We start from the raw sequence: 57,227 nt of genomic DNA on the forward strand, positions 1-57,227 counted from the left end.
GTTCGCCTACCTCCCGCGGCCCCCCCGGGGGGGGGGCGGGGGGTGGCGCCGCCCCCCCCCCCCCCCCCGCTCCGTGTGTGCGCACGCCGTTCCGGGCGTGCGTACGCCGTTCTCGGTGTGCGCACGCCGTCGCCGTGAGCCTTCTCTCGCTTGGTGCAAATGGTCCTAAAAGTTATCTTAAAGGATGTTCGACATGTGGCTGTGGCCCATCCGGCGTGTAGGGTCCGGGGGCCGAGAGCCGTTGAAGGGACCGATCCGGTGAACAAGAAGCTCGCGGCCGCACTGTCCGGCGGTGCGGTACTCGTGGTGACGCTGACGGGATGCAGCAGCGGCAGCGGAAGCGACAACAACGACAAGCTCGACGCCTGGGCCAAGCAGGTGTGCGACGCCGTGCAGCCGCAGGCCAAGAAGATCGAGGCCGCCAACACCGCGATCCAGAAGGAGACGTCGGACAACAGCGCTCCGGCGGACGTCCAGAAGACCGACGCGAAGGCGTTCCAGGACATGTCCGACGCGTACAAGGCGATCGGTGCGGCCGTGAACACGGCCGGCGCGCCCAACGTCGACAACGGCGCGAAGAAGCAGAAGGACGCCGTCAAGGAGCTCGACGGCATCGCGACGCAGTACGCCGGCCTGAAGAAGCAGGTCGACGAGCTCGACACCAAGGACCAGGCGAAGTTCGCCGACGGTCTCAAGGACATCGCGACCCAGCTGGACAAGCTGAGCCAGACCGGGAACGACGCCCTCAAGAACCTGGAGGAGGGCGAGGTCGGCCAGGCGATGGCCAAGCAGGCGAGCTGCAAGTCGGCCTCCTCGTCGGCGTCGGCCCCGGCGACGTCGGGCTGAGCCCGCGCGCGGGGCGTTCGGGTACGTGCGATGTCGGTCCGAGCGGACACAATGGGGAACGTGAGTAACGCCACCCAGTCCCCCCTGCCGTCCGCCGACCGCCCCGACGTCGCAGCCCGGCTCCGCGAGGCCCTGCTCGGCGCCTCCTTCACCGCCGACGGGCTGCTCGACCTGCTCGGCGCGCCCGCGTACGCGGCGCTGGCCCGCAGCGAGACCGTGCCCGCGCTCCGGGCGACCCGCGGGGACACGCCGCTGGAGACGCTGGTGCGGCTGTTCCTGCTCCAGCAGCCCGTGCCGCACGCGCGCGTGGCGGACGTGCTGCCCGTCGACGCGTGCCTGGAGAGCGGCTGGCTGGTGCGCACTGGTGCGGGCGCCCAGGACGACGTGGCCGCCACCGTGGACGTACGGCCGTACGGCGGGCCGGACGGCGAGGACTGGTTCATCGTGTCCGACCTCGGGTGCGCCGTCGGCGGCGCGGGCGGGATCGGCAACCGCGACGAGGGCGTCGTCCTCGGGGTGGGCGGGGCGTCCACCACGCTCGCGGGCATCACCGTGCGCACGCCCGTCGCCGCCGCGCTCGACCTCGGCACCGGCTCCGGGATCCAGGCGCTGCACGCCGCCCAGCACGCCACGCGCGTGACGGCGACCGACCTCAACCCCCGTGCCCTGCACATCACCGCGCTCACCCTCGCCCTGTCCGGCGCGCCCGCGGCCGATCTGCGCGAGGGCTCGCTGTTCGAGCCGGTCAAGGAGGGGGAGACGTACGACCTGATCGTCTCCAACCCGCCGTTCGTGATCTCGCCCGGTGCCCGGCTGACCTACCGCGACGGTGGGATGGGCGGGGACGATCTGTGCCGCTCGCTCGTTCAAGGAGCGGGCGACCGCCTGAACGAGGGCGGGTTCGCGCAGTTCCTCGCCAACTGGCAGCACGTGGAAGGGGAGGACTGGCAGGACAGGATCAGGTCGTGGGTGCCTCGCGGGTGCGACGCCTGGATCGTGCAGCGCGAGGTGCAGGACGTCACGCAGTACGCCGAGCTGTGGCTGAGGGACGCGGGCGACCACCGCGGCGACCAGGCCGAGTACCAGGCGCGGTACGACGCTTGGCTCGACGAGTTCGAGGCGCGCAAGGTCAAGGCGGTGGGCTTCGGTTGGATCACGCTGCGCAAGACCTCGGCCGCGGTGCCCTCCGTCGTCGTGGAGGAGTGGCCGCACCCGATCGAACAGCCGCTCGGTGAGACGGTCCGGGCGCACTTCGCCCGCCTCGACTACCTCCGCGAGCACGACGACGCGGCCCTGCTCGAAGGGCACTTCAGGCTTGTCGCCGAGGTGGTCCAGGAGCAGGTCGGGCTGCCCGGCGCCGAGGACCCCGAGCATGTGGTGCTGCGTCAGAACCGAGGCATGCGCCGCGCCACCCGGGTGGACACGGTCGGCGCCGGCTTCGCGGGCGTGTGCGACGGCACGCTGAGCGCGGGCCGCATCCTGGACGCCATCGCCCAGCTGATGGGCGAGGACCCGGTGGTGCTGCGCGACCGCACCCCCGCGCAGATCCGCCTGCTGGTCGAGCAGGGCTTCCTGGAACCGGCCGGCTGAGCCGGCCGGGCGCCGACCCGGGACGGCGGGGTCGGGACGGCTGGGCCGCGCGGCACGCGCTCGCCGGGCCGGGTGCTCCTGCGGCGACCCGCGCATGGCCGGGGCGCGGCACGCGGCTTCCCGCCCGTGCGGCCCACGGCCCCGACCGTGCCGTACCCCACACCGGTCGGGTGACCCGCGTCGCATCGGCCCCGCGGCGCGGTCCTGGTTCCCGGCGTGTCGGGCCCGGTGGCGCGGGAGAATCGATCAGGACGCGCCGTCGGCGGGAAAACGGCCGGAAAATTACCGGCGGTCCGCCCGGCTCGGGAGTTTTCGTGCGGATGTGCGAAGGGTTGTCGGCCTCGCGTTCACCTCGGGTTCGCCCGCCCGCCGCCCGCGCGTGTCAGTCTCCGGCCGCTGGGCACTCGCGGGACAGTGGAAAAGGGGCACGGGAGCGATGGAGAGCGGACCGGCGATCTTCGCGGGAGCGGTGTTCTCCCTGTTCGGAGCCGCACTGCTGGTGTGGACCGGGGTCCGCGTCCGACGGCGCGAACCCGTCGCCCAAGGTGTGAACCAGATCGCGTCGGCCACCCTCGCGGGCCTCGCCGCGGTGGTCGCGCTGGGCCTCGGAGGGTGGGTCCTCACCCGCCTCTGAGGGCGGTGGGCGTGCTGTCGTATGCGTAACAGGAGCGTCACCCTCCGGACAGGGCCGGAAGGGTCGCCGGGTATTCCGGGCGGCAGGAATGGCGGTAGTCGGGTTACCGTTCGAGTGGCCGTTGCGGGCTTTTCCCGTTTGACACGGGGGCGGGATGTACCGTCACACTCCGCAGCGTCACCTATGCGACCCCGGGACACAGGCCCGGGAGGCCCCAGCGTCGACCGGAGAGAAGAGCGAAGTTGTCCCCGACCAGCGAGACCGCACAGGGCGGCCGCCGACTCGTCATCGTCGAGTCGCCTGCCAAGGCGAAGACGATCAAGGGCTACCTGGGCCCCGGCTACGTAGTCGAAGCGAGCGTCGGGCACATCCGCGACCTTCCCAACGGTGCCGCCGAGGTGCCCGAGAAGTACACCGGCGAGGTCCGCCGCCTCGGTGTGGACGTCGAACACGACTTCGAGCCGATCTATGTCGTCAACGCCGACAAGAAGGCCCAGGTCAAGAAGCTCAAGGACCTGCTGAAGGACTCCGACGAGCTCTTCCTCGCCACCGATGAGGACCGCGAGGGCGAGGCCATCGCGTGGCACCTCCTGGAGGTCCTCAAGCCCAAGGTCCCGGTCAAGCGCATGGTGTTCCACGAGATCACCAAGGACGCGATCCGCGAGGCCGTGGCCAACCCGCGCGACCTGAACCAGCGCATGGTCGACGCCCAGGAGACCCGCCGCATCCTCGACCGCCTCTACGGCTACGAGGTCTCGCCGGTCCTGTGGAAGAAGGTCATGCCCCGCCTGTCGGCCGGCCGTGTCCAGTCGGTCGCGACCCGGCTCGTGGTGGAGCGGGAGCGCGAGCGCATCGCCTTCCGTTCCGCCGAGTACTGGGACCTGACGGGCACCTTCGGGACCGGCCGCGCCGGCGACCCGAGCGACCCGTCGACCCTGGTCGCCCGTCTCCAGTCCGTCGACGGTAGGCGCGTCGCCCAGGGCCGTGACTTCGACTCGCTCGGGCAGCTCAAGACCGCGAACACCCTGCACCTCGACGAGGCGAACGCCCGTGCCCTCGCCGCCGCCCTGGAGAACACCCGGTTCTCCGTGCGGTCCGTCGAGTCGAAGCCGTACCGGCGCTCGCCGTACGCCCCGTTCCGTACGACGACGCTGCAGCAGGAGGCCAGCCGCAAGCTCGGCTTCGGCGCGAAGGCCACGATGCAGGTCGCGCAGAAGTTGTACGAGAACGGCTACATCACGTACATGCGTACGGACTCCACGACGCTGAGCGACACCGCCGTCGCGGCCGCCCGCGCCCAGGTCACACAGCTGTACGGCGCCGACTACCTGCCGCCGCAGCCGCGCACGTACGCCGGGAAGGTCAAGAACGCCCAGGAGGCGCACGAGGCGATCCGCCCCTCGGGTGATCGTTTCCGCACCCCGGCGGAGACCGGCCTGACCGGTGACCAGTTCAGGCTCTACGAGCTGATCTGGAAGCGGACGGTCGCCTCCCAGATGAAGGACGCGATCGGCAACAGCGTGACCGTGAAGATCGGTGGCGCCGCCGCCGACGGCCGCGACGTCGAGTTCAGCGCGTCCGGCAAGACGATCACCTTCCACGGCTTCCTGAAGGCCTACGTCGAGGGCGCCGACGACCCGAACGCCGAGCTCGACGACCGCGAGCGCCGGTTGCCGCAGGTCGGCGAGGGCGACGCGCTCAGCGCCGAGGAGATCACGGTCGACGGGCACGCCACCAAGCCCCCGGCCCGCTACACCGAGGCCAGCCTGGTCAAGGAGCTCGAAGAGCGCGAGATCGGCCGCCCGTCGACGTACGCGTCGATCATCGGCACGATCCTCGACCGCGGCTACGTCTTCAAGAAGGGCACGGCTCTGGTGCCGTCCTTCCTGTCCTTCGCCGTGGTCAACCTCCTGGAGAAGCACTTCGGGCGGCTCGTCGACTACGACTTCACCGCCAAGATGGAGGACGACCTCGACCGCATCGCCCGCGGCGAGGCCCAGGCGGTGCCGTGGCTGAAGCGCTTCTACTTCGGTGAGGGCACCGGTGCGGGCGGCGCCGCCGAGGCCGGCAACGGCGACGGGGACCACCTCGGTGGCCTCAAGGAGCTGGTGACCGACCTGGGCGCGATCGACGCGCGCGAGGTGTCGTCGTTCCCCGTGGGCAACGACATCGTGCTGCGGGTCGGCCGCTACGGCCCGTACATCGAGCGCGGCGAGAAGGACACCGAGCAGCACCAGCGCGCGGACATCCCCGACGACCTCGCTCCGGACGAGCTGTCCGTCGAGCTCGCCGAGGAACTGCTCGCCAAACCGAGCGGCGACTTCGAGCTGGGCAACGACCCGCAGACGGGCCACCAGATCGTCGCCAAGGACGGCCGCTACGGCCCGTACGTCACCGAGATCCTCCCCGAGGGCACCCCGAAGACCGGCAAGAACGCGGTCAAGCCGCGCACGGCCTCGCTGTTCAAGTCGATGTCGCTGGACACGGTGACCCTGGAGGACGCGCTCCGGCTGATGTCGCTGCCGCGTGTCGTCGGCACCGACGCGGACGGCGTGGAGATCACCGCGCAAAACGGCCGCTACGGCCCGTACCTGAAGAAGGGCACGGACTCGCGGTCCCTGCAGACCGAGGACCAGCTCTTCACGATCACGCTGGAGGAGGCGCAGGCGATCTACGCCCAGCCCAAGCAGCGTGGCCGGGCCGCCGCCAAGCCGCCGCTGAAGGAACTGGGCGAGGACCCGGTCAGCGGGAAGCCCGTCGTGGTGAAGGACGGCCGCTTCGGTCCGTACGTCACCGACGGCGAGACCAACGCGACCCTGCGCTCCGGCGACAGCGTGGAGACGATCACCCCGGAGCGGGGCTTCGAGCTGCTCGCCGAGAAGCGTGCCAAGGGGCCCGCCAAGAAGACGGCGAAGAAGGCACCCGCCAAGAAGGCCCCGGCGAAGAAGGCGACGGCCGCGAAGAAGACCGCCGCCAAGACGACGACGGCCAAGAAGACCGCGGCCAAGACGGCGGCCAAGAAGACGACCGCCAAGAAGGCGACGGCCTCGAAGGCCGCCACGGAGGACTGACCCCTGTTCCGACCGACCGGTTCTTCACATCGGCTTCGCGAAACGAACGCCCCGGCATCACTTTGGTGTCGGGGCGTGCGCACGTTCGGACGGTCGGGGTTGGCTGTCAGCCACTGCCGATAGGCTGAAAGCATGACGCGAGCCGAGCAGCCAACGGCCCACCCCACACCAGCGGACGACACCCTCGTCGCGGACTCCCGCGAGCGGGCCGTCCGTGCCCTGCTGCGCCACCCGCAGCTCAAACGGCTGTGGAGCGCGCAGCTCGTGAGCGGCGTGGGAGACGCCCTCGCGCTGCTGGTGCTGGTCCTCCTCACCCTCCAGGCAGCGATCGTCGAGGGCTCCTTCGGCGGCGGCTACCGCGGCGTGGCGTTCGCGGTGGCGACCGTCTTCGGCGCCCGCGTAGTGGCCACGCTGCTCTTCGGGGCCATACTGCTCGGCCCGCTCACCTCGCTCACCGCCCAGGACGGTCCGCTCGACCGCCGCTGGACCATGGCCGGCGCGGACGGCCTGCGCGCCGCGCTGCTGATCATCGCGCCCCTGTGGATCGACTGGACGCCGGACAACGCGCCGACCGTCCTCCTGGTGACCGCCTTCGTCGTCGGTATCGCCGAGCGCTTCTGGTCGGTGTGCCGGGAGAGCGCGGCCCCCGCGCTGCTGCCCGCCCCGCCCCCGGAGGGCGCCACGGTGCGGCCCCTGCCGGACCATATGGACGCGCTGCGCCGACTGTCGCTGCGCACGGGCTTCCTGGCCGTGCCCCTCGCGGCCGCCGCCCTGGTCGTCGCCTCGCTGATCAACAATCTGCTCGGCACCGCGAGCGACTGGTTCGCCCAGCACCAGGCGGCCCTCGGGTCGTACGTCGCGGCCGGTCTGTTCGCCGCGTCCCTGTCCGTGCTGACCGCCCTGGAGCTGCCCGACACCCGCACCCCGCGCCCGCGGTCCCCGCTGGAGGGCCTGCGCCGCCCCAAGACGGGCACGGCCGTCGACAAGGGCCGTACGGGGGCCATCGCGCTGCTCGTCCTGGCCTGCGCCTCCGTCGCCGGGGCGATCTCCGCCGCCGTCGCCGTGTCGGTGCTGCACGCCAAGGACCTGGGCGGCGGCCCCGTGCTGTACGGCCTGCTGGTGCTCGCGCTGACCGGCGGAGTCGTCGTCGGCATCCGTACGGCCCCCGCCGTGCTGCCGTCCCTCTCGCGCCGTCGGCTGCTGGCGCTGGCGATCGCCTTCACCGGTATCGCGCTCCTGGCCGCCGGGCTCGTCCCGGACGTCACCAGCGTGCTGCTGATCGTCGCCCTGGCCGGGGTCGGCGCGGGCGTGGCCGCCAACACCGGGCACGCGCTGCTCGACCAGGAGACCGAGGACTACCGCCGCCCGCGCACGACCGAGCACCTGCACGCGGTCGTCCGCGTCTTCGTCGCGCTCGGCGCGCTGATCGCGCCCCTGGTGGCCGCGCTCATCGGCCCGCACCGGCTGGAGAACGGCCGGTTCGTGTTCGCGCACGGCGGCGCCGCGTTCACCCTGATGCTGGTCGGCGCGCTGCTGCTGCCGGTGGCCGCGCTGGTGCTGGCCAAGGTCGACGACCGCTCCGGCGTGCCGCTGCGGCACGACCTGCGGGACGCGCTGCTCGGCGGCGACGACCCGGCACAGGCACCCACCGAGAACGGCTTCTTCATCGCCCTGGAGGGCGGCGACGGCGCCGGCAAGTCCACCCAGGCCGAGGCCCTCGCCGAGTGGATCCGGGCCAAGGGCCACGAGGTCGTGCTCACCCGCGAGCCGGGGGCGACCCCCGTGGGCAAGCGGCTGCGCTCGATCCTGCTGGACGTCTCGTCCGCGGGGCTCTCGCACCGCGCGGAGGCGCTGCTGTACGCGGCGGACCGCGCCGAGCACGTCGACACGGTCGTACGGCCCGCGCTGGAGCGGGGGGCCGTGGTCATCTCCGACCGCTACATCGACTCCTCGGTCGCCTACCAGGGCGCCGGACGCGATCTGTCCCCGACCGAGATCGCCCGTATCAACCGCTGGGCGACCAACGGGCTCGTCCCGCACCTCACCGTCCTGCTGGACGTGCCGCCGGAGACCGCCCGCGAGCGCTTCACCGAGGCCCCGGACCGGCTGGAGTCGGAGCCCGCGGAGTTCCACGCGCGCGTGCGGGCCGGCTTCCTCACCCTCGCCGCCTCCGACCCCGGCCGTTACCTGGTCGTGGACGCCGGCCAGGAGCCGGAGGCCGTCACCACCGTGATCCGGCACCGGCTCGACACCGTGCTGCCGCTGTCCGAGGCCGAGGTGAAGGCCGCCGAGGAGGCCCGCAAGGCCGCCGAGGAGGAGGCCCGCCGCAAGGCCGAGGAAGAGGCCGCGCGCAAGGCCGAGGAGGAGCGCCTGGAGCGCGAGCGCCAGGAGCAGCTCGCCAAGCTGCGCGCCGAGGAGGAGGAGCGCAAGCGGCGCGAGCTGGAGGAGGCGCAGCGGCGCGAGGCCGAGCGGCAGGCGGAGGAGGCCCGGCAGCGGGCCGAGGAAGCGCGCCGGCGCGCCGAGGAGGAGCGGCTGCGGCTCCTGGCCGAGGAGAAGGTCCGCGCCGAGGAAGAGGCCCGGCGCAAGGCCGAGGAGGAACGGCGGCGCAGGCAGGCCGAGGAGGAGGCCCGGCTGCGGGCCGAGGCCGAGGAGCGGCGCCTGGAGAAGCAGCGGAAGGCCGAGGAGGCGCTGCTGCGGGCCGAGGAGGCCCGGCGCCAGGCCGCCGCGGCGGCCACCGCGGCCGATGCGGCCGCGCAGCAGCCCATGACACCGCCGCCGGCTCCCGCGGCCCCGCCCGCCCCGGCGGAGGCCGCGACCGTGCCGACGCCGGTGGTGAAGTTGGAGGCGGACGAGACGGCGGTGCTGCGGCCGGTGCGGACGCAGGAGCCCACAGAGAGCACTGCGAACACTGCGAGCACTGAGAACGGCAAGAACGCCGGGCGGGGCGCCGGCCGTTCCTCCCGGCAGTCCGAGTCCGAGGTGACGGCCGAACTCCCGCAGCCGCCGGTACCGGGGGCCGCGGACGAGACGGCGGTGCTGCCTCCGGTGGTTCCGGGAGCGGCCGACGAGACGACCGTACTGCCCCCGGTGGTTCCGGGTGCCGCCGACGAGACGGCCGTACTGCCTCCCGTGCGTGGTGGGGATCCGGCGGGCCGGGTGCCGCAGGGCTTCTTCCGGGACGAGCGGCCGGCCGCCGAGCCCGAGGTCCCCGAGGACCGTACGCGCGAGCTGCCCCAGCTCGACGCCGACGGCACTCCCGTGCGCAGGGCCAGGTCCGACTGGGCCGAGGAGACGCCGCTGGACGATCTGCCGACGCTGGCGGACGAGCTGCTCGGGTCGTACGACGACGAGGACCAGGGCCGGGGCCGCGGGCGCGGCCGGCGGGGCTGACGGGATCTTCGGCCCCTCGGGGCCGGACGCCCGTGAACCCGGTTGTCAGTGGCCGCCCCCACAATGGAACCGGGACGTGGAGTGTGACGGAAGGGCGGCGTGACCCGTGAGCGTGTGGGACGACCTCGTCGGGCAGGAGAAGGTGAGCGAGCTGCTCGACGCGGCCGCTCGGGACGCCGACGCGCTTGTCACCGCGGCCGCCGCCGGCACTCCGCCGCCCGAGGCGTCGAAGATGACGCACGCGTGGCTGCTCACGGGCCCGCCCGGCGCGGGCCGGAACCGGGCGGCGCGCGCCTTCGCCGCGGCCCTGCAGTGCGTGAGCCCGGACCGCGCCCTTGGCGGATCCCCCGGCTGCGGCTTCTGTGACGGCTGCCACACGGCCCTGGTCGGCACCCACGCGGATGTCACCACGGTCGTCGCGGTCGGTGCCGAGATCCTCGTCAAGGACATGCGGGACACCGTCCGCAAGTCGTTCACGTCCCCGGCGAACGGCCGCTGGCAGATCATCCTCGTCGAGGACGCCGAGCGGCTGAACGAGAAGTCCGCCAACGCCGTCCTCAAGGCCGTCGAGGAGCCCGCCCCGCGGACGGTCTGGCTGCTGTGCGCCCCCTCGCTGGAGGACGTGCTGCCCACCATCCGTTCCCGCTGCCGCCACCTGAACCTGCGCACCCCCTCGGTCGACGCCGTCGCGGACATGCTCGTACGGCGTGACGGCATCGAGCCCGATGTCGCCCTCGCCGCCGCCCGCGCCACCCAGGGACATGTCGACCGGGCCCGCCGCCTGGCCACCGACCCGGCCGCCCGCGAGCGCCGTGGCGCCGTGCTCAAGCTGCCGCTGCGGGTGGACGAGGTCGGCGGCGCGCTCCGAGCCGCCCAGGAGCTGGTCGACGCGGCCGCGGAGGACGCCAAGCAGCTCGCCGAGGAGATGGACGGCAAGGAGACCGAGGAGCTGAAGGCGGCGCTGGGCGCGGCCCAGGGCGGCCGGATGCCGCGCGGCACGGCGGGTGTGATGAAGGACCTGGAGGACATGCAGAAGCGGCGTAGGACGCGTACGCAGCGCGACAGCCTCGACCTCGCGCTGACCGACCTCACCGCGTTCTACCGCGACGTCCTCGCCCTCCAGCTCGGCTCCCGGGTGGCCATCGCCAACGCGGACGCCGAGGACGCCCTGGACCGGCTGGCCCGGGGCAGCTCGCCCGAGTCCACGCTCCGCCGTATCGAGGCGATCTCCGCCTGCCGCGGGGCCCTCGACCGCAATGTGGCCCCACTGCTCGCGGTGGAGGCGATGACCATGGCATTGCGGGCGGGCTGAGACCGCCCGGGGCTCAAGCCGATGAAGCCGATGAACCGGAATGACCTCGGCGGGGTGAACCGATCACCCGGGTTGACCAGGTCATCCGTACGAGCCGCGACACGCACGCACGGCACTCGGGCCGTCGCGCAACGTTACGCTCGCTGGATGCACACCAGGCGAACTCCCCGCCGGACCCGGGCCGCGTCCCGCGCCACGGTCGGCCTCCTCGCGGCCGCCGCCCTGCTCGTGTCCGGCTGCTCCTCCGGAAGCTCGACCACGTCCACCGGCAACGCGGCGGATGCGGCGCTGGCCGCGCTGCCCCGTGCGACGCCGTCCGCGCTGTCGCCGTACTACGGGCAGAAGCTCACCTGGCGCAGCTGCGGTGCCTCCGGCTTCGAGTGCGCGACCCTGAAGGCCCCGCTGGACTACGACAAGCCCTCCGCCGGCGACATCCGGCTCGCCGTCGCCCGCAAGCGGGCCACCGGCAAGGCGAAGCCGCTCGGTTCGCTCATGGTCAACCCGGGCGGGCCGGGCGGTTCGGCCATCGCCTACCTCCAGCAGTACGCCGGCATCGGCTACCCCGCCGGGGTCCGCGCCCGCTACGACATGGTCGCGATGGACCCGCGTGGTGTCGCCCGCAGCGAGCCCATCAAGTGCCTCGACGGCCGGCAGATGGACACGTACACGGAGACCGATGTCACGCCCGACGACCAGAAGGAGGCGAACGCGCTGGTCGGGCAGTACAAGAAGTTCGCGGAGGGCTGCGGGGCCCACTCCGCGCGACTGCTCCGGCACGTCTCCACCGTCGAGGCGGCCCGGGACATGGACATCCTGCGGGCGGTGCTCGGCGACCCGAAGCTGAACTACGTGGGGGCGTCGTACGGGACGTTCCTCGGAGCGACGTACGCCGGCCTGTTCCCCAAGCGGGTGGGGCGGCTGGTGCTGGATGGCGCGCTCGACCCCTCCCTGTCCGCGCGCGACCTGAACCTGCAACAGACGGCGGGCTTCGAGACGGCGTTCCAGGCCTTCGCGAAGGACTGCGTACGGCACAGCGACTGCCCGCTCGGCGGCAAGGGCACCACGCCCGCGAAGGTCGGCGCCAACCTCAAGGCCTTCTTCCGCAAGCTCGACGCCCACCCCATCCCCACCGGCGACGCCGACGGCCGCAAGCTCGGCGAGGCCCTCGCCACCACCGGGGTGATCGCGGCGATGTACGACGAGTCGCAGTGGCCGCAGCTGCGCGAGGCGCTGACCGCGGCGATGAAGCACAACGACGGTGCCGGACTGCTGGCGCTCTCCGACAGCTACTACGAGCGCGACAGCAAGGGCCGCTACACGAACCTGATGTTCGCCAACGCCGCCGTGAACTGCCTGGACCTGCCCGCGGCCTTCACCGGCCAGGACCAGGTGAAGAGGTCCCTGCGCTCGTTCGAGAAGGCGTCGCCCGTGTTCGGCGACGGCCTCGCCTGGGCCTCCCTGAACTGCACGTACTGGCCGGTGAAGCCCACCGGTTCACCGCACCGCATCGAGGCCAGGGGCGCGGCCCCGATCGTGGTCGTCGGCACCACCCGTGACCCGGCGACCCCGTACCCCTGGGCCCGGTCCCTCTCCCGCCAGCTGGCCTCGGGGCGCCTGCTCACCTACGTCGGCGACGGCCACACCGCCTACGGCCGCGGCAGCTCCTGCATCGACTCCGCGATCGACACCTACCTCCTCCGCGGCACCCCTCCTGCCCGGGGAAAGCGCTGCTCATAGCCCTGTCACCCGCCCCGGGGGCCATGCTCCCGGGGCGTGGTCAGAGCAACCACGGAAACTGTGTAGACTTACCGACGTTGCTGATCGCACCATAGTGCGGACAGCGCGCCGCCTTAGCTCAGATGGCCAGAGCAACGCACTCGTAATGCGTAGGTCTCGGGTTCGAATCCCGAAGGCGGCTCCACCAAACCCCAGGTCAGATAGTCGCTGACCTGGGGTTTTCTATTGCCCGGGGCATGGCTCGTCACACGGCCGGAGTGCCGTGGGATGGCTTGCGTGAGCGATGCGTGAGCGGAGCGGCGCCGGACCTACTTCTCGGGCTTCCGGCGCTTGGCCTTCTTCTTCGCCTTGGCCTGGGCTTTCGCCTTGTCGTTGCCCTTGCCGTTCTTCTTGGTTCCGGCCTTCTTCGCAGCCTTGCGGGCCGCTTTCTCTGCCTCGACCTTGCGCTGAAGCGGGACCAGCTTGGCGGTGGCCTCGGCGGCGTTCTTGCCGACCTGGGGCAGGACGCTCTGGTAGATGTCCCGCGTGACGCGGGTGTCGCTGTGCCCGAGGGTGTCCGACACGATCTTGATGTCGATGTCGGCCGCGAGCATGAGGGTGGCAGCTCCGTGGCGCAGGTCGTGAAGCCGGATCGGCGGGAGGCCGGACGCGGCGACGAGTCGCTCGAAGAGGTCGGTCACCTTGCCGGGGTGGAGCCAGGAGCCGTCTTCCTGGGTGAAGACGTGGCCGGTCTCGACCCAGGCCGTGTCCCACTTCACGCGGTCCGCGTCCTGCCGCTCGCGGTGCCGCTTCAGGACGTTGACGGTGTCGTCGTCGAGCGCGACCACGCGGTATCCGCTGTCGGTCTTGGGATCGGATGCCTCGACCTCCCAGCCGTCCTGCACGAGCTGCGCGGAGACCGTGAGGGAGTGGGTGTCGAGGTTCGTCTCCGACCACGGCTGCCCGCACGCCTCGCCCCGTCGCAGACCGCGGAAGGCGATCAGGTGCCACATCGCGTACAGCCGGTCCTCGGCGACGAAGTCGAGGAAGGCGCCGGTCTGTTGGGGCGTCCAGACCATCACGGGCGACGGCTTCTCGCCTGTCTGCTCCCACTTGGCGACCCGCTCGTCCGTCCACACCAGCGCCTTCGGCTTGCGTACCGGATCGCTCTCGACATGAGCCGCTGGATTGAACGTGATGATCTGCTGCCCGATCGCGTCATTCAGGGCCGCGCGGAGCGTGGCCTTGACGTGCAGTCGCGTGGCCGGGCCGGTGATACGGCGGAAGGCCGGCATCTCATCGATCGCGGCCTTCATCGCCTTGCGCCGGGCGCGGTTCTCCGCGCCCTTCCACGGCACGGTCGCCAACTCGTTGATCGCGGCACGCCGTTGGGCGTTGTCCTCCAGGATCTGGGCGTTGGCGTCGCGGATGGCGGTGAACATCTCGCTGAGGTGGCTGACGCGGAGTCGGTCGAGGCGTCGGGCGCCAATGTACGGCTTGAGGTGCACACGGATGTCGGTCTCGTAGCGGCTCAGGCCCGACTTGCGTATGCGCTTGCCCGCCAACCACCGGTCAAGCCACTCGCTCACGGTCAGGCTGCCGATGAGGTCCTGGCCGGCGTTGAGGCGCCGGCGGGTCTCCTCGACGTCGGGCAGGGGAGTCTTCTCGCTGCTGACTTCCGTCAGCATGGCGGCGATCAGTTCCGTGCCCTCGGGATCGTCCGACTCGGCCAGGCCAAGGAGGGCGCGGACGTGGTCGAGGTCGGCCTGGGCGGCCTTGCGGTTGTCGTAGCCACCACGAGCGAAGGACCTACGACTGCCGTCCTCGCGGGGCGGCAGCTCTTGGCGTATGGAGTATGTGCAGTGGTTCCTGCTGTTGCGCTTCGGGCAGGAAGTGCCGAGTTCCTTGCCGGTCTTCGGGTCGCGGCAGGAGCAGCGGCGGTAGGTGGAGCCCTTCAAAGATTTTCCTCCGGGGTGTCGGCTTCGGGTTGACCTGGGTCGACGTCGGCGAATTCGGGTGGCAGGTAGGGGAGCAGGCCGCGGTCACGGCGGATGAAGGAGCGGGCTACGCGTAGGCGTTGCTTGGCCTTGTCGATGCGCTCCAGGCAGGCGGCCTGTTCGCGCAGGGCCTCTGCCTGTTCTGTGGCGCTGGTTGCGTGCTGGACGGCGTACTGCGCGTAGCTCTCGCTGGCCATCGCGGCGTGCGCCTCGCTCAGGGCCTGGATGTGCTCGCGCTGGTAGCGGAGCATGTCGCGGTCGGCCAGGGAGCCTCCGTCCTGGGCGGTGAACCAGCACATGGCCTCCCACGGAGCAGTGCGGTCCTCGTACGGGAGCCGCTGGACCTCGGCGATGTAGCCGATCGGGTAGATGAGGCAGATCGGGTTCGTGTGCAGTGCCCTGGCCAGGACCATGACGTCGACCAGGGGCAGGTTGGCGCGGCGGCCGGATTCCATGTTGGCGATGACATTGCGGGGGATCGGGTGGCCGATCTCCTCGCAGCGGTCGGCGAGTTCCTGGGCGCTCATGCGCAACTCCTTCCTTCGGCGCCGGACTTCAGCGGCCACGGTGGCCATGACGTGATCGGCCCACTCGGGGACGTCGTCCTCGTCCTCGTCGTCGTATCCAGCATCGGAATCATGTTGTGTCATGAAGACACATTAGCTTCGCCATCCTGGATTTAGTGGCCTGGAGCCGGGCGTGATCGTCACGTTCGCCGAGGGCTGCATCGAAAGGGGCGCACTGCATGCGCGAAGACACGACGGCCGGGCAGGCGAAGGACTCGAAGGGGATGAGCCGGGAGGAACTGCTCGCGCTGCCCATGGCGGTCGACCTGGACACGGGCAACCGGGCTCTGGGGCTCGGCCGGAGCAAGGGGTACGAGCTGGCGAAGCGTGGCCAGTACCCGTGCAAGGTGCTGCGACTGGGCAACGCCTACCGGGTGGTGACCGCCGACCTGTTGACCCTGTTGGGCCTGGCGGCGTGAGAGGGCACGTCCGTAGCAAACGCTTCTGCGCTGAACTGACACAGAAACGCTGGACTGTGGTGGGGCGTGGACGTACTGTCCGTGTTCCCTCGCGGTGTCCGAACGCCCGCGAGAGGAGGGAGAGCCCCCGGCGGTGCAACGCCGGAGGCCCGATGACTCCCCACCAATCCGATGCGAACCGACCCGGCGGCACGGGCATGCCAGCCCGCCACCGCCAGACGAGGAGCCGCCGAGTGCAACCCGAGAACCCCGAGTCCTATTCCGCTCCCGCCAAGGCAACTTGGCCCACACCTGCCATCCCCGGCCAGCCCGGCGCCCACCTGCGCACTGCACAGGCTGACGGCGCCGATCCGGATCTGAGCGACGAGGCGCCCGTCCGCAGTGCCGATGCGGCCGATGCGCCGAGCGGGTTGGAGGAGATACCCGATGCGGAGCCGACCCTCGGCTCGAAGCTGCTGGACGAACTGCGTGCGCAGATAGCCCAGTTCGTGATCCTGCCCTCGTCGGAGGCGCTGGACGCTGTGACGCTATGGGTGGCGGCGACGCACTTGCAGCCCGCGTGGCAGCATGCGCCGCGTCTGGCGGTGGTCGGGCCGGCGAAGCGGTGCGGCAAGTCGCGGCTGCTGGACGTGCTGACCGAGACGGTCCACGAGCCGATGCTCACCATCAACACCACACCGGCGGCCATCTTCCGCTCGATCACCGAGGAGAACCCGCCCACACTCCTGGTGGACGAGGCCGACACCATCTTCGGCACCCCGAAGATGGCGGAGAAGAACGAGGAGATGCGCGGCCTGCTCAACGCCGGCCATCAGCGCAACCGGTACGTCACCCGGGTCGTCGGCAACGACCACACCCCACACCGGTCCGCGACCTTCGCCATGGCGGCCATCGCGGGGATCGGTGACCTGCCCGACACGGTCATGGACCGGGCGGTGGTGATTCGGATGCGGCGCCGGGCCGAGGGCGAGAAGGTCAAGCCCTTCCGCTCTCGCCGCGACATCCCGGCCCTGCATGATCTGCGCGACCGCATCGCCGCGTGGGCCAAGCCGCTGCTGGACGAGGCCGCGAACCTGGAGCCGGACATGCCGGTCGAGGACCGCGCAGCCGACACCTGGGAGCCCCTGGTGATCGTCGCCGACCTGGCCGGTTGGCACTGGCCCCGGCTGGCGCGGGTGGCGTGTGCGCGGATGGTCGCCGCCGAAGCGGCGGCCGAGGAGGACCACCCCAGCGGCGCGCGGATCCTCGCCGACATCCGCCGGGTCTTCTACGCCCAGCGCGAGGCGGACAGCCTGTCCACCGAGGAACTCCTGCACCACCTGCGCCAGGGCCCCGAGGCCCCATGGGGCGAGTCGGGACGCGGCGGGCTGACCGCCCGTGAACTGAGCAGGATGCTCCGCGAGTTCGACATCCGGCCCGGCAACGTCCGCATGGCCGACCGGACCCAGCGCAAGGGCTACATGCGCCACAAGTTCCTCGACGCCTGGCGCCGGTACTGCCCCGCCGTCCACCCCGTCGACGCCGACCCCGGCTCCGGCTTCAGCGAGGGCTGAGCCCCGCGCCCCTGGTTGCCGTACTTGCCGTCCCTGCCGTGATCTCGCAGGTCAAACGGCATGCAGCCAAGACGGCAACCGGGGCCAAGACGGCAACGCGATCATGACCGGCGCGTTGCCTGCCCAAGACGCGGTCCCGATCCGTCTTGTGCCGTACCCCGCCGTCCTGCCGTATCAGCGCAGGTCACAGCCCTGTCCGTCGAGACGGGAGACACAACGCCACCGTCTTGACGCACCGACGTCTTGTTCCGACTCGGAACAAGACGTCGGTAGCGCCCGCCAGGACGGAGGGCTGAGGCGGTTGCCGTACCTGCTGTGACCTGCGCTTGCAACGGCCAAGACGCCTAAGACGCACCACACCACTACCCCAGGAGTACCCCGCTTGAGGATCCCTCTCGTGTCTCGTCGCCGAGACCGCCTGTCCCTGGACGACCGGCCAGGTCTGGAGCAGCCGGCGAAGGCGAAGCTGACGGCTGAGCAGTACGTGCTCCGCACGGCCGGCATCGTCATCGTGGCCCTGACCGCCGGTGCGTTCTGGCTCTCCTACGCACACCTGGCCGAGGTCGCCGCCCAGCACGGACTCCGTGACGCGCCGACCCGCCGCTGGGCCTGGCCTGCGACGCTGGATGCGTTCATCGTCGCGGGCGAGCTGCTCATGCTCCGTGCAGCCCTGCGCCGCGTCACCGACCTGTGGGCCATCGGCGTCACCGCCATCGGATCGGTCGGCTCCATCGGGCTCAATGTGGCCGGGGTGACCGGCACGCGCGAAGTCGGCAGCGTGCCGTTGCTTGACTACGTGGTCGCCGCGGTTCCCCCAGCCGCCGCGATGGTGGCCTTCGGCGTGCTGATGCGGCAGATCCACGAACTCGTCGCACGGCCTGCTGCCAGTCATCCGGCCCCCGATTCCGTGCAGGTGCCGCAACCACCGGCCATCACATCCGTCCACCCCGCGAAGCCGTCGGCCACCGCAGCCAGCCAGTCTGCCGAGGCTCCGGTCGAGCACATCCGGCCCGCCGAGCTGCTCATCGAGCCCGCCTGGGCTACGGAGCTACCGGCCGCCGAATCCGTCCAGCCGCCGGAATCGCCCGCCGACGCTGCGGGGGGCAAGCCGCGCGGTGGCCGTCCGCCCGGCGCCCCGCTTGAGGTACTCGTGGAGATCGGCCGGGCTGCTGCCGCTGAGCAGGGCAAGCTCACCCGGGCCGTTGTCCGGACGGCAGTTGAGGACAAAGGGCTGACGGTCGGCAGCAAGCGGCTGACCGAGGTGATGGACGTCCTCCGAGCCGAACTCGAAGCCCCAGCCGAGACCGATCGGGTCGGCGGCTGACCGCAACCGCTGCCGGGTGACAGGAACCCTTCCGGTCACCCGGCCCGCCCGTCACCGCCCCGCGTAACCCGCGATCGTCCACAGCTGTGGATGAGGCGGCAGCCGTCCGAACTCCATCTGATCTCCGCCGTGACCCGCATGCCCTCTCCACCCCTCTCCGGAGAACCGTCCATGACGCACGACCCGCTCCACCCCGAGAACACCTCCGACGAGCCGCTCCCGCTGGCGAAGCCCCCTACGCTGCTGGATCGTTGGCGCCGCGCCTTCGAACGGGCTGCCCCGGGCGGAGCCAGTAGTACCCCGAGTCCGACTCACGGCCGGACTTCGGGGGTCTCCGCCCCGGGGGTGGCGGAGGAGGCCCAGCGCCAGGGGGCGCAGGACCAGGGGTTCGGGGCCGAGGGCGGCCCCGACCCGGACAAGCTGCACGCCGTCCAGCGCGAGATCCTGCGCCCCGCCTCCGCCGCCGACACCGCTGAGAGTGTCGGCGGTGAGCCTGCCGTGAAGAGCGTGCAACCCACCATCCGCCGCTTCACCGGTACCAAACGCGACGAGCGCGTCGGCCCGCTGCGCTTCACTGCCGATCAGCTTGCCCTGCTCCGGGACGCCACCGCCCAGCATGGTTACAAGGGCGAGTCCGGGTTCGCCGCCGACGTCGTCCTTGCCTTTGTCACCGGCCGGTTCACCGCCAACCTGCCGCTGTCCGAGGACCGCCGCCTCACCCACCACTTCCGCGCCCAGGCCCTGCGCCAACTCAACCGGATCGGCGTGAACGTCAACCAGATCGCCCGCGCCCTCAACAGCGACCGCACGCCAACTGACCTCCGTCAGCGCCTGACCGAACTCCACGACCTGCTGGAGCTGATCGCCGAGGCCCTGAGCCAGCCCGCCGAGCTGGCCGAACGGGAAGAAGAAGAGGAGGTGTCCGCGTGATCGCCGCCATCAAACGGGCCGGATCCAACACCCGCGGCCTGCTCGCCTACCTCTACGGCCCCGGCGACCACGACGAGCACCTCGACCCGCACATCGTGGCGGGGTTCGCCATGCTCGGCATGCCCGACCCCGGCCGCCACGAGAACGCCACCCTCACCGAACTCGCCCGCTACCTCGACGAGCCCGTACGGCTGCGCAACAGCGAGTTTGGGCAGAAGGTCACCGACCACGTGTGGCACTGCCCCTTGCGCGCAGCGCCCGAGGACCGCTACCTCTCCGACACCGAGTGGGGCGAGATAGCCCAGCGCATCGTCCAGGCCGCTGGCATCGCCCCCGCTGGTGACGACCTGGCCTGCCGCTGGATCGCCGTACGCCACGCCGACGACCACATCCACATCCTCGCCACCACCGTCCGCGAGGACGGCCGCCGCCCCAAACTCCACGACAGCGGCATCCGCGTCGGCGACACCTGCCGCGAGATCGAAAAGGACTATGGGCTCAGGCAGTTGAAGAAGGGCGACCGCACCGGCACCCGCCGCCCCACCCAGGCCGAGATGCACAAGGCCGAACGCCTCGGCTGGGACCAGCCCAGCCCCGAGTGGCTCCAGGACCGCATCCGCGCCGCCATCCCGCACGCGACCAACGCCGAGGAATTCATCGCCTACCTCGAAGCCAGCGGCGTCGAGGTCCAGGCCCGGCGCGGCCCGTCGGGCGACCTCCTCGGCTACGCCGTCGGCCGCCCCGGCGACGTCAACGAGGCCGGTGAGCAGATCTTCCACCCCGGAAGCAAGATCGCTCCCGACCTCTCCCTGCCCAAGATCAAGGCTCGCCTCGAATCCAGCCAGCCTGCAGAGCACCCCACCGCCCGCCGCAACAGCCCTAGTACCCCCTGGCATCAGGCCACCGATGCTCTCGACGCCCTCCACGCCGACCTCGCAGACGACACCCACGCCCAAGCCCACATCACTGCCCTCGGCGAACTACTGGAAGCCACCGCGCAGAAAGCCCCGGACACTTTGCGCGTCGAACTCCAGGCAGCCTCCAAGGCGTTCGCCCGAGCCCAGCGCTCCCAGATCCGCGCCGAAGACCGCGCAGCCCACGTACTGCGCAGCGCGGCGCGCGACATCGTCCACACCGCCACCGGCCCCGACGGCAGCGCACTGGCAGCCCTGGTCGCCGCCCTCGTCTGGGCGACCATCGTCGCCGGGCGCTGGCACGAAGCGAAGCACCACGCCCACCAGGCCGACGCCGCCGGCCAGGCCGTTCAGCACCTTCAGACGGCCGCCGACCGCGCACTCGCACCGACGCTCGCCGAACTCACAGCCCGCCCACCAAGGGATCAAGCCCGCAGCGTTCTCGCGAATGACGTACGGGCGGCCGTCCCCGACCACGCCGAGCGCATCCTCACTGACCCGGCCTGGCCGGCGCTCGCCACCGTCCTCGCTGACGCCGAAGCCCGTGGCCACCAGCCTCACCAGCTCCTCACGGAAGCTGCCGCCCAGCGAGAGTTGACCACCGCCCGCCAACCCGCCCGCGTGCTGATCACTCGCATCCAGCACACCGGCCGGAACCCGGCACGCAACCGACTTGCCGAGGCCGCCCGCATGCAGTCGACCATGGCGGGCTCGATCCCGGCCCAGCCGACCCGAAACGATCAGCCTCCAGCGGCCACTACGTTGCCTCCCCAACGGCAGCCCCGACCGAGCCGGTAGCCGTCGGGCGGGGTGCGTCCCGCACCCCGCGGCTTCGCGACGGCGAGTCGGCGGCTTCAAGCCAACGTCGCCTCGAACTCGCCCCGCGCCCTTGACGCCCCCCGAACCCTTCGGAAACGTCGCACGCAAGAACACGCAACCCGCTTGATCCGGGAGGGCATCGTGGACCTACAGTTCATCGGGATCGACCCCAACACCGGGGGCGAAGGGTCGCCGACGGTGTGGGTGGAAGAGGAGACGGCAGACCTGGTCCTCCAGGGCATCAAGGCCGAGGAAGCGCTGGAGGCACTGGTCAGCGGTACGGAGTGGGTCGCCGGTCACGCGATGGGAATCCCCGCCCACGAGACGGTGATCCGCATCCCCGCCCGCCTGGTGCCGATTCTGAGGGAGGCGTGCGATGTCGCAGAACGGCGTGCCGAGCTTCGCTGAGCTGCTGGCCGGTACGCGCCGCAGCGCGGTGCATCTGGAGATGCGCGACGCGTACGGAGTCGGTGACGAGGCCGAGGAGTTCGAGCAGTTCAAGCGCACCGGCCACGTCGATCTCGACCCGACGGCACGGTGGTGGCCCGGATGGCTGGGCACCGTACGGGAAGCTGTCGGCCGAGGCGTGGTGATGCGCCGGGCCCGGATCGTGTCCGAGCCCGTCACGGACTACATCCGCTGGGAGCACGCCGCCACCCCGCTGAACGTCGAGGCGGGTGAGCTGGTGCGTTGGCTGCCCCGCCGGCGGGCCGTGGACATTGCCCTGCCGGGAGCCGACTTCTGGCTCTTCGACGACCGCCTGGTGCAGTTCAACATCTTCACCGGGGACGGTGATTGGGCGGATCCGCCCAAGGAATTCAGTGAGGACCCCGCCGTGGTCAAGCTCTGCTCCGATGCCTTCGAGGCTGTATGGGAGCGTGCCGTCGACCACGAGAAGTACACCGTCTGACCCGCACCTCACTCCATGCCCGCCTCCCCCTCCTCCAGCGCCCAGGCAGCCCGTGAAGCGCTCGCCGTGCGCCTGACGCACCTGCGCAAGGACGCCGGCCTCACCGGAAAGGAACTCTCCGCCCGGTGCGGCTGGCACCCGGCGAAAACCACCCGCATCCAAAAGGGCGAGGTGCAGCCCACCGACGGGGACATCCGTGCCTGGTGCGCCGCCTGTGGTGCCGCCGACCAGGCCGATGACCTGATCGCCACGGCCTGTGCGGTCGACTCGATGTATGTGGAGTGGCGCAGGAGCCACCGGACCGGCATGCGCATGACGCAGGAGGACATCTACGACCGCTACGCGCACGGCGGCGTCACCCGCGCGTACGTGTCCAACGTCGTGCCCGGTTTCTTCCAGACCCCCGCCTACGCCACGGCCCTGATGGAGGCCATCACCGACTTCCAGGGCACCCCCAACGACGTCTCCGAGGCAGTCGCGGCCCGCGTCGCCCGGAGCCGGTTCCTGTACGAGGGCGGGCATCGGTTCGTCGTGCTCATGGAGGAGTGCGTCCTGCGCTACCGCGTCGGCGACGCCGAGACGATGGCCGGACAGCTCAGGCACCTGCTGACCGTGATGCCGTTGCCCTCCGTCTCCCTAGGCATCATCCCCTTCACCGCGCAAAGGACCATGTGGCCGCTGGAGGCGTTCTACCTCCATGACGGCGCACGCAGTGTCGTGGAAACCCTCACGGCCGAGGTCAACGTGGTGCAGCCGCGCGAACTCGCCGACTATCGCAAAGCGTTCGGGGAGCTGACGAAGATGGCCGTCCACGGCAACGCCGCCCGCGCGTTGATCGAGTCGGCGATCAGCGCCCTCGGATGACGTCGCGCAATTCCCCGCAATTTTGTTGAGGCGGAACTCCGGCTCTCCGTACGGTCGTTGGCGTCGCCGGGCAGGTCCAGGCTTCCCCTCGGCGGCAGCGCAGGAGAGTCCCGCTCGCACGCCCCAGTGCGAGCGGGACATCCCAGCCCTGAGGAGACGACCCCGTGAGCGTCATGACCAGACCCACCGCAGTCGGACCGCCCGGCTACACCGAAACCCTTCCCTGCGAGCCCGAGACGGCCCGCTGTGCCCGGAGCCTTGTCTCGGTCGCGCTGAACACCTGGGGCATAGCCGAGCTGGCGGAAGCGGGCACGCTGATCGTCTCTGAGCTGGTGGGCAACGCGGTCCGCGACACCTCGTGCCGTCTGGTCCGGGTGTCCGTCCGGAGAGTCACGGACGATCTCGTACGGATCGGCGTCACCGACAAATCGCACTCCCTGCCGAGAATGGATCTGGTCGCCGGCGGCGATGAGACGGGGCGCGGCCTGGTCCTGGTCGACGCGCTGTCACACCGCTGGGGCTACGACGAAATGCCCTGGGGCAAGACCGTCTGGGCGGAGCTGGCGGTCCCGGCGTGCTGACCCTGCGGCTGCTACCCGAAGACGAGCTCGCGGGCGTCGCCGATCCAGAGCGATGCGTAGAGCTGGCCGTACCCCGCCGCACCGCGGGCACGTTCGCCGTCCGCACCCTGCGCCTGACATCCGCCGACCTCCTACGGCTGCGCACGGAAACCGACCTGGCGCTCGCGGACATCCGCACCGAGGTCGTGCGCGCCGAGGCCGCCTGGCACCAACGACTCGGGAAGTGGCACGCCGACGGGCGAGCAGCCGTCGAGGCCGGCGAACCGGACACGGCCCTGCTCTCCCGTGTCCTGGAGCGACTGCGGACCTCCTTGTAGCACCCACAGACCCCGCCCGGTGTGCCGAAGGAAGCCGCGGGCGGTACGGCGCGCGCCCATGTCCGCCCCAGGCGGGCCAGCGACGTCGCGCTGGATCCGCGCTGCCTGGAACCGGCACAGCGGATCCCCTCAAGACCTCTCGCTCCGGCTGAGCGGGAGGAAGCCCACAGAACAGGAGTGCACCATGCCCGAGACCGTCGTCATCCAGCCCGTCGAGGACGGGTTGCTCGTCTCCCGGAAGTCCATCGCCGCCGCCCGCTCCCGTGCCGAGCAGCCGTCCGACGGTGGTTCGACCGGCGTCTCCGACACCAACGACTGAGCGGAGCCGACAGAAGTGACCGCCTTCTCAAAGGTGGTCGAACGCCGCGGTGGGGACTTCCCCACCGGGGCCTTCGGCCGCACGTACCGCATCTGGCGCGGCGTCGCCGACTTGTCATCCGTCCTGACGTGGGACGACCTCAACACCGTCATCGGCCGGGGACGCCTCGAACCGCCCCGCCTCCGCCTGCACCGCGGCGGAGAACTCATCCCGTGGCAGCGCTACGCCACCGCCGTCACTGCCCGCAGGAACGAGTCGTTTTCCGGGTGGACGAAGACCTTCACGGATCCCCGGCTCTGCGCGGCCATCGTCGACCGGCTCACCTTCAACGGCGCGATCGTCCAGACTGGCACCGAGTCCTACCGCCTCGCTCACACCGAGGCGCAGGCAGAGCGGGCCGAGGCCGGCTGAACAGGCTGGTCCGCCGGGGCACCCGTCCGGGAGACAGGACGGCCTGACGGCCGCTTCCCGATCACAGTGGATCATCAGCGGATGTGGCTTCGGGCCGAGCCGCCGCGATCGCCAGCAGTTCGGTGGCGGTGCGGCTGCCGTCGACCGGAACGGGCGTGTTCATCAGCCAGTCGGCGGTGTCGGCCGCCGTCGTGGGCGGAATGACGAGCAGGGTGCGGAACCCGTCGCGATAGGAGCAGAGCAAGATCACGTTCTGCTCCTGGCCGGACACGGACCACCCGGCCGTCACATAACCCTTGCCGACCGCGACCTGGTGCGGGATACCGGGCCACAGCTGGATCCCCAGAACGACCCTGGTGATGGTGCCCACCCCGTCCATCGCTTCCACGAGAAGGGGCAGCTCTTCGACGAGATCGTGAGAGTAGGGCCACCATGCTCCGTCGAGTCCGCCCGGGACGGCTTCGTACGGTGCCAGCGAAAGCCGCACCGGCAGCGGTGAGGAAGGACGCGCGGAATGATCGGCAGTCGGTTCCATGATGTGAACCTGCCCCCGGGTACGGTCTGACCGGCCCGGCATTGTTGCTCACCGAGAACGGCACCGGCATGGCCGCCGACGCACGCAATGCCCTCGGTGTCCACAAGACTACTCCCGGCGAACTCACCGAAATCGCGCACGCATGGGCCCGCGGGCGCTGGAATGCCCCTGGCCAGGGCCTGTGAGCGCCTGACCAGGGACATACAGACGCCTGTCTCCCCAAGAAGGCCCTGCCGCCCCGGAGCATGGTCAGAGGCGTCCAACGGGTCGGGTGCTGCTGAGAGCGTCCCAAGCTCCTGCGGAGCACCGCTGGGGTCTTCGTCATGGATACGCCTTCGTCCACCTCGCAGAGAGGGTCGACCGGGCACACCCCGACCCTGACCGGCCTGTTGCGCTGTCCCTTGTCGGGGGCGGGCAGCCCCCAGAGGAACGGGAGGCGAAGAGCAGCGCGATCTCGCCAGAGCCCAACCCATGAGGCCCGCACACCAACCGTTCCGGGAAACCTCAGCCCCGCAAGTGACATCAAAACAAAACTCGCTGACAATGATCACAGAGATCTCGCCACAGCGACTACCGAAGTCACCGTGAAACGACTCCCACGGAAACTGACACAACCAGACTCCCGAGCCCGGTCCGCGAGGTTCGGATCCGTATCGTGCTGCACTGTTGAAGGCCACCGCCGGGCAGCTGAGTAGGGAGCTGCCTCGGAAGCAACCGCTCCCCCGTGGCCATTCGAGGTCCCCGACGCTCTGACTGCCGTCGACGTGAGCGGCTGCTCGAGCACAGGGTGGCGGATGTTCCGCGGGTTCGAGGTCAGGCAGTGTGCCCCACGGGCGGGTCTTCTGCCGTGGCCGCCGCCATGAGCCGCTCGGCTTCCGCGTCGGTGGCGGCGGGTGGCACCACGAACAGGTCCCAGCGGCCGTAGCCGGGGGCGAGCAGACAGACGGTGTGCTCGGCTCGCGGCGAGCCTGTCCGGCGCAGGTGTACAACCTGGTCTTCGACGAGCATCCCGCCCTGGGGGAACGACCACATCGCTCCGTTCACGAGGACGCTGCTGATCCGTCCCCAGTGGTGCGGCAGCCCGGCGAGCAGTCCGGGGAGCTCACCGGTCAAGTCGTACGATCTCGGCCACCAGGCTCCGTCGATTCGCCGGGCCGAGCCGCCCTGGCGGGACGCCCCCAGCCGCAGTCGGGCTGAGGGCGGGCGGAGTGGCGAGGCGGTTGTCATGCGGGCTCCTGGGCTGGGGACCGTGGGAAACCCGCCGAGATCGGTGGCTCGGAGGGCGCCGGTTTGTCCGGCGAGGACACGCGTCGCGCGGTCTCGGCCGGATGCGTCCGGTAGACGGGCGGCCTGCTGGCCTCCAGCCAGGAGCGGAGTGGGCCGACGCCCCGCGCGGGGTCGAGCGTGAGGTGCAGACGCGTCCCTCTCCCCGAAGGGAAGGCCGGATAACTGCGCTGCTCGCCCCCGGCGAACAGCACCCGGAGTGCGTCCGCGACGTGCCGGGCCGCCTCGGGGTCCATGGAGACGATGCGGACCTCGACCATGCCTTCGGCGGGAGCGTCGTCCGGCGCGTCCACAGTCAGAAGTGGGTACGGGTGGTGAAGGGGTTCGGGGGTCATAGGGCGGAACCTGCCCCGGGCCGTGAGAACGGCTCGTATCGTGTCGCGCGGCCCTTGCGGTGCCGCGCGCCGAGGACGAGACCAGTCCTGTCACCGGTGTACGAAGTACCCTCGACACCCCCACGGTACTCCTGACCCTCGTGGCAGCCGCTTCCGTCTGCGTGGGACGTACGGTGGAGGTACCGAGGGCATCGCGTACTCCGGCCGCCGCGCCGGGTCGCCCTCGGCGAGAGATGGACCCCGGGCCGCCCCAAGGGCCGGCGCGGAGACGGGTCGGCATCATGTTCGCCGCGGTCGAAGCAGGTCCGCGCAAGTTCGTCATGGCTGCGCCCATACCGTGTGCCCGTACCGGCCCGCGCCCCTGTCGAGGGGAGGCGTGATGGTCCTTTCCCGGCTGGACATCCACCGGCGGAACCGAGGGGAGGGGGCGCTCATCACGCTCGCTGGTGAGATCGGACCGGCGACGGCGCCGCTGCTGCGGGCCGCACTGGAGCAGTGTCTGCGCGACGGCGTCACCGTCGTCGATGTCGACCTGACCACCGTCGGCTCCTGCGATGCCCGGGGTCTGGACGTCTTCCTGTCGGCGTCACGGCGTGCCGGCCGGGTGCACGCCTCGCTTCAGCTGCACCACCCGTGCGCACAGATCACCCGGCTCCTCGCCGTCACCGGATCCACCCCCCTGCTCCTCGCGGCCCCCACGGATCCCGTGCCGCCCGCCCTGGAAACGGCCTCCTCGGGCCTGTCTGCCGGCGGGGCGCGGGCGCCTGAGGACCTCGCTCGTGTGCCGGTCCTCAAGGACGGGATCCGCCTGCGCCGGCTGACCCGTTGGCAGACCGAAGGGATGGGGGAGGACATCGCGGACCTGGCCATGGCATCCGTCGCGGGCACCCCCTGTGAGTCGTTCCACGACCGGAGAGATTTCCTGCGCCGCCTTGCCGTCGGTGCCCGGCGCCCCGGCTTCGCGCTGCTGGTCGCCGAGACGACGGTGCTGGTTGGTTGTGCTTACGGCTTTCCGGTGGGCCCAGGCGGCTCCGGTCGGCGAGGGTTCGACCGAATGCTGCAGGAGAGCATCCAACGGCTCACTGCCTGTGCGCGGTTTGTCGTCCTCACGCAGGTCGTGGCCCATCCGCATGCTCAGCACCGCGACATTGCCCGCCGCCTGCAACAGCGTCTGCTCACCGACCGGCATTCCGCCCTGGGAGTCACCCTGCTGCATCCGGCCGACCAGGGCGGACATGCCGCCTTGGAGTCCTGGGGTTGGCAGAACATGGGAGAGATCGTCGGGCTGCCCGGCCCGGTCGCTCCCTGCGTGCTGATCCTGCCCCTCGTAGGGCCGCCCCCACCAGGCCGATGATCGAGACGTCTGCAGCGGGCGGGCATCCCTTGCGTAGACGGCAGACGGCAGACGGCAGACGGCAGACGACTCTGAGGTCCAGGCCGGTGCAGCCGCCGGTTCGGCACCTCGCGCCGCCCGCCACGGCCGGGAGTACGCTGACCTTACCGAGAGCTTTTCGGGCGCACGACCACGGCGACGCCGTTCCCGTCGGGTGCCAGACGCGGGCAGCCGCGAGCAGCCCGGAACGGGATCGCACGATGGACGCCATCACAAAGCCCGCCGACGGTACGTCGCCAGACGACGCCCGGACTTACCAGATGCCCTTGCCCCGGCTGCGCCTCACGCCGGACGTCAGCCACGGCCCGCTGGACGGTGCGTGGTGGCCGCGCTGCGACGCGCTGGAACTGGAGTTGCCCGCACTGGTCGGCTCCTTGGACCCGGGTGCCGGCACCGTCACCCGCGTCACCGTGGACACCGCGTCCTGGCCCGATGCCCCGCAGACGGTGATGGCGCCCGGACACGTGATCGAGGTGGTCCGGACCGGGTCGGCCGCCGAGGCGCATGCCATCACTCTGGACTGCGGCACGGTTGGGCGCTGGGAGTTGCTGGTGATCCCGCCCGACGAGCCCGCCGGAGCGGCCACACGGCTGCTCACCGCTGCCGCCGACCCCGACAACCAGCTGTCGGCCCCGCACATGCTGGCACTCGCCGAGGCCGTCCTTGACGAAGAAGCCACTTGGGAGTCGGAAGGAGGACATGGACTCAGGTGAGGGCCCGACGCCTGTCGGGCCGAGGTGATCGGCCGGCCGGTCCGGTCGTCCACGACCCGCGGTGGTGGAGCGATGACACTGGCAGTCCCTTGGCCGTCCCACCCCGCCGCAAGCGATACGCGCGGATCACGGCGGGTGAGCGGATGAGGCCCGGACGGCGCGCGGACCGCTCCGAGAGCTTCGGGGAAGCGCTGCTGGGAGCGGTTCTCGATCGCGCCCACGAGCTTCCTCCCCATCTCATCGGGCCGCTGGTCGCCGACGTGGTGAAGCTGTTGCGGGGCCGCCGTCCGCAGGTACTGCTGCAGGACTATGGCCAGCTGCTGCTCGTACCCCTGTCCGGCGAGGGCCTCACGGACGGCGAACCGCAGGTGATCGACGACTCCGAGGCGGGCCGCTGCTTCCTCGACGCGGTCCCCGTCGAGCTCGCCGAGGACGACGGCGTACGGGTCCATCTGCCGCTGCTGGACGGCGGCGACCAGGTGGGGGTCATGGCGGTGACGCTGGACAGCGTCGATGACGACGACCGCCGCCTGCTGCAAAGGATCTCCGGTCTGGTGGCCGACCTGCTGGTGACCAAGCACGGCTACTCCGACCTGTTCTTCCGTGTCCGACGCGGTGAAGCGATGAGCGTCGCCGCCGAGATCCAGTGGTCCCTGCTGCCACCGCTGGCGATGATCATGCCTCGGGTCGCCGTGGCCGGAATCCTGGAACCCGCCTATGGCGTGGCCGGTGACAGCTTCGACTACGCCCTCAACGGGGACATCCTCCACGTGGTCATGATCGACGCGATGGGGCACGGCCTGGACGCGGCCACGATGGCCACCGTGGCCATCGGCGCCTACCGCCACGCCCGCCGCGCCGACATCGGGCTGTCGGAGATCTACGACTTCATGGACCGCGCCGTGGCGCAGCAGTTCGGTCCCGAGCACTTCGTCACCGCGCAGATGATGCAGCTGGACACGACGACAGGACAGCTCCAGTGGGTCAACGCAGGGCACCCACCGCCGATCCTCGTCCGCCACCACCGCGTCGCACGACGCCTCACCGCCCCGACAACCCTCCCTGTCGGCCTGGGTGGTTCCGAGCCACGGATCAGCGAGCTGAAGCTGGAACGCGGGGACCGCGTCCTCTGCTTCTCTGATGGACTGGTCGAGGAGCACCACACCGGTGGCGAGGAGTTCGGGGAGGACCAGCTGATCGACTGTGTGAACCAGCTGGAGAGAACCGGCCGCGGGATCCGGGCGGTCACGCGCTCCCTGTCCCACACACTCAAGCGGGCGCGAGGCGGCCACACCACGGACGACGCGACGCTGCTCATGGTCGAGTGGCGCGGCTGACCTCATCGCTGTCGTGCGCCGTTTCCTCCGTCGGCCTCGGCTGAGGGGACGGCCCGTCAGTCCGACGGCGCCTGCCCGCTTCCGGTGTCGATGAGGATCTGTTCCCCCCGGGTGATGTTGTCGGCGCGGACGGCCTGGGCCATCGCGGCGTGCGCGGCCTCTGGTGTCGCGTGCGGCGGAACCACCAACAGCGAGAACACGTCCTGGTCGCCCCGTGTGATCAGGACGGTGTCGTCACCCACCGGGAAGGAATCGATGTGCACCACCCGGTCGTCGACGACGATCCGCGTCGGGAGCCCTTCCCAGGCCGCGGTGTCCAGCCCGACGCGGGTCACGGGGCCGAGGTGCACGGTGAGGGCGCTCAGCAGCGCGGGCAGCTCGGCACCGATGTCGCGCGACCGCGGCCACCACGCACCATCCAGGACGCCTTCACGCGACTCCGTCGTCTCCAGCCGGAGCAGCGCGTATCCCGGCCGGACGGCCTCGTGAACGCCACTGGGCAGATGCCGGGAAACAGGGGGTGGATCGGAGCCGGTCATGGGGGACCACCCGTCTTCGGGAACCGGTGGGAACACGGGATTCGCCTCGCCCTCCCACGCTACTCCCCGTGCCGCTGGTGGCCGCTGCCACCGGGGCCTGCGTGAGCGATGCGTGAGCGGACCCTGCGGCACCGGCCGTCACGGGTAAGACCACTCAACACCCAGCACCTGCCCTGACCAGGCCGTTCCGGACACCGAAGGAGAGCCTGGAACCACCCAGCACACCCCCATCAGCCCTCGTAATGCGTAGGTCTCGGGTTCGAATCCCGAAGGCGGCTCATCTGAAACCCCAGGTCGGATCCAATCCGCCCTGGGGTTTTCTCGTTCGGCGTTCAGCATTCGGCGTTCAGCGTTCACCGGTCGGCCCCGGCCACAACGCCCGTACCGCGTCGGGCATCTCGGCCACGGCGGCCGGATCGAGCAGGGCCACTTGGAGGATGTAGCCGGGGAGGACGGCGAGCATCGTCGAAGCGATCACGTTCGTGGGCAGACCGCCGGCTTCCTGGTGGTCGCGGACCAGGATGACCAGGTTGGCGTGTATGCGGCCCATGAGCTGGTCGAGCTTGCCCGCCAGTGAGCGGTTGCGCACGGCCTCTCCCCAGACCAGGACCGCGAGGCCGGCCGGGTCTTCCTCGACGGACTTGGCCCGAATCACGTCGAGGAGTTCCGCCATGACCGCCCCCATGGACCGGCCCGGCCGGTTCGTGGCGACGGCGAGCGTGATGTCGAGGACATCGCGCATGTTCTCCTCGGCGATCGCGAGGATCACCTCGTCCTTGCTGGTGAAGTGCCGATACACCGCGCCCGCGGACAGCCGCGCCTCGGCGAACAGGTCCTGCATGGACGTGGAGTGGAACCCGTCACGGAGGAAACAGCGGCGCGCCGCAGTCAGGATCTGCTCGTGGCGGGCGTCCATGTGCTGCCGGGTGACCTTGGGCATGAGGCCAGGGAAACTAAGAAAACGAACATTCGTCTTGACGGGTGCCCGCGCGACGGGCAAGACTGGAGTCCAAGAAAACGATCATTCTCTTTTGTGGGAGGACGGGCTGTGAGGAGCCCCTTGTCAGGACACCGGACATGGCGCGAGGTGGCCGTTGCCGCCGTGGCGCTGCCCCTAGTGATCGCTCTGGCGGTGCTGGCGTTCGCCTGGCCGGCGGGGCGGCTCGCGCCGCGCGACCTGCCGGTCGGGATCGTGGGCACAGGGACGGCCAGCCAGCACGCGGTGGAGGGACTGGTCCACAAGAAGCCCGGCGCGTTCGACTTCCACCTCTATCCCGACCGGCGGGCCGCGCGATCGGCGATCAGGAACCGGGACGTCTACGGCGCCTTCGTCATCTCAAGCCACAAGATCACCGTGCTGCAGGCCTCTGCCGCCAGCACCTCCGTGGCTCAGCTGCTGGGGCAGGTCGGACAGCAACTGGCCGATCGGGCCACCCAGCAGGCCGCTGAGCGGGCGGCCACCGGTATGCACTTCTCGGCGAAGGCCCCGAAGATCCGGACGGTCGACGCGAAGGCAGTCGACGTGGTGCCCGTCGCCGAGGAGGATCCGAGGGGTGTGGTGTTCAGTTCGGCGGTCTTCCCGCTCACGATCTGCGCCATCCTGATCGGAGCGTTCGTCGCGATGGCGCGGGGCCTGCGACGCCCGTGGCAGCGGGTGCTGACACTTCTCGTCGCCTGCGCCGTCGCGGGCCTCGGTGTCTACACCGTGGCCCAGGGTTTCCTCGGGGCGTTGCCCCACGATCATGTGGCCACATGGGCGGTCCTGTCGCTCGTCCTGATGTCCATCAGCGCCACCGCCGCCGGGCTGATCCGACTCGTCGGGCCGTCGGGCCTCGGGCTCAGCGCCGTGCTCATGGTCTTCGTCGGAAACCCCTTCTCCGGTGCCACCTCCGCTCCGGAGATGCTCCCCAAGGGCGTGGACTACGTCGGCCAGTGGCTGCCCCCCGGCGCCGGAACCGGCCTGCTCCGCGACACCACGTACTTCGACGGCAACAACGGCGCCGGCCACCTTGCCGTCCTCGCCCTGTGGACCGTCTGCGGGCTCACGGCGATTCTGTTCGGCCACCGGGTCAACGGGGAAGCCCGCGGTACGAAGACCAGTGCGCCGGCTTCCGGAGAGTTGCTCCCGGCCTTGCCGGGGCCCGGCGCCGCTTCGCCGATTCGGCGTCACGCGCCCGCCCACGCCCACGCCCACCGTCATGACGGCGACGACTGATACCGGGCGCTTCACGTGCGCGATCCGGCCCTGGCTGTCAACGCGCAGGCGGCACACCCAGGGCGCGGCCCGGCAGGCAGACGGGCCGACCCCCGACACGACCACGACCACGGCGTACTGCGCGAGGTGTTGAACCGTGATGCCTCGCGCCGTGCCGGAACGGACGCGCACCATGACCGCCCCACGACACCCCCAGCCGGTACGCCGGTCCGGACACCCGCAGTCCACCGGTGTCGCTCCGCCCATCACTCGGGCCTTCGCGCTGCTCAGCAGACGCTGGAACGGACTGATCCTCACGGGTCTGGCCAAAGGCCCGGCCGACTTCGCGCAGATTCGTGAGCGCGTCCCCGGCATCAGCGACCGCATGCTCGCCCAGCGCCTCAGGGAACTGACCGCGATCGACCTCGTCGCCCAAGACGTCCGGACCGGGCCGCCGTCGAGAACCCAGTACGCACTCTCGCCGCACGGCAACGCCTTCCTCATCCCCCTGGCCGCCTTGTGCGTGTGGGCGGAGGACCACCTTCCGGCGAGCGGCTCGTGCTCGCCGGCATCGGATCGACCGGCCGCGTCAGGCCGATGACCTCCCGTTCCGTGCGGACCGAGCGCGCGCAAGCGGTGGCCGGGTTCACAGGCGCACGATGACCAGGGCGGTGTCGTCGGTGGCGCCGCCGGGCGGGAGCAGATCTCCGAGCACGGCGTCGGCGAGGGCTTCGCAGTTGTCTGCCCGGTGGCGGGCCGGCTCGCCCCGTCGACAGCCCGGCCTGCACGGTGGTCCGGCCGCCGGGTCCGATTTGTCACGTTTCGCGGCCCTCGGCTGTCAAAAGGGTAGGTATGCGGAGCAATGAGGGAGATGGGTCATCTTGGACGTCTACGAGGCAGTCACGAGCCGACGGGCCGTGCGCGGGTTCATCGACCGGCCCGTTCCGAGGGAGGTGCTGGAGCGGGTGCTGTCCGCCGCGGCCTGGGCGCCGTCCGGGTCGAACCTCCAGCCCTGGCACGTCTACGTGCTGACCGGTCGACCGCTGGCCGACCTCAAGGAGCGCGCCGGCAAGCGCGTGATCGCGTGCGACACCTGGGACGAGCGGGAGTACGAGATGTACCCGACCACACTGAAGTCCCCGTACCGCGAGCGCCGATCCGCCTTCGGCGCGGAGCGTTACAGCGCACTCGGCATCGCGCGCGAGGACTGGGAGGCGCGTCAGCGGGCCGCTTCCGCGAACTGGGACTGCTTCGGCGCGCCCGCCGCGCTGTTCTGCTACATCGACCGTGACCTGGGACGGCCCCAGTGGTCCGACGTGGGCATGTATCTGCAGACCGTGATGCTGCTGCTCCGCGACGAAGGCCTGCACAGCTGCCCGCAGATGGCGTGGTCGGTCTATCGCAAGACCGTCGCGGAGGTCGTGTCACCCCCGGACGACCTCGTCCTCTTCTGCGGCATGTCGATCGGCTTCGAGGACACCGCGGCGCCCTACACCCGTACGGGCCGGGCGCCGCTCGACGAGACGGTCACGTTCGTCGACGGTCGGTCGTGAATCCGGCGACTTGTCCCGTCGGTGGCTCCGGGGCGAGTTGGTGGAGCCACCGACGGGCCCGTCCGTCAGGGGGATCAGTCCTCGTTGGCGTCGAGGACGCGGCCCTTGAGCTTGATCGGGTTGGCGGCGCCCACCTTGAGCTGACCGTCCGTGTAGCGACCCGGTGCCGCGCCGTCGATGGCGGTGACCTGGGCCGCGTAGCCGAGGGCCTCCTGGTTGGTGGACAGGTACGGGTTGTGGGTGAAGGTCATCGTGCGGCCCCCGTCGCCGAGGGTGCCCTGGGTGGTCTTCAGATTGCCCTTGGCCTGGAGCGTGTTGACGTCGTGATAGGCCCACGAGAGCCAGCTGGTGAACACGAAGCCCGTGGGCGCCTTCAGGCTGAAGGTGACGTCGCCGGGGTTCACCGGGTCCGGCACGGTGCTGAGGATGCCGAAGCTGAGGTGAGCCGGAACGCCGCCGGGCGCGTCCTCGACGATGCCCTGCTGAAGGATGTACAGCTTGTTCTCGGAACCCGGTTCTACCGGGGACTGGGTCTGCGTGGCCATGGGTTTCCCTTCTGCGAATGGGTGTTTCCGCGTGGGCGGATCCGCCGGTGGCGGGCTTGGGGGTGGGCCTGCTCATGCACTCTCGGGGCGGTCGGCGGCCGTCATGAGCCAGGCGGAGGGGGCCGCGTCGGCGGGCGCGTGGTCGGCCAGGAGCGGGCCGAGGACGGCGAGGGCACCCAGGACGACGTCCTCGTAGAGGTAGAAACCGGCCTGGAGAGGCGGCAGTTCGGCTTCGGTGCCCCGCGGATCGGCTTCCGGGCCGGTGGCGGGGGCGTATCCGGTGTCGTCGTCGGCCTCGGCCTGGGGAGCGGGCGTGCCGAGCAGATCCGTGAGGTCCTGTGCGGCGCCCAGGAAAGCGGTGCGGGCGGTGGTGGCCAGCAGGCGCAGGGGGAGGTCGAGCGCGGCGGCGGTGCGCTGGCCGGGGATCAGTTTCGTCGCGGCGGGTGCCTTTGCGGTGGCGGCGGCGAGCCACTGGACGGGCAGGGTGCAGGCGGAGACGATCCGTTCGGTGGACACCAGGGGCGGCGGGTCGCCGTCGACCATGAGGTCCTCCCACTCCATGAGGTCGAAGAGGAACTGGCCTCCCTTGTAGAAGGGCCAGGGCCGGACCGTGTCGAGGAGCAGGCGGGCGCGTTCGGGGTCGCGGTGGCGCAGGGCCACGCCGTGTCGGGCCAGGGTGCACAGGCACTGACGCAGACAGCCGTTGACCTGGCCGAGGAAGGCGAAGGCGCGGAGGTCGGTCGGGGTCGGCGGGCCGGTGTCGACGGGGCCGGGCGGGGGCGGTGGGGTCGTGGTCACAGTGGCCTTGAGGTGACGTAGTGGGCGATCTGACGCAGGACGGCTTTGCCTTCGTTCTCGGGGATGATCCGGAGGTCCTCTTCGAAGCGGGCGATGCCCTCGGCGGCGAGCCGGTCGGCGAGGGCGGTGGCGTACTCGATGGAGCCGTGTCGGCGCATGGCGGCGAGGAGCTCCTCGGCGTGCTGCTGGGTCTTGTCGGTACGGCGCCTGCGCAGGACGTCGAAGAGACGGGGGCGCTCGTGGGTGTACGCGGTGCGGAAGAGGTGGATCAGCATCACCGTGCGCTTGCCTTCGAGCAGGTCGCCGAGGGGTTCCTTGCCGTAGAGGGCCTCCTCGCCGACCAGATTCAGGATGTCGTCCTGGATCTGGAAGGCGATGCCGATGAGGCGGAACGCCTCGTCGAACCGGCCCAGTACGGAAGGGTCGGTGACGCCGGCGCACACCGCGCCGATGCGACACGGGCTCATGCACGTGTACCAGCCGGTCTTCTTGGTGCTCATCGTGAAGTAGGCGTCGTCGGCCTCGGGCACGAAGTCGTGGCGGATCCAGCCCAGTTCCATGGCCTGCCCCTCGATGGACTCCCGGCACATGTGCACGGCCTCGTGGATGAGGCCGAGGGTGCGGGCCAGGCCGAGAGTTTCGAGGTTGGACAGGACGGCGTCGACGGCGAGCAGGTTCAGTCCGTCGCCGACGTTCACGGCCAGGCCGAGGCCGTGTTCCTCGTGCATGGTGGGCAGGCCGCGCCGGTGGGTGGACTCGTCGGCGATGTCGTCGTGCACGAGGAAGCCGTTGTGGAACAGCTCCAGCGCGGCGGCGGCGCGTACGGCGTCGTCGGGGCGTCCCCCGAAGGCGGCGCAGGCCGCGATGGTCAGGGTGGGCCGCAGCCCCTTGCCCTGCCGGGCGGGGTAGGAGCGCATGAGGTCGTACAGCTCGGCGCGGGGTTCCCGGTCGGGCAGGAGCCGTTCGATCTCCTCGTTGGTGCGGGCCCGGCACCGGTGCATGGTCTCCAGCAGGTCCGCGTCGCGGACGGGGTCCTCCAGTGACCAGTCGGTGCTGGTGCGGCCGTCCCACAGCAGGCGCGGCGCCGTGACGGTGGTGTCGCCGATCAGCGGGACCGGTGCCGGCGCGTCCTCGGGGGAGCGCCGGGTGAGGAAGTCCAGCGCAGTCCAGTCGACCGGGTCGGCGGCCGGCTCCGCGGCGGCGGGTGCCACGGTTCCCCACAGCTGGGGTGCCTGTTCGCGGTAGGTGCCCCAGAGTTCCTGCATGCTGCGCAGGCCGGCCGCGCGCTGGGACAGCAGCGTGAACGCGCGCCACACGGCGAGGGTGTCGTCGCGGGAGCCGCGGACGTCGAGGCTTTCGGGCAGGACCTGGTCGATGGGCGCGCGCTGGAGGTCGAACAGCAGGTTCATGGCCCGGTCGTCGAAGGCGACCTCGACGTCCGGATCCGGGCAGCGGTCCTGTTCCACGGCGATACGGCTGTGCCGCGCGGTGAGCGTGGCGTGACTGCCGTCGTTGAAGTGCAGGCCGAGCCGGATGCCGCGCAGCTGATCGGCCGCGGCGGCGAGGATCGCCGGCGCCCGGTCGGACAGGGCGGCGACGGTCTCGTCCAGCAGCCGGGCACCGGTGAACGCGGGCAGGGTCTCAGTCATGGGCACCTCCGGCGAACTCGACGATGCCGTTGGTGCGGAAGCCGATGCCGTGCCCGCCGACCCGGCCCTCCACGGTGCAGGGGCCGAGGGTCTCGTGCACGCTGAACGGGTGCAGGCTGGTCTCGGACGGGTTGGCGATCCGGCCCGCCGTGTGCGAGCGGAAGTCGAGGACGAGACGGTCGTCGCCGAGCCGGGCCGTGATCAGCAGCCGGCCGGGCACCGCGGCCGTCGGCGGCGTGCCCAGCATGTCCGCCAGTGGCGGCACCACGGCCACCCGGTCGCGGTCCAGGCTGCCGCTGACCGCCACCCGCAGGTTGCGGCGGGGGAAGTGGCGGATCATGCGTCCTTCGCGCCACAGCATCACCGACCCGTTGGCCGCGTCCGCCGGGAACCTGGGCTGGATCAGGGTGAAGACGACCGCCGAGGGCGGGGCGGCGTCGGCGGGGCCGGAGGGGTCGTTGACGAATCCGAACACCCAGCCGCCGAGCGTGGGCCAGGACCACCGGCCGCGTACCCGCTCGTGGTAGCCCAGCAGGTCCGTCTCCGTGGCCGTACCGTCGCCGTGCCACAGGGTTCCGGTGCCCAGGACGCCGGGCTCGGACTGCCACCGCAGGTGCTCGTCCCCGCCGAACGGCGCGCACTGCGAGGTGCACGGCCTGCTGGTCCGGGTCAGCCGTAAGTCCGCCGCAGGCACCGCCGACCGGGCCGCCACGCGGAACGTGCCGGGCTCGCCGTGCGGATGCGGTAACCGGAACGCCGACCAGGGCAGTTCGGGCTGCTCGGCGTTGAACTGTGTCGCGCTCCAGCCGGGCCCCTCCTCGTGGACGAGAAGGATGGCCATGTGCTGCCCCTCGGCGGCCGTGCCGGTGCCGCTGCGCCGTCCGGTGGCCGGGGCGCCCGGATCCGCGAAGACCGTTCCGCTGGAGGACCCCAGGACGGACAGGTTGGCGATCAGGGCCTGCCGGCCGCAGCGGGAGAGGAACGCGTAGTGCAGCCACTTCCGGTCGAGCGGATGGGTGAGCGGAGTGCCCGGGAAGGGGCCCGGGGGACCGAGTCTTGGGAGGGTTGGGGCGAACACGTTTCGAAAGCTAACGCATCGCATTGCCTTCATTACAACTTGTGATGATCAGGCGGGTGACGTGGGGGCAGAGAATCGTTTACTTGCATATTCGGGGTTTGAAAACGCAAAGAGCCGCCTGCGGCGGAACATCCGTCACAGGCGGCTTCGAAGGACCGTGGCGGCCCGGCTAGTCCTCGTCGTCCTCCAGAACGCTCGCTCTCAAGTGCGCTTCCGGCGCGCCCGCGACGACCGCCCGCCCGTCGGTGTACCGGCCCGGCTCGGCGTCCGTCGGGGCCCGGATGCCGAGCGTGTAGACCAGGGCCGCCGCCGGATGGTCCGGGGTGTTCAGGCGGGGCTCGTCCGTGACGGCCAGTTCCCTGCCGCCGTCCCGTACGGTCGCGGTCGCCGTCCCGCCGGGGAGCACCGTGCGGTCCGCGCGGTAGTACGCGCACGTCGCCCGGCCGTCGAAGACGAAACCCGTCGGAGCCGTGAAGCGGTGCTCCACCCGCCCCGGGACCCAGGGGTCGGTGGACGAGACCCGCACATGGATCAACTCGCTCGCTCCGCGCGGGATTTCCACCCCGACCTCCTGGCGGACCAGGAGTTCGGGGTGTCCTTGCGGCGCGGGTCGCCCTTGCGGCGCGCGTTCGGGTTCCGGCTTCTTCACCCCTTCCGGCTCTGGTTCCGGCTTCTTCTCGCCTCCCGGCTTCCTCCTGCCTCCCGGTTTCTTCTCGCTGCCCGGCTCGACGGCCCGGGAGGGCGCGGTGGTGAGGGGCAGGGCGGCGATCCGGTGGTGGAAGTTGTCCGCCACGAGCAGTCGCCCGGCCGGGTCCACCGCGAGACCGCACGGGTAGGCCAGCGACGTGGCGGCGGTCTCGGACATGGCGGCGGCCTCGGCGGCCGCGTCCGCCGTCGGATCCGGTCCTGCCATGACTCGGGCGGCTCCATCGGCCAGCCGCCACACCCGGTGTCCGTTCAGGTCGGCGGCGTAGACGGCCCCCTGGGCGTCGACAGCCACCGCGCACGGTGTGCTCCAGTCGACCTCCGGGGCGCCGCCGCTCCCGCCCGGCGGTCCCGCCAGTACCCGGAGCGTCCCGTTCCTGTCCAGCAGCAGGACCCGCCGGCCCGCCGGGTCGGCGATGTACAGCTGTCCGGCGGCGTCGGTCGCCAGGCCGGCGGGCACGAACGCCTCTCCGGCGTCCGCCGTACCGGAGCCGGCAGTACCGGCGTCGGCGGATCGTCCGGATGCCGTGACGACCGTGACGACCGTGCTGATGACGCCGTCGCCGTCGATCCTGCGCACCCGGGGGCTGCCCGCCTCACCGATGTACAGCGCTCCCGTGCCGTCCACGGCCAGGGCGCAGGGGGCGTCCAGCCGAGCTCGGTCGGCGGGGCCGCCGTCACCGTCGCCGCCTCGGGTGCCGTCTCCCGCGATGGTGGCGACGACGCCCGAGGGGTCGATCCGGCGGACCCGGTGGTTCATCTCGTCGGCGAAGAACACCGCACCGTCCGGGCCGACCGCGAGGGCGCTCGGGAAGCCCAGCCGGGCGCGTACCGCGTCCGCGCCGTCCCCGGCGAAGCCGCGCAGCCCGTCCCCGGCGACGGTGGTCAGTACGCCGGAGCCGTCGATCCGCCGGATCCGGTGGTTGGCGTGGTCGGCGATGAACACCGACCCGCCCCCCACTGCCACGTCCGCGGGGAAGGCCAGCCGTGCTTCCGGTGCGGGCCCGTCGTCCCCGGAGAATCCGGCGGTGCCGTTCCCCGCCACGGTGAGCGGCTCGCCGGGCCTGTCCGGGGAGGCCGGCTCACGCCGCCGGGACGCGGTCTTCGCCGTCATCCGGTCACCACCCGGCACCGTCGCGGTCGGGCCTCGGCGGTGCCCGGTCGCTTCCGCTTCCCTGCCCTCGTCTCCCGCATGTCCGTCTCCTTCCGAGCCGTCGTTGGCCTCCCCCTGCATACCGGCCGGGTCGGCCCCGCAGGAGCAGCGCACCGCGCGCTCCACCCGCACGAGGGAGAAGCCGGGCGGCAGGAGCCGGGCCGGGCGTCGGCGGGCCCGAAGGGGCGAAGGGCGGGGTGCGGCGGCGCACTCGGAGGGCGCGGGGCCGCCGCACCCCGCATCCGTGTGCCCTCACGTGCTTCAGGTCCACTCGAACAAGTGACGCAGGATCGATCCCGCATTCGCAGATGGGGGAATCGCGGCATACATCCTGTGGGCCCGGGCCAACGATGGACGTGGATGACGGCCCGGTGCGCGCCGCAACGCCTGCGTGAGCGCCCCTTTTCGAGGCCGTGGGAGGCGGACCACAAGCCCAGGAGGACGCGGAGATGGCCACCGAGGTGCAGTCCAAGAAGGAAGCCTACAAACGCGGCGAGGACCAGGGGCGCGCCGACGCGCTCGCCGGGCGCGCGCACGCCGACCCGCCCCGCGACGGCAAGAGAGGTGAGAAGGACCAGTACGCGAACGGCTACGACTGGGGTTACGAGCAGGGCCGTGCGCAGAAGCTGGACCTCGTGGTGTGGCAGGAAGGCGGCGTCGAGGACGCCCCTGGTGGCCTCGGCACCATCATCAACATCTGTGTCCGCACGCCGAACTGGGACGAGACCGTCGACGCCGGTGAACGCGAGCACGTCTTCACCGCCCCCACCGGTTTCCGCTGGAACGGCATGGTGGGTGCCCAGTACAAGCGCATGGACCAGACCACCGGCGGCAACCTGCCTCCCGTCCAGGCCAAGGTCAGCGACGACGGGCGCACCCTGACCTTCACCTACCACGTGCACCTGAACACGGGGAGTGAGGACAAGGACTGCATCGTCTACACCTGCGGCCTCGAAGCCGTGGACGGCGCCAGGCCCGGCCGTTTCACCGACGGCACCGCACAGATCGGCACCGCGCCCCCGGTCAAGCTCAAGGCCGAGGTCATCGAGGACGAGGACTAGCGAGAAGCGAGAGCAGGAGCCAGACACCATGACCACCGTCGTCACTTCCGGCGTCTTCCCGTCCACCGATCCCACCGCCTCGCCGATCAGCGGTCTGGGCACCGCGGATGTCCGGTGGGGCAGCAGCGGCTCCCAGAGCGGGTACCAGTTCCGCGGTTCGGCCGCGGACGTCGAGCTCGACGGCACCGAGTTCGTCATCGGTACCTTCGTGCACCGCAATCTGCCCACCAGCGTGAGCCCGTCGCAGTTCGACGTCCGGCTCACCATCGACGTCCTGTTCGAGGACGGCAGCAGCACCGACCTGAACTTCAGCTTCCACCACTTCGAGACGCCCAACAGCACCGGCAGCAGTCCCGTGGACGACGACCTGGTCGACCTGGAGACCTTCGTCCACCCGCAGCCCGTCACCATCGGCGGCAAGCAGTACCGGGCGGTCCTGAGCGGGTTCAAGCAGGGCGGCCGGATCGTCCGGCAGTTCCGCAGCCCCGAGGGCGGCGTCAACTTCGCCGAGGTCGTCTGCATGTTCACCGCCGAAGAACCGGACGTGATCATCTCCGACCTGCGTCATCTGGGCACGGGCCCGGGCCAGCCCGACGAGTACGTCGAGATCTTCAACCAGGGCGGTGCGCCGCAGGACCTGACCGGCTGGGTCGTGGAGTCCAAGCCCACCGGGCGCGACTTCCCCTTCCCCCCGGGGACGGTCATCCAGCCCGGCCAGCGCTACCGGATCTACACGAACGAGGCCCACCCGGAATTCGGCGGATTCTCCTTCGGCTCCGCCCAGCAGGTCTGGCGGGACGCGGGCGGCATCGCCCGCCTGGTCGCGGCCGACGGTCACGTCCCGGACCAGTACCCCTACCTCGACCGGGGCTTCAACACGACCGGCACCCCGTAACCGGGCCTCGTCGGCCTTCGACGACCGGTGGGGCCGAAGCCGGCCGCACCGGTCGGGCCGCGTTCGGTGCAGGGTGTCCGGGGGTGCGTCGGGCGGTGAGGCGTCGGCTTCGCCGAAGCGGTGCTATCAAGGGTATATGGAGGTATTTTCCGGGCACCCGCGGGGCCCGGAACGTCATCCGCCCATCGGGCACTCGCGCCACCGCGCCTCCCTGCTGGATCCGCGCACCACGGCCGGTCAGGTGTTGCTGCTCCAGGTCGTCATCGTGGTCCTGCTGGTCGGGGCGGCGGTGGCGGCCATGGTGCTGCAGGCGGCACATGGCGCGTTGGAGCTGGGGCGCCGCGAGTCGGTCGTGGCGGCCCAGGCGTTCGCGAGCGCCCCGGGCACGGCCGAGGCGATGCGGAGCCATGATCCGACGGCGGTGCTCCAGCCGCGGGCCGAGGAGGCGCGCAAACGCGCGGGCGTGGACTTCGTCATCGCCCTGAACACGCAGGGCATTCGTTACACGTATCCCTATCCGCGGGAGATCGGGAAGAAGTTCGTCGGAAACTTCGAGCCGGCGCTGAAGGGCCGAACCGTCGTCGAGCAGGCCGGCGGGCCGCCGCTGCCCGCGGGCAAGGGGACGGCCGTGCAGGCGGTGGTCCCGGTGACCGACGCGCACGGCAAGGTGGTCGGCCTGGTCTCCGCCGGAATCACGGTCAAGAACGTCTCGGCCCAGTGGATGCCGGAGCTGCCGATCATCCTGGGCAGCGGCGCGGCCGCGCTGGCGCTGGCCACGGCCGGAACGACAGCGGTGGCCCGGCGGCTGCGCCGACAGACGCACGGCCTGGGCCCGACGGAGCTGGCGCAGCAGTACGAGCACCACGACGCGGTCCTGCACGCGGTGCGGGAAGGCGTGCTGATCATCGACGACGACGGACGACTGCTGCTGGCCAACGACGAGGCGCGGCGGCTGCTCGGGCTGTCGGCGGACGCGCTGGGGCGCCCGGTGCGGGAGCTGGGGCTGCCGGAGCAGATCACCGGCCCGCTGTCGTCGCCGGGGGTGGTCACCGACGAGGTGCATCTCGTGGGGGACCGGCTGCTGGCGGTGAACAAGCGGCCGACGTACCCGCAGGCCGACCGGGGAGGCAGCGTGGTGACCCTGCGGGACACCACGGAGCTGGAGGCGGTCTCGGGGCGGGCCGAGGTCGCGCGGGAGCGGTTGAAGCTGCTGTACGAGGCCGGGGTGGGGATCGGCACGACGCTGGACGTGGGGCGTACGGCCCAGGAACTGGCCGACGTCGCCGCGCCGCAGTTCGCCGACCTGGTGACGGTGGACCTGCTCGACGCGGTGCTGCGGGGGTGGGAGCCGACGGCGGAGGGCTGGCGCCATCTGCGTCGGGCCGCGATCGGCGGCGAGCAGCGGATGATCCCGGTGTATCCGGTCGGCCAACTGATCACGTTCTCGCAGCGCACGCCGCACATGCGGACCCTGCAGGAGCGCCGGGTCATGCTGGAGGAGGACCTGCGGCAGGCGCAGGGCTGGCGGGAACAGGATCCGGAGCGTGCCCGCCGGGCCCTGGAGTACGGGTTGCGTGCGCTGATGACCGTACCGCTGTGGGCGCGGAACGTACCGCTGGGCGTGGCGAACTTCTACCGGACGGCGGACTCGCCGGCGTTCGAGCCGGAGGATCTCACCTTCGCGGAGGAACTGGCCGCGCGGGCGGCCCTGGCCATCGACAATGCCCGGAGGTTCACCCGGGAGCACGCGATGGCGGTGACGCTGCAGCGCAGTCTGCTGCCGCGGGTCCAGCCGGAGCAGGACGCGCTGGAGGTGGCCTGGCGGTATCTGCCCGCGGAGGCGGGGGTGGGCGGGGACTGGTTCGACGTCATCCCGCTTCCGGGCGCGCGGGTGGCCCTGGTCATGGGTGACGTGGTCGGTCACGGGCTGCACGCGGCGGCGACGATGGGCCGGCTGCGCACCGCGGTGCACAACTTCTCCACCCTGGACCTCCCCGTGGACGAGGTGCTCGGGAACCTGGACGACCTCGTCGCCCGCATGGACAACGAGGAGCACGCCGACGATGTCGCGGAGGGCCGCGAGGGGGAGGGGGTGACCGGGGCGACCTGTCTCTACGCGGTCTACGACCCGGTGGCGGGGGTCTGCACGATGGCCCGTGCGGGACATCCGGAACCGGTGGTGGTGCGTCCGGACGGAACGGTCACCTGTCCCGGCGTGCCGGCTTCGACGCCGCTCGGTCTGGGCGGCTACCCCTTCGAGATCGCCGAGTTCTCCTTGCCGGAGGACTCCCAACTGGTGCTGTACACCGACGGTCTGGTGGAGGACCGCAACCACGACATCGACGTCGGGATGGAGAAGCTGCGCCGGGCGCTGGACGGTTCCGGGACCCGCACTCCGGAGGAGACGTGCCAGGCGGTGATCGACGTGCTGAAGCCGGAACACTCCTCCGACGACATCGCACTGCTGGTGGCGCGCACCCGGCTGTTCCCGCCCGCGCGCGTGGCCGAGTGGGACGTGCCGTCGGACGCGGCGGTGGTTCCCTCGGTGCGGGCGCGGTGCCGGGAGACGATGCGGGAGTGGGGACTGGAGGAGACCGGGTACGCCACGGAACTGATCCTCAGTGAGCTGGTCACCAACGCGATCCGGTACGGCTCGCCGCCGGTCCGTGTGCGGCTGCTGTACGGACGCTGTCTGATCTGCGAGGTGGCGGACGGCAGCGGTACCTCGCCACGCCTGCGGCGGGCGGCGACCATGGACGAGGGCGGGCGGGGACTGTTCCTGGTGGCGCAGTTCGCCCAGCGGTGGGGGACGCGGTACACGACGCGCGGCAAGGTCATCTGGGCGGAACAGGTTCTCCCCGACGGCCCGTCCGCCGTCATGACCCACACACCGGTCGACTTCCTGCTCGACCAGTTCGACGATCTCGACGTGTGAACCCGCGCGGAGGACGGGGGCAGACCGGCACCTTTCGGCCCGGCCCCGTTTCTCTTCGTCCGGCCCGGGGCAATTCGGAACGCGAAAGATTTCAGCCTTTCCCGGGGAGAGGGAATGGCTGGATTTTTGCGTTTGCGCCTTGGGTCGATTAACCGTGGCGTAATGGTTTGTAAAATGTGATCCGCGTCACATTGCCGTAAGTGATCTGCACGCTACTCTCACATTCACACCAAAGGGGTTGCACACTCCGCGCTGTCCCGGCGGTTGAATCGTGCCGAGTCCCGACCGGACTCGCTGTTTCGACGGGGGAATACGTCTTGCGGCGTTTGGAAATAGACGAAAGCGCAAGGAACGTCGGCAAGGAGCGGAATCCGGATCTGGTCACCATCTGTGATCCGGCCAAGGCTTACGCCACGCTGTGTCAGGCACTTCTCGAACTTCCGCGCCAGGGCGGGGGCGGACTGGTCCGGCTGACCGGACGCTTCGCCGTCGACGCGCTCGGCCGCCCCGGCTCCGACCTGTCGCGGCTGGTACGGGACGAGGTCGTCCGCCGCGGTCACGAGCTGCGGCTGCTGGTCGGTCCGGCCGGCGCGGAGGAGCCCGTCACCCGCACGCTCGTCGCCCGCCTCGTCGCCGAGGGGGCCCGGGTCCGCGTCTCTTCCGGCCCCCTGCCCAACCTGGGCATCTGCGGCAGCGAGCTCGCCGTCGTGTACGCGTTCCCGCGGGATGGGCAGCAGTCCCAGGCCGCTCTGGTGGCCCGGCACGAGGCCGTGGCCGCGCTGGACCAGTACCAGCTGGTGCTGTGGGAGCACGCCTCGGAGCCGAAGCAGTTCTGCCACTCCGCCCGCCCGGCGGCGCTCGACGAGACCCAGGTGCAGGTCCTGAAGCTGCTCGGCTCCGGTATGAAGGACGACGCCGCCGCGCGCCAGATGAACGTGTCCGTTCGCACCTATCGTCGGCATGTCGCCGCCATATTGAAGTCCCTGCATGTCAACACCCGATTCGAGGCGGGACTGAAGGCGGCCGAACTGGGTCTCCTGAGCAAACGCCGCCCGTCCGCCCGGGAATCGGAGCGCGACGGTGGCAGGTTGATGCCGAGTTTTCTCTAGAAGAACGCTTGCCGGGGTGTCATCCGGCTTCTAAGTTGTTCTGCCGGATCGCCGGTCAACAGTATCTTCGCGCCATTCTCCGGCGCGTATGGACACGTCCTACGGCAGAAACGGATGACGGATGCCCATGACGAGTCTCTGCGTCGGAACCGGGGCGGCCGCGGGGGCGGTGACGGCCCGATGACGATTCCCGAGGCATTTCGGCGGCAGGCCGCGTCGCGTCCCGACGCGGTCGCCGTCGCCACGGCCCGCGAGTGGCTGACCTACGCCGAACTCGACGCCCGCTCCGACGCCCTGGCCCGTGAGCTGGCGGCGGCCGGGGTCCGCGCCGGTGACCGTGTCCTGGTGTGCCAGGAGCGGTCCGTCGGCCTGGTGGTGGGTCTGCTCGGGGTGCTGAAGGCGCGCGCGGCGTATCTGCCGGTGGATCTCGGCGAGGCCCCGGCGCGGCTGGCCGGAATCCTCGCCGACGCCGAGGTCCGGGTGGCCCTGTGCGACACCGCGGGAGTGGAGCTGCTGCGCGACCAGGACGTGCCGGTGCTGCACCACCTGGGGGACGCGCCCGGCACCCCTGCCGCCCTCGAAGTCCACGGCGATCCCGAGGACTTGGCATGCATCATGTACACGTCCGGGTCGACCGGCCGGCCCAAGGGTGTGATGGTGCCGCACCGGGCCGTCCTGAACCTGGTGACCGAGCCCAACTACGTGACCCTGACCCCCGAGGACCGGGTGCTGCACCTCGCGCCGGTCGCCTTCGACGCGGCGACCTTCGAGATCTGGGGCGCCCTGCTCAACGGGGCCAGGCTGGAGCTGGCGCCCGCCTCCTCCATGGGCCCCGAGGAGCTCGACGTACTCCTGGACGACCGGCGGATCAGCGTGCTGTGGCTGACCGCGGCGCTGTTCCACCGGCAGATCGACTTCTCTCCGGAGTCGCTGGGCGGGGCCCGGGTCGTCCTGGCCGGCGGGGACGTGCTGTCCGTGGACCACATCCGCAAACTCCGCGCGGCCGCACCGGAGTTGGAGATCGTGAACGGTTACGGCCCGACCGAGGCCACCACCTTCACCGCCTGCCACCGCATCGCGCCACAGGAGGAGTTCACTCACTCGGTGCCGATCGGTACTCCCGTCCAGGGCGCGCTGGTGGAGCTGCGCGACGAGTCCGGCGCACCGGTGCCCGAGGGCGCCGAGGGCGAGTTGTGGATCGCCGGAGCCGGTGTCTCGCACGGCTACTGGCGCCGCCCCGAGCTGACGGCGGAGAGCTTCGTCGCCGATGCCGAGGGCCGGACCTGGTACCGCACCGGCGATCTGACGCGGCGGCGGGCCGACGGCGTGCTGGAGTTCCTGGGTCGTATCGACGGGCAGTTCAAGTTGCGCGGACACCGGGTCGAACCCGGCGAGATCGAGAACCTCCTGACCACGTACCCCGAGGTCCGGCAGGCGGCCGTCGGGGTCCGCGAGAACCTGGTGGGCGACCCGAAGCTGGTGGCCTGGGTGACCACGGCCGGCGATCTGAACCGGCGGGCGCTGCGCGCCGACCTGCGCGAGCGACTGCCCGAGTACATGATCCCGACCGTGTTCGCGATCGTCGACGAGCTGCCCATCACCGCCAACGGCAAGGTCGACCGGCCCGCGCTGCCGACCCCCGACTGGCGGCGCAAGGACAACTATGTCTGAGCCGGGACAGCCGTCCTGGTCGGTGTCGCGGACCAGGCGCGGCACCGAGCGGTGCTCGACCACGACCGCCTTGGGCCGGCCGGTCGACCCCGAGGTGCACAGCACGTGCGCGAGGGCGAGGGAGTCCACGGGCACCGGCTCGGCCACCGGGTCGCAGTCCGCCGTCGCCCGGCGCACGTCGTCCGCCGTCACCACGACCGACGCCTCGGCGTCGGCCGACAACTGCCGCCGGTACTCGGGCGGGTGGCCGGGGTCGACGGGCGCGTAGGCCCCGCCCGCGTAGATCAGGGTGTGTTCCCCGTCGACGACGGCGAGGGCGTCCGGTTGCTCGCGCACCTGGGCGGCGAACAGTCCGGGTAGGGACGCGTCGGCCGGAAAAGGCGTGCCGGGACCCCGAAGCATGCCCAATTCGATTCCTCCCAGGTCCGGTTGGCAGATCGACGCCGTCGTGCCGTCCAGGGGCGCTAGACCGAAGACCGTACAGATCTCGATTCCCGCTCGGATGCCGCCGGGGCCGTGCTTGACCGGAACTTGCCATCATTCGCCGTCGCGTCTGGTGCGGCGCCGCGCGACCCCCTCAGGCTGCTGTCGGACCTGTTGCGGACTACAGCGACGGACTTCGGCGACCTAGAGAGGTAGCGCAAGTGCTGATAGTTGGTGTGAAGGCCTCGCACGACGGCGGTGTCGCCCTCATCGACGGGAACCGCCTCGTCTTCAGCGTCGAGGTGGAGAAGCTCGACAACAACGTGCGCTACTCGATGCTGCGGGACCTGGACCAGGTCGCAGAGATCCTGCGCTCCCAAGGTGTGGACGTGCGGGACGTCGACCAGTTCGTCGTCGACGGCTGGTGGCCGGAGAAGGGCGCGGACGTGCCCAGCGTGGCCACCACCCGGGGCGGCGAACACTTCGTGCTGCCGGTGGCGCCGTACGTGGACGGCATCGACTCCCTCGACCCGCTGCACCGCTACGAGTTCACCGCGCACGACTTCAACTCCTCGGCGCGCGGCTACGCCAGCTACCACCACGTCAGCAACCACGCGCTGGGCTCGTACTGCACCAGCCCGTTCGCGCAGCGCGGCGAGGACTCGCTGGTCCTGGTCTGGGACGGCGGCATCTCGCCCCGGCTGTACCAGGTGAGCGCCCGGACCCGGGCGGTCAAGCCGGTGGCGCCGCTGTTCGCGACGACCGGCAACATCTTCGCGGACTTCTGCGCCTTCTTCGAACCCTTCCGGCACGACGACGTCGCCCCCGAGGCGCGCGAGCTGCACCACCTGGGCGTGGCCGGCAAGGCGATGGCCTACGCCGCCCTCGGCACCGTGGAGGAGTCGGCGTTCGCCACCTTCGACGAGCTCCTGGAGAGCCTGCCGGAGATCTCCACCTTCAACGCGGCGGAACTGGGCCGGCGGGTGACCGCGGAACGTGACCAGCTCTTCCCCGGGATGACCAACGCGGACATCATCGCCACCTTCCAGGAGTACCTGGGTCAACTGCTCCTCGCCCGGCTCACCGACGTGGTCCGCAAGCGCTTCATGGGGCAGAAGCTCAACCTGTGCCTCGGCGGCGGCTGCGCGCTGAACATCAAGTGGAACAGCGTCATCCGCAACAGCGGGCTCTTCCGCGACGTCTGGGTGCCGCCGTTCCCCAACGACGCCGGTGCCGCGATCGGCACCGCCGCCTGCGAGCTGTACCGGCAGACCGACCACCTGGCGCTGGAGTGGAACGTCTACAGCGGCCCGATGGTGACCGAGGGCGAGCTGCCCGCCGGCTGGACCGTCCGGGCGTGCGACGAGCGCGAGCTGGCCCAGCTGCTGCACACCGAGGGCGAGCCCGTGGTGGTCCTGTCCGGCCGCGCCGAGCTCGGCCCGCGCGCCCTGGGCAACCGCTCCATCCTGGCCCCGGCGGTGGACCCCGGCATGAAGAAGCGGCTCAACGAGGTCAAGAACCGCGCGGACTACCGCCCCGTGGCGCCGCTGTGCCTGACCGACCGGGCCGCGGACATCTTCGACCCGGGCACCCCGGACCGCTACATGCTCTTCGACCACAAGATGCGGCCCGGCTGGGCCGAACGCGTCCCCGCCATCGTGCACCTGGACGACACCGCCCGGCTGCAGACCATCGACACCTCGGTGGACTGCGCGGCGGCCCGGATCCTCTTCGAGTACGACCGCATCAGCGGTATCCCCGTGCTGTGCAACACCAGCGCCAACCTCAACGGCAGCGGCTTCTTCCCCGACGTCGCCTCGGCCGCGCGCTGGGGTCACACCAAGTACGTGTGGTCCGAGGGACGCCTCTACACCAACCCCCAGCACTGAGCCCCACGGAGGTTACTGGCATGGCCAACCCCTTCGACGACGTGGACGGCCGCTTCCACGTCCTCGTCAACGCCGAGGAACAGCACTCGATCTGGCCCGCGTTCATCGACGTACCCGACGGCTGGGAGGTGCGCCTGCGCGACGCCGGGCACGCCGAGGCGCTCGCGTACGTCGAGGAGCACTGGACCGACATGCGCCCGGCCGGTCTCGTCACGGCGATGGAAGCCGATGCGCGCTCCGCTGCCTCCTGAAGCACGGCTGGAACTCGCGGCGCTGCACGCGTCGCTGAGTTCCCCCGTCAGCGAGTCGATGAACTTCCTCAACGAGGTGGCCCAGCGCTTCCCGGACGCGATCTCCTTCGCGGCGGGCCGCCCCTACGAGGGATTCTTCGACCTGGACCTGGTGCACGAGTACATCGAGACCTACCGCGCCCACGCGGCGCGGCGGCTCGGCGGCGACGAGAGGGCGGTGCGCCGGGAGATCCTGCAGTACGGGCGGACCAAGGGCATCATCCACGAGCTGATCGCCGAGAACCTGCGGGTGGACGAGGGCATCACCGCCGACCCCGACGACGTGGTCGTCACCGTCGGCTGCCAGGAGGCCCTCTACCTGACCCTGCGGGCGCTGCGCCGGGACGACCGCGACGTGCTGCTCGCCGTGGTGCCCAGCTATGTCGGGGTGCACGGCGCCGCCCAGCTCACGGACATGCGGGTGCTGCCGGTGCGCGACTCGGCGGCCGGCATCGACCTGGCGGACCTGGCCGAGGCGGTCCGCCGGGCCAGGGCCGCCGGGCTGCGCCCGCGCGCCTGCTACCTGGTGCCCGACTTCGCCAACCCCAGCGGGGTGAGCCTCGACGTGGACACCCGCCGCGAACTGCTGCGACTGGCCGAGGAGTTGGACATCCTCCTCCTTGAGGACAACCCGTACGGCCTGTTCGGCGACGGCTCCGGACCGCCCACCCTCAAGGCGCTGGACGAGCATAATCGGGTGGTCTACCTGGGCACCTACGCCAAGACCGGGGTGCCCGGGTCCCGGGTCGGCTTCGCCGTCGCCGGTCAGCGGGTGAGCACGCCCGGCGGGGTCACCCGGTCCCTGGCCGACCAGCTGGCCAAGCTCAAGAGCATGCTCACGGTGAACACCTCACCGATCGCCCAGGCCGTGATCGGCGGCAAGCTGCTCGCCCACGGCTGCAGCCTGCGAGCCGCCAACGCCCGGGAGACCGAGGTCTACCTGGGTAATCTGCGGCGGATGCGGGCGGGCCTGGCCGAGCGCTTCCCGGCCGGCGACGGCCCGGAAGTCACCTGGAACAGCCCCACCGGCGGCTTCTTCATGCTGCTCACCCTGCCCTTCCCGGCGGGCGACGACCTGCTCGAACTCAGCGCCCACAAGCACCGCGTGCTGTGGACGCCCCTGCACCACTTCTACGCCGAGACCCGGCCGCGTCACGAGATCAGGCTCTCCTACAGCCATCTCCTGCCCGCGGAGATCGACGAGGGCCTCGACCGGCTCGCGGGATTCGTCCGCGAGCGGGCCGCGCGCTGACCCACCGGACCCAGGCATCAACTCACCGAAAGGGGACCGTACTCAGCCATGGAAACCTTCACTCCGCGTTACCGGAGCAAGCCCAGAATGTGGGGTTGGACCTTCCGATGACGACCACGACCCTCGGCCTTCCGCACCCCGGCGTGCTCGCCGGCGCCCCGCCCATCGGCCTCGACTCCGTGGCGGCCGCCCGGATCACCGGCATCGGCACGGCCGTGCCGCCCACCTCGTACTCGCAGCGCGAGGTGCTGGACATCTTCGGCATCGAGGACCCGAGGATCCGCTCGGTCTTCCTCAACAGCGCGATCGACCGCCGCTATCTCACGCTTCCCCCGGAGGGCCCCGACGGCACCCGGATCATGGAGGTCCAGGGCGAGCTGCTGGCCAAGCACAAGGCCCAGGGCATCGACATGGGCGTGCGCGCGGTGCAGGAGTGCCTGAAGAACGCCGGCCGCGACCTCGACGACATCGGCTACCTGTGCTGCGTCACCTCCACCGGCTTCCTCACGCCCGGTCTGAGCGCGCTGATCATCAAGGAGCTGGGCATCGACCCCGGCTGCAGCCGCCTGGACGTGGTCGGCATGGGCTGCAACGCCGGTCTGAACGCGCTCAACGCGGTCGCCGGCTGGGCCCGGGCGCATCCCGGCAAGCTCGCGGTGATGGTCTGCGACGAGTCCTGCTCGGCCGCCTACGTCTTCGACGGCACCATGCGCACCTCGGTGGTCAACAGCCTCTTCGGGGACGGCGCCGCCGCGATCGCCGTCGTCGCCGGTGACGACACCGTCCCCGGCCCGCGCCTGCTGAAGTTCGCCAGCCACATCATCACCGACGCCCTCGACGCCATGCGCTACGACTGGGACCCGGCGCAGGACCGCTTCAGCTTCTACCTGGACCCCCAGGTGCCCTACGTCGTCGGCGCGAACGCCGAGACCGTCATCGGCCGGCTGCTGGCCGGGACCGGGCTGCGGCGCACCGACATCGGCCACTGGCTGGTGCACTCGGGCGGCAAGAAGGTCATCGACTCCGTCATGGTCAACCTCGGCCTCACCCGGCACGACGTCCGCCACACCACCGGGGTGCTGCGGGACTACGGCAATCTCTCCAGCGGTTCCTTCCTCTTCTCCTACCAGCGGCTGCTCGACGAGGGCGTCGCCAACCCGGGGGAGTACTGCGTGCTGATGACCATGGGGCCGGGCTCGACCATCGAGACCGCCCTCGTCCGCTGGTGACCCCGCAACCGCCGTCCGACCCGAGGCGTCCGGACAGAGAGGCAGAACCCACCATGACCACCCCCTCCGCCGTCCCCGGCCAGATCGACCCGGCCCTGGTGCTGCGGATCGACGGCTCCCGCCCGCTGACCGCAGAGCTCGTGGCGGAACTGGACGCCCTGTGCGCCCGCGTGGAGGACACCGCCGAGCCCGGCGTCGCCGTCCTTCGACTCAGCGGCGCACCCGACACGCAGTGGACCCAGGACCTGGCCGTTCCCCTGGTCAACAAGTGGGAACGGGCACTGCGCCGGCTGGAGCGCCTGGACATCGCCACCCTCGCCGTCGCCACCGGCGACTGCGGCGGTACGGCCCTGGAGGCCCTGCTGGCCGCCGACTACCGCATCGCCGGCCCCGGCCTGCGGCTGCTGCTGCCGGCCGGCCCCGACGGGGCGTGGCCCGGCATGGCGCTGTACCGGCTGGCCAACCAGATCGGCGTGGGCGTCACCCGCCGGATCGTGCTGCGCGGCCTTCCCGTGCCGGCCCCGCAGGCGCTGGAGCTGCAGCTGGTCGACGAGGTCGTGGTGGACCCCGAGGCCGCGCTCGCCCAGGCGGCCGCGCAGATGGGCGCCGTCCCGGGCGGCGGCATGGCGATGCGCCGTCAACTGATGCTGGACGCCACCACCACCTCCTTCGAGGACGCCCTGGGCAGCCACCTGGCCGCCTGCGACCGGGTGCTGCGCCGGGAGCCGGCCGGGGCCGCGTCGTGAGCGGGAGCATCCCCGAGTCCGGCGGGGGAGGGCGGGGGGGGGGGCCTAGCCCCCCCCCCGGGTGTGCGGGGGGGCCGCGCCGGCCCCCCCCCCTCCGGAGCCCGCGCCGCGCGGTTGGTGTGGGCGAGGGGGGGGGGGGCGGGGTCGTGTGGGTTAGCACCCCCGTGCCCGGGGGGCGGGGGGGGGGGGCGGCCGCCCCCCCCACGGAGCGGGTCGTGGCCGCGCTGCCGCGGCCCCCGGCCCGCGTCCCGGAGCAGCGCGAGCGGGCCACGGCCGCCAAGAACGAGGCGCGAGGCGCCCGCCTCGCGCTGCTGCGCGGCCACGCGCAGGCCGTGTACGACCGGCTCACCGACGGCCGCTCGGTCCATCTGCGGCTGCCCGAGCTGCTGGCCGTGGCCGCCGAGAACTTCCCCGGTCTGGTCCCCTCGGCCGACCAGATGAAGGAGGAGCTGGCGCGGCCCCAGGCGTCGAAGGAGGGCCACGAGATCGACCAGGGCGTCCTGCTCGGCGCCCTGCTGCGGGACCCGGTCGCCGGACCGCACCTGATGGACAGCATGCTGCGGCCCACCGACCGGGCCCTCAGGCTGCTGCCGGAGTTCCGCCGCACCGGCGTGCTCCAGCTGGACTCGGTGCTCCTGGAACGGCGCGGCACCGCGGCCCATCTGACGATGTGCCGGGACGACTGCCTCAACGCCGAGGACAACCAGCAGGTCGACGACATGGAGACGGCCGTCGACCTCGCCCTGCTCGACCCGGGCGTCCATGTGTGCCTGCTGCGCGGCGGGGAGATGACCCACCCCCGCTACCGGGGCCGCCGGGTGTTCAGCGCCGGCATCAACCTGAAGAGCCTGCACGCCGGACAGATCTCCCTGGTGGACTTCCTGCTCCGCCGCGAGCTGGGCTACATCCACAAGATCGTGCGCGGGGTGCTGGTCGAGCACGAGGCGTCCTGGCAGTCTCCCACCATCGAGAAGCCCTGGGTCGCGGCGGTCGACACCTTCGCCATCGGCGGCGGCTGCCAGCTGCTGATGGTCTTCGACCGGGTGCTGGCCGCGGCCGACTCCTATCTCAGCCTGCCCGCCGCGCAGGAGGGCATCGTCCCCGGCGCGGGCAACTTCCGCCTCGGCCGGCTGGCCGGGGGCCGTATCTCCCGCCAGGTGGTGCTGTGGGGCCGGCGGATCCGGGCCACCGAGCCGGACGCCGGACTGCTCCTCGACGAGGTCGTCGAACCGCAGGAGCTGGACACGGCGGTGGACGTGGCCCTGGAACGCATGGACAGTCCCGCGGTGCTCACCAACCGGCGGATGCTCAACCTCGCCGAGGAGCCCCCGGAGGCCTTCCGCGCCTACATGGCCGAGTTCGCGCTCCAGCAGGCGCTGCGCCTGTACAGCGAGGACGTCATCGGCAAGGTCGGCCGCTTCGCCCGGGCGGGCCGCGCCCGGTGAACCGCGTCGACTACCGCAAGTCCGGCCATGTGGCGTACGTGACGCTGAACCGGCCCGAGGTCCTCAACGCCATGGACCTGGCGATGCACGAGGAGCTGGCCGGGGTCTGGGACGACGTGGAGGCCGACGACGACGTGTGGCTGGCCGTGCTGACCGGCGCGGGCGAGCGCGCGTTCTCGGTGGGCCAGGACCTCAAGGAGCGGGCCCGGCTGAACGCACGGGGCGCGGCCCCCACCACGTTCGGCAGCCGGGGCCTGCCCGGCTGGCCCCGGCTGACCGAGCGGTTCGCGCTCTCCAAGCCGGTGCTCGCCCGGGTGCGCGGCTACGCCCTGGGCGGCGGCTTCGAACTGGCCCTGGCCTGCGACCTGGTCGTGGCCGCCGACGACGCGGTGTTCGCGCTGCCGGAGGCACAGCTGGGCCTGGTCCCGGGGGCCGGCGGCGCCTTCCGGCTGGCCCGGCAGCTGCCGCTGAAGACGGCGCTGGGCCATCTGCTCACCGGCCGCCGGATGACGGCGGCCCGGGCGCTGGAGCTGGGCCTGGTCAACGAGGTCGTCCCGGCGGCGGACCTGGACGCCTGTGTCGAGTCGTGGGTGCGGGACCTGGTGGCCGCCGCCCCGCTGTCGGTGCGGGCGATCAAGGAGTCCGTCATGCGGTCCGTCGACCTGCCGCTGGAGCAGGCCTTCGCCACCCGCTACGTCTGGGAGGAACGGCGGATGACCAGCGAGGACGCCGTCGAGGGCCCGCGTGCCTTCGCGGCGGGCCGCACACCCGAGTGGCAGGCCCGGTAGGGCCCGCCGCGGCTGCCACCCGACACGCTAGAAGGGCGAGATGAGCGACTCCCGTGACACGCTGACCCAGGCGGACCGGCCCGAGGTCCCGGCGGATCCGCCGCTGCGGCGCAACGTCGGCTTCCAGCTGCTCTGGCTGGGCTCGGTGCCGGCCTTCCTCGGCCGGGAGATCGCCGGCCTGGTCTATCCGCTGGTGGTGCTGGCGATCACCGGATCCCCGGGCTGGGCCGGGGCGTTCGGCAGCGTCCAGCTGTTCGCGATGCTGCTGTGCGGGATGCCCGCGGGCGCCCTGGCCGACCGCTACGACCAGCGCAAGCTGCTGCTGCTGGTCGAGCTGATCCGGTCGGTGGCCACCACCGGTGTGGCGGTCGCCTACTTCGCCGACCGGCTGACTCTGGCCCACCTGATGCTGGTCGCCGTGGTGATCGGCGCGGTCCAGCCGGTCGGCGGCTCCTCCCGGATGCTGCTGATCCGGTCCCTGGTGCCGGGCCGGCAGCTCACCCAGGCGCTCACCCAGGAGGAGGTGCGCAGCGAGGCCGCCGCCATGGCGGGCCCGCCGCTGGGCGGCTTCCTGTACGGCGTCGCGCACGGCCTGCCCTTCGTGGTCGCCGCCGCGGGCTTCGGCGTCGCCGCCGCCTGCACCTTCTTCGTACGACCGCCCGCCCGCGCCACCGACCGGGCGGCGGGCGGACCGCAGCGGCCGCCGCAGGACGAACTCCCGCTCCTGCGGCGGATGCTGACCGGGCTGCACGTGCTGTGGAGCAGCCCGCTGCTGCGCTCGGGCATGCTCTTCGCCGCCGCCATGAACGTCGTCGGCGCCCCGATCATCCTGGTCGTGGTCGTCCAACTGCGTGACCAGGGCGTCTCCTCCGGGGTGCTGGGCCTGGCCACCATCGGCATGGGCGTGGGCGGTCTGGCCGGATCCCTGCTGGTCAAGCCGTTGCACCAGAAGCTGGCCCCGGGCGTGCTGCTGCTGGCGGTCGGCGCCGTGGAGGCCGTACTGATCGCCCTGCTGGGGCTGGAGCACGGGCCCTGGTGGGTGGCGGGGCTGCTCTTCCTGATGGGGCTCAACGGGCCGTCGGTGCGGGTGCTGGTGGACATCCTGATCTTCCGTCAGGTGCCGGACGAGCAGCGGGGGCGGGCCGTCGCGGCCTGTATGACGGTGTTCGGCGCCGGATCCTCACTGGGCGTGTTCGCCGG

The 57,227-nt window shown here is 71.2% G+C and carries 49 protein-coding genes, 1 tRNA gene and 2 pseudogenes (1 of these 52 only partly in view); 39 read left to right on the plus strand and 13 right to left on the minus strand.

The window, feature by feature from the left end:
• The first annotated feature begins 258 nt into the window (after positions 1-258).
• The 8 genes from ACWGKT_RS34685 (at position 259) to ACWGKT_RS34720 (ending at position 12,764) form a co-directional block, all read left to right on the plus strand.
• On the plus strand, positions 259-846 hold the full coding sequence (locus ACWGKT_RS34685) for a small secreted protein (RefSeq protein WP_453276771.1): 588 nt from the start codon (positions 259-261) through the stop codon (positions 844-846).
• 51 nt (positions 847-897) lie between these two features.
• Positions 898-2,436 (plus strand): DUF7059 domain-containing protein, encoded by a 1,539-nt coding sequence (locus tag ACWGKT_RS34690; protein ID WP_453276772.1) that lies wholly within the window; start codon positions 898-900, stop codon positions 2,434-2,436.
• Between the two features lie 436 nt (positions 2,437-2,872).
• Positions 2,873-3,070: a hypothetical protein gene (locus tag ACWGKT_RS34695; protein WP_453276773.1), complete on the plus strand. Its 198-nt coding sequence runs from the start codon at positions 2,873-2,875 to the stop codon at positions 3,068-3,070.
• A 242-nt stretch (positions 3,071-3,312) separates the two neighbouring features.
• Positions 3,313-6,141 carry a type I DNA topoisomerase gene (topA, locus tag ACWGKT_RS34700; protein ID WP_453276774.1) on the plus strand — a complete coding sequence of 943 codons (2,829 nt, stop codon included), beginning with the start codon at positions 3,313-3,315 and terminating at the stop codon, positions 6,139-6,141.
• Between the two features lie 132 nt (positions 6,142-6,273).
• Positions 6,274-9,531, plus strand: coding sequence for a dTMP kinase (gene tmk, locus ACWGKT_RS34705; RefSeq protein ID WP_453276775.1), 3,258 nt, complete (start codon positions 6,274-6,276; stop codon positions 9,529-9,531).
• A gap of 106 nt (positions 9,532-9,637) precedes the next feature.
• Entirely contained in the window at positions 9,638-10,843 is a 1,206-nt protein-coding gene (locus ACWGKT_RS34710) for a DNA polymerase III subunit delta' (RefSeq protein ID WP_453276776.1), read from the plus strand.
• 147 nt (positions 10,844-10,990) lie between these two features.
• A complete protein-coding gene (locus ACWGKT_RS34715; RefSeq protein ID WP_453276777.1) occupies positions 10,991-12,580 on the plus strand; it encodes an alpha/beta hydrolase in 1,590 nt (529 codons plus the stop codon).
• 107 nt (positions 12,581-12,687) lie between these two features.
• A tRNA-Thr gene (locus tag ACWGKT_RS34720) sits at positions 12,688-12,764 on the plus strand.
• A gap of 124 nt (positions 12,765-12,888) precedes the next feature.
• Here the strand turns inward: ACWGKT_RS34720 and ACWGKT_RS34725 are convergent.
• Positions 12,889-14,517, minus strand: coding sequence for a tyrosine-type recombinase/integrase (locus ACWGKT_RS34725; RefSeq protein ID WP_453276778.1), 1,629 nt, complete (start codon positions 14,515-14,517; stop codon positions 12,889-12,891).
• Positions 14,514-15,206 (minus strand): helix-turn-helix domain-containing protein, encoded by a 693-nt coding sequence (locus tag ACWGKT_RS34730; protein WP_453276779.1) that lies wholly within the window; start codon positions 15,204-15,206, stop codon positions 14,514-14,516. The genes ACWGKT_RS34725 and ACWGKT_RS34730 overlap by 4 nt, the downstream gene beginning before the upstream one ends.
• Before the next feature lie 95 nt (positions 15,207-15,301).
• On the opposite strand from ACWGKT_RS34730, the gene ACWGKT_RS34735 reads away from it, so the two are divergent.
• The 12 genes and pseudogenes from ACWGKT_RS34735 to ACWGKT_RS34790 all read left to right on the plus strand — a co-directional run.
• The gene (locus ACWGKT_RS34735; RefSeq protein ID WP_453276780.1) at positions 15,302-15,541 is read left to right on the plus strand and encodes a hypothetical protein; all 240 of its coding nucleotides are present in this window, start codon (positions 15,302-15,304) and stop codon (positions 15,539-15,541) included.
• A 233-nt stretch (positions 15,542-15,774) separates the two neighbouring features.
• Entirely contained in the window at positions 15,775-17,094 is a 1,320-nt protein-coding gene (locus ACWGKT_RS34740) for a DUF3631 domain-containing protein (protein WP_453276781.1), read from the plus strand.
• Between the two features lie 484 nt (positions 17,095-17,578).
• Positions 17,579-18,418 carry a DUF2637 domain-containing protein gene (locus tag ACWGKT_RS34745; RefSeq protein WP_453276782.1) on the plus strand — a complete coding sequence of 280 codons (840 nt, stop codon included), beginning with the start codon at positions 17,579-17,581 and terminating at the stop codon, positions 18,416-18,418.
• 171 nt (positions 18,419-18,589) lie between these two features.
• Positions 18,590-19,348: a MobC family plasmid mobilization relaxosome protein gene (locus ACWGKT_RS34750; RefSeq protein WP_453276783.1), complete on the plus strand. Its 759-nt coding sequence runs from the start codon at positions 18,590-18,592 to the stop codon at positions 19,346-19,348.
• Positions 19,345-21,060: a relaxase/mobilization nuclease domain-containing protein gene (locus tag ACWGKT_RS34755; protein WP_453276784.1), complete on the plus strand. Its 1,716-nt coding sequence runs from the start codon at positions 19,345-19,347 to the stop codon at positions 21,058-21,060. Before ACWGKT_RS34750 ends, ACWGKT_RS34755 begins: the two co-directional genes overlap by 4 nt.
• A gap of 162 nt (positions 21,061-21,222) precedes the next feature.
• The gene (locus ACWGKT_RS34760; RefSeq protein WP_453276785.1) at positions 21,223-21,489 is read left to right on the plus strand and encodes a hypothetical protein; all 267 of its coding nucleotides are present in this window, start codon (positions 21,223-21,225) and stop codon (positions 21,487-21,489) included.
• Complete coding sequence (locus ACWGKT_RS34765) at positions 21,458-21,991, plus strand: DUF6879 family protein (RefSeq protein WP_453276786.1); 534 nt, start codon at positions 21,458-21,460, stop codon at positions 21,989-21,991. Before ACWGKT_RS34760 ends, ACWGKT_RS34765 begins: the two co-directional genes overlap by 32 nt.
• A 15-nt stretch (positions 21,992-22,006) precedes the next feature.
• A complete protein-coding gene (locus tag ACWGKT_RS34770; RefSeq protein ID WP_453276787.1) occupies positions 22,007-22,855 on the plus strand; it encodes a helix-turn-helix domain-containing protein in 849 nt (282 codons plus the stop codon).
• 173 nt (positions 22,856-23,028) lie between these two features.
• Positions 23,029-23,436 (plus strand): ATP-binding protein, encoded by a 408-nt coding sequence (locus tag ACWGKT_RS34775; protein WP_453276813.1) that lies wholly within the window; start codon positions 23,029-23,031, stop codon positions 23,434-23,436.
• On the plus strand, positions 23,430-23,753 hold the full coding sequence (locus ACWGKT_RS34780) for a hypothetical protein (protein ID WP_453276788.1): 324 nt from the start codon (positions 23,430-23,432) through the stop codon (positions 23,751-23,753). The genes ACWGKT_RS34775 and ACWGKT_RS34780 overlap by 7 nt, the downstream gene beginning before the upstream one ends.
• Before the next feature lie 184 nt (positions 23,754-23,937).
• Complete coding sequence (locus ACWGKT_RS34785; RefSeq protein WP_453276789.1) at positions 23,938-24,072, plus strand: hypothetical protein; 135 nt, start codon at positions 23,938-23,940, stop codon at positions 24,070-24,072.
• A 243-nt stretch (positions 24,073-24,315) separates the two neighbouring features.
• Positions 24,316-24,483 (plus strand): annotated as a pseudogene (locus tag ACWGKT_RS34790) (ATP-binding protein); the annotation flags it as partial.
• Positions 24,484-24,544: 61 nt separating this feature from the next.
• Here the strand turns inward: ACWGKT_RS34790 and ACWGKT_RS34795 are convergent.
• From ACWGKT_RS34795 to ACWGKT_RS34805, 3 genes are all read right to left on the minus strand, one after another.
• Positions 24,545-25,018 carry a DUF5994 family protein gene (locus ACWGKT_RS34795; protein WP_365831755.1) on the minus strand — a complete coding sequence of 158 codons (474 nt, stop codon included), beginning with the start codon at positions 25,016-25,018 and terminating at the stop codon, positions 24,545-24,547.
• Positions 25,019-25,831: 813 nt separating this feature from the next.
• Positions 25,832-26,245, minus strand: coding sequence for a DUF5994 family protein (locus tag ACWGKT_RS34800; RefSeq protein WP_453276790.1), 414 nt, complete (start codon positions 26,243-26,245; stop codon positions 25,832-25,834).
• A complete protein-coding gene (locus ACWGKT_RS34805) occupies positions 26,242-26,637 on the minus strand; it encodes a hypothetical protein (protein ID WP_453276791.1) in 396 nt (131 codons plus the stop codon). Before ACWGKT_RS34805 ends, ACWGKT_RS34800 begins: the two co-directional genes overlap by 4 nt.
• 379 nt (positions 26,638-27,016) lie before the next feature.
• Here ACWGKT_RS34805 and ACWGKT_RS34810 point away from each other — a divergent pair, with 379 nt between their 5' ends.
• The 3 genes from ACWGKT_RS34810 (at position 27,017) to ACWGKT_RS34820 (ending at position 30,080) form a co-directional block, all read left to right on the plus strand.
• Positions 27,017-27,991, plus strand: coding sequence for an STAS domain-containing protein (locus ACWGKT_RS34810; RefSeq protein WP_453276792.1), 975 nt, complete (start codon positions 27,017-27,019; stop codon positions 27,989-27,991).
• Between the two features lie 239 nt (positions 27,992-28,230).
• Positions 28,231-28,743, plus strand: a complete 513-nt coding sequence (locus ACWGKT_RS34815; RefSeq protein ID WP_453276793.1) for a DUF5994 family protein — start codon at positions 28,231-28,233, stop codon at positions 28,741-28,743.
• A 143-nt stretch (positions 28,744-28,886) separates the two neighbouring features.
• Complete coding sequence (locus tag ACWGKT_RS34820) at positions 28,887-30,080, plus strand: PP2C family protein-serine/threonine phosphatase (protein ID WP_453276794.1); 1,194 nt, start codon at positions 28,887-28,889, stop codon at positions 30,078-30,080.
• Positions 30,081-30,136: 56 nt separating this feature from the next.
• Here ACWGKT_RS34820 and ACWGKT_RS34825 read toward each other — a convergent pair whose 3' ends face one another.
• Together ACWGKT_RS34825 and ACWGKT_RS34830 are read right to left on the minus strand one after the other, a co-directional pair.
• Entirely contained in the window at positions 30,137-30,619 is a 483-nt protein-coding gene (locus ACWGKT_RS34825; protein ID WP_365831745.1) for a DUF5994 family protein, read from the minus strand.
• Between the two features lie 346 nt (positions 30,620-30,965).
• Positions 30,966-31,559 (minus strand): TetR/AcrR family transcriptional regulator, encoded by a 594-nt coding sequence (locus tag ACWGKT_RS34830; RefSeq protein ID WP_453276795.1) that lies wholly within the window; start codon positions 31,557-31,559, stop codon positions 30,966-30,968.
• Between the two features lie 120 nt (positions 31,560-31,679).
• Here ACWGKT_RS34830 and ACWGKT_RS34835 point away from each other — a divergent pair, with 120 nt between their 5' ends.
• The 3 genes from ACWGKT_RS34835 (at position 31,680) to ACWGKT_RS34845 (ending at position 34,366) form a co-directional block, all read left to right on the plus strand.
• Positions 31,680-32,834 (plus strand): ABC transporter permease, encoded by a 1,155-nt coding sequence (locus ACWGKT_RS34835; protein ID WP_453276796.1) that lies wholly within the window; start codon positions 31,680-31,682, stop codon positions 32,832-32,834.
• A 172-nt stretch (positions 32,835-33,006) separates the two neighbouring features.
• The gene (locus ACWGKT_RS34840) at positions 33,007-33,414 is read left to right on the plus strand and encodes a winged helix-turn-helix transcriptional regulator (protein WP_453276797.1); all 408 of its coding nucleotides are present in this window, start codon (positions 33,007-33,009) and stop codon (positions 33,412-33,414) included.
• A 280-nt stretch (positions 33,415-33,694) separates the two neighbouring features.
• Positions 33,695-34,366: a nitroreductase gene (locus ACWGKT_RS34845; RefSeq protein WP_356150947.1), complete on the plus strand. Its 672-nt coding sequence runs from the start codon at positions 33,695-33,697 to the stop codon at positions 34,364-34,366.
• A 74-nt stretch (positions 34,367-34,440) separates the two neighbouring features.
• Here the strand turns inward: ACWGKT_RS34845 and ACWGKT_RS34850 are convergent, their stop codons facing one another.
• From ACWGKT_RS34850 to ACWGKT_RS34870, 5 genes are all read right to left on the minus strand, one after another.
• Complete coding sequence (locus ACWGKT_RS34850; protein WP_453276798.1) at positions 34,441-34,911, minus strand: hypothetical protein; 471 nt, start codon at positions 34,909-34,911, stop codon at positions 34,441-34,443.
• Between the two features lie 72 nt (positions 34,912-34,983).
• Positions 34,984-35,709: a hypothetical protein gene (locus ACWGKT_RS34855; RefSeq protein ID WP_453276799.1), complete on the minus strand. Its 726-nt coding sequence runs from the start codon at positions 35,707-35,709 to the stop codon at positions 34,984-34,986.
• On the minus strand, positions 35,706-37,358 hold the full coding sequence (locus ACWGKT_RS34860) for a polyprenyl synthetase family protein (RefSeq protein ID WP_453276800.1): 1,653 nt from the start codon (positions 37,356-37,358) through the stop codon (positions 35,706-35,708). The genes ACWGKT_RS34855 and ACWGKT_RS34860 overlap by 4 nt, the downstream gene beginning before the upstream one ends.
• Positions 37,351-38,436: a hypothetical protein gene (locus ACWGKT_RS34865; protein WP_453276801.1), complete on the minus strand. Its 1,086-nt coding sequence runs from the start codon at positions 38,434-38,436 to the stop codon at positions 37,351-37,353. The genes ACWGKT_RS34860 and ACWGKT_RS34865 overlap by 8 nt, the downstream gene beginning before the upstream one ends.
• A gap of 169 nt (positions 38,437-38,605) precedes the next feature.
• Positions 38,606-40,255, minus strand: a complete 1,650-nt coding sequence (locus tag ACWGKT_RS34870; protein WP_453276802.1) for a serine/threonine protein kinase — start codon at positions 40,253-40,255, stop codon at positions 38,606-38,608.
• A 488-nt stretch (positions 40,256-40,743) separates the two neighbouring features.
• Between ACWGKT_RS34870 and ACWGKT_RS34875 the strand changes: the two genes are divergently transcribed.
• The 5 genes from ACWGKT_RS34875 to ACWGKT_RS34895 all read left to right on the plus strand — a co-directional run bounded on the left by ACWGKT_RS34875 (position 40,744) and on the right by ACWGKT_RS34895 (position 47,965).
• Positions 40,744-41,355 carry a hypothetical protein gene (locus tag ACWGKT_RS34875; protein WP_453276803.1) on the plus strand — a complete coding sequence of 204 codons (612 nt, stop codon included), beginning with the start codon at positions 40,744-40,746 and terminating at the stop codon, positions 41,353-41,355.
• A 28-nt stretch (positions 41,356-41,383) separates the two neighbouring features.
• Positions 41,384-42,250: a choice-of-anchor K domain-containing protein gene (locus ACWGKT_RS34880; RefSeq protein ID WP_453276804.1), complete on the plus strand. Its 867-nt coding sequence runs from the start codon at positions 41,384-41,386 to the stop codon at positions 42,248-42,250.
• Between the two features lie 136 nt (positions 42,251-42,386).
• Complete coding sequence (locus ACWGKT_RS34885) at positions 42,387-45,185, plus strand: SpoIIE family protein phosphatase (RefSeq protein WP_453276805.1); 2,799 nt, start codon at positions 42,387-42,389, stop codon at positions 45,183-45,185.
• 326 nt (positions 45,186-45,511) lie between these two features.
• Entirely contained in the window at positions 45,512-46,294 is a 783-nt protein-coding gene (locus tag ACWGKT_RS34890) for a helix-turn-helix transcriptional regulator (RefSeq protein ID WP_356150929.1), read from the plus strand.
• A gap of 180 nt (positions 46,295-46,474) precedes the next feature.
• Positions 46,475-47,965, plus strand: coding sequence for an amino acid adenylation domain-containing protein (locus ACWGKT_RS34895; protein ID WP_453276806.1), 1,491 nt, complete (start codon positions 46,475-46,477; stop codon positions 47,963-47,965).
• 36 nt (positions 47,966-48,001) lie between these two features.
• Here ACWGKT_RS34895 and ACWGKT_RS34900 read toward each other — a convergent pair.
• Positions 48,002-48,367, minus strand: a pseudogene (locus ACWGKT_RS34900) (hypothetical protein); the annotation flags it as partial.
• 242 nt (positions 48,368-48,609) lie between these two features.
• On the opposite strand from ACWGKT_RS34900, the gene ACWGKT_RS34905 reads away from it, so the two are divergent.
• The 8 genes from ACWGKT_RS34905 to ACWGKT_RS34940 all read left to right on the plus strand — a co-directional run.
• Entirely contained in the window at positions 48,610-50,277 is a 1,668-nt protein-coding gene (locus ACWGKT_RS34905) for a carbamoyltransferase N-terminal domain-containing protein (protein WP_453276807.1), read from the plus strand.
• Positions 50,278-50,297: 20 nt separating this feature from the next.
• Positions 50,298-50,528: an MbtH family protein gene (locus ACWGKT_RS34910; protein WP_235459074.1), complete on the plus strand. Its 231-nt coding sequence runs from the start codon at positions 50,298-50,300 to the stop codon at positions 50,526-50,528.
• Positions 50,506-51,819 carry an aminotransferase-like domain-containing protein gene (locus ACWGKT_RS34915; protein WP_356150923.1) on the plus strand — a complete coding sequence of 438 codons (1,314 nt, stop codon included), beginning with the start codon at positions 50,506-50,508 and terminating at the stop codon, positions 51,817-51,819. The genes ACWGKT_RS34910 and ACWGKT_RS34915 overlap by 23 nt, the downstream gene beginning before the upstream one ends.
• Positions 51,820-51,926: 107 nt before the next feature.
• Positions 51,927-53,048, plus strand: coding sequence for a 3,5-dihydroxyphenylacetyl-CoA synthase DpgA (dpgA, locus tag ACWGKT_RS34920; RefSeq protein ID WP_356150921.1), 1,122 nt, complete (start codon positions 51,927-51,929; stop codon positions 53,046-53,048).
• A 53-nt stretch (positions 53,049-53,101) separates the two neighbouring features.
• The gene (gene dpgB, locus ACWGKT_RS34925) at positions 53,102-53,794 is read left to right on the plus strand and encodes an enoyl-CoA-hydratase DpgB (RefSeq protein ID WP_453276808.1); all 693 of its coding nucleotides are present in this window, start codon (positions 53,102-53,104) and stop codon (positions 53,792-53,794) included.
• A gap of 215 nt (positions 53,795-54,009) precedes the next feature.
• Entirely contained in the window at positions 54,010-55,239 is a 1,230-nt protein-coding gene (gene dpgC, locus ACWGKT_RS34930; protein ID WP_453276809.1) for a (3,5-dihydroxyphenyl)acetyl-CoA 1,2-dioxygenase DpgC, read from the plus strand.
• On the plus strand, positions 55,236-56,027 hold the full coding sequence (gene dpgD / locus ACWGKT_RS34935; protein WP_356150916.1) for an enoyl-CoA-hydratase DpgD: 792 nt from the start codon (positions 55,236-55,238) through the stop codon (positions 56,025-56,027). The genes dpgC and dpgD overlap by 4 nt, the downstream gene beginning before the upstream one ends.
• A gap of 40 nt (positions 56,028-56,067) precedes the next feature.
• On the plus strand, positions 56,068-57,227 hold the 5' portion of the coding sequence (locus ACWGKT_RS34940; RefSeq protein ID WP_356150914.1) for an MFS transporter. It continues 136 nt past the right edge of the window; only the first 1,160 of its 1,296 coding nucleotides appear in the window; it begins with the start codon at positions 56,068-56,070; its stop codon lies off the right edge, out of view.

It is taken from the genome of Streptomyces sp. NPDC054794, from assembly GCF_053611585.1.

What these genes read in the sequence shown, in the direction of transcription:
- ACWGKT_RS34750 (WP_453276783.1), top strand. Translation starts at nt 18,590, where the DNA reads ATGACGCACGACCCGCTCCACCCCGAGAACACCTCCGACGAGCCGCTC.
- ACWGKT_RS34690 (WP_453276772.1), top strand. Translation starts at nt 898, where the DNA reads ATGGGGAACGTGAGTAACGCCACCCAGTCCCCCCTGCCGTCCGCCGAC.
- ACWGKT_RS34715 (WP_453276777.1), top strand. Translation starts at nt 10,991, where the DNA reads ATGCACACCAGGCGAACTCCCCGCCGGACCCGGGCCGCGTCCCGCGCC.
- ACWGKT_RS34800 (WP_453276790.1), bottom strand. Translation starts at nt 26,245, where the DNA reads ATGACAACCGCCTCGCCACTCCGCCCGCCCTCAGCCCGACTGCGGCTG.
- dpgB (WP_453276808.1), top strand. Translation starts at nt 53,102, where the DNA reads ATGACCACCCCCTCCGCCGTCCCCGGCCAGATCGACCCGGCCCTGGTG.
- ACWGKT_RS34915 (WP_356150923.1), top strand. Translation starts at nt 50,506, where the DNA reads ATGCGCGCTCCGCTGCCTCCTGAAGCACGGCTGGAACTCGCGGCGCTG.
- ACWGKT_RS34910 (WP_235459074.1), top strand. Translation starts at nt 50,298, where the DNA reads ATGGCCAACCCCTTCGACGACGTGGACGGCCGCTTCCACGTCCTCGTC.
- ACWGKT_RS34775 (WP_453276813.1), top strand. Translation starts at nt 23,029, where the DNA reads ATGACCAGACCCACCGCAGTCGGACCGCCCGGCTACACCGAAACCCTT.
- tmk (WP_453276775.1), top strand. Translation starts at nt 6,274, where the DNA reads ATGACGCGAGCCGAGCAGCCAACGGCCCACCCCACACCAGCGGACGAC.
- ACWGKT_RS34730 (WP_453276779.1), bottom strand. Translation starts at nt 15,206, where the DNA reads ATGACACAACATGATTCCGATGCTGGATACGACGACGAGGACGAGGAC.
- ACWGKT_RS34785 (WP_453276789.1), top strand. Translation starts at nt 23,938, where the DNA reads ATGCCCGAGACCGTCGTCATCCAGCCCGTCGAGGACGGGTTGCTCGTC.
- ACWGKT_RS34810 (WP_453276792.1), top strand. Translation starts at nt 27,017, where the DNA reads ATGGTCCTTTCCCGGCTGGACATCCACCGGCGGAACCGAGGGGAGGGG.
- ACWGKT_RS34830 (WP_453276795.1), bottom strand. Translation starts at nt 31,559, where the DNA reads ATGCCCAAGGTCACCCGGCAGCACATGGACGCCCGCCACGAGCAGATC.
- dpgA (WP_356150921.1), top strand. Translation starts at nt 51,927, where the DNA reads ATGACGACCACGACCCTCGGCCTTCCGCACCCCGGCGTGCTCGCCGGC.
- ACWGKT_RS34765 (WP_453276786.1), top strand. Translation starts at nt 21,458, where the DNA reads ATGTCGCAGAACGGCGTGCCGAGCTTCGCTGAGCTGCTGGCCGGTACG.
- ACWGKT_RS34695 (WP_453276773.1), top strand. Translation starts at nt 2,873, where the DNA reads ATGGAGAGCGGACCGGCGATCTTCGCGGGAGCGGTGTTCTCCCTGTTC.
- ACWGKT_RS34840 (WP_453276797.1), top strand. Translation starts at nt 33,007, where the DNA reads ATGACCGCCCCACGACACCCCCAGCCGGTACGCCGGTCCGGACACCCG.
- ACWGKT_RS34815 (WP_453276793.1), top strand. Translation starts at nt 28,231, where the DNA reads ATGGACGCCATCACAAAGCCCGCCGACGGTACGTCGCCAGACGACGCC.
- ACWGKT_RS34850 (WP_453276798.1), bottom strand. Translation starts at nt 34,911, where the DNA reads ATGGCCACGCAGACCCAGTCCCCGGTAGAACCGGGTTCCGAGAACAAG.
- ACWGKT_RS34805 (WP_453276791.1), bottom strand. Translation starts at nt 26,637, where the DNA reads ATGACCCCCGAACCCCTTCACCACCCGTACCCACTTCTGACTGTGGAC.
- ACWGKT_RS34885 (WP_453276805.1), top strand. Translation starts at nt 42,387, where the DNA reads ATGGAGGTATTTTCCGGGCACCCGCGGGGCCCGGAACGTCATCCGCCC.
- ACWGKT_RS34735 (WP_453276780.1), top strand. Translation starts at nt 15,302, where the DNA reads ATGCGCGAAGACACGACGGCCGGGCAGGCGAAGGACTCGAAGGGGATG.
- ACWGKT_RS34875 (WP_453276803.1), top strand. Translation starts at nt 40,744, where the DNA reads ATGGCCACCGAGGTGCAGTCCAAGAAGGAAGCCTACAAACGCGGCGAG.
- ACWGKT_RS34795 (WP_365831755.1), bottom strand. Translation starts at nt 25,018, where the DNA reads ATGGAACCGACTGCCGATCATTCCGCGCGTCCTTCCTCACCGCTGCCG.
- ACWGKT_RS34895 (WP_453276806.1), top strand. Translation starts at nt 46,475, where the DNA reads ATGACGATTCCCGAGGCATTTCGGCGGCAGGCCGCGTCGCGTCCCGAC.
- ACWGKT_RS34770 (WP_453276787.1), top strand. Translation starts at nt 22,007, where the DNA reads ATGCCCGCCTCCCCCTCCTCCAGCGCCCAGGCAGCCCGTGAAGCGCTC.
- ACWGKT_RS34820 (WP_453276794.1), top strand. Translation starts at nt 28,887, where the DNA reads ATGAGGCCCGGACGGCGCGCGGACCGCTCCGAGAGCTTCGGGGAAGCG.
- ACWGKT_RS34825 (WP_365831745.1), bottom strand. Translation starts at nt 30,619, where the DNA reads ATGACCGGCTCCGATCCACCCCCTGTTTCCCGGCATCTGCCCAGTGGC.
- ACWGKT_RS34870 (WP_453276802.1), bottom strand. Translation starts at nt 40,255, where the DNA reads ATGACGGCGAAGACCGCGTCCCGGCGGCGTGAGCCGGCCTCCCCGGAC.
- ACWGKT_RS34880 (WP_453276804.1), top strand. Translation starts at nt 41,384, where the DNA reads ATGACCACCGTCGTCACTTCCGGCGTCTTCCCGTCCACCGATCCCACC.
- ACWGKT_RS34860 (WP_453276800.1), bottom strand. Translation starts at nt 37,358, where the DNA reads ATGACTGAGACCCTGCCCGCGTTCACCGGTGCCCGGCTGCTGGACGAG.